Origin of the sequence: Rhizobium sp. BK529 (assembly GCF_014194105.1) — a bacterium.
In the GTDB taxonomy this organism is placed as follows: domain Bacteria; phylum Pseudomonadota; class Alphaproteobacteria; order Rhizobiales; family Rhizobiaceae; genus Rhizobium.
The window spans coordinates 3,363,392-3,421,062 of record NZ_JACIAU010000001.1; the positions used below are offsets into that span (position 1 = coordinate 3,363,392).

The 57,671-nt window shown below is 58.1% G+C and carries 52 protein-coding genes and 2 pseudogenes (2 of these 54 running past the window's edge); 30 read left to right on the forward strand and 24 right to left on the reverse strand.

The genetic code is table 11. The features are described from left to right. Together FHX08_RS16850 and FHX08_RS16855 are read right to left on the reverse strand one after the other, a co-directional pair. Positions 1-743 carry the 5' portion of a carbohydrate ABC transporter permease gene (locus tag FHX08_RS16850; RefSeq protein WP_165911866.1) on the reverse strand. It extends 217 nt beyond the left edge of the window, so 743 of the gene's 960 nt are visible here — the first part of the coding sequence; it begins with the start codon at positions 741-743; its stop codon lies off the left edge, out of view. 6 nt (positions 744-749) lie between these two features. Further along, entirely contained in the window at positions 750-2,036 is a 1,287-nt protein-coding gene (locus tag FHX08_RS16855) for an ABC transporter substrate-binding protein (RefSeq protein ID WP_132653143.1), read from the reverse strand. A 207-nt stretch (positions 2,037-2,243) separates the two neighbouring features. On the opposite strand from FHX08_RS16855, the gene FHX08_RS16860 reads away from it, so the two are divergent. The 5 genes from FHX08_RS16860 to FHX08_RS16880 all read left to right on the forward strand — a co-directional run bounded on the left by FHX08_RS16860 (position 2,244) and on the right by FHX08_RS16880 (position 7,650). Beyond that, entirely contained in the window at positions 2,244-2,918 is a 675-nt protein-coding gene (locus tag FHX08_RS16860; RefSeq protein WP_132653144.1) for a TetR/AcrR family transcriptional regulator, read from the forward strand. A gap of 133 nt (positions 2,919-3,051) precedes the next feature. After that, entirely contained in the window at positions 3,052-4,200 is a 1,149-nt protein-coding gene (locus FHX08_RS16865) for a Gfo/Idh/MocA family protein (RefSeq protein WP_184327337.1), read from the forward strand. A 3-nt stretch (positions 4,201-4,203) separates the two neighbouring features. Beyond that, entirely contained in the window at positions 4,204-5,367 is a 1,164-nt protein-coding gene (locus tag FHX08_RS16870) for a dihydrodipicolinate synthase family protein (RefSeq protein ID WP_132653146.1), read from the forward strand. Positions 5,368-5,397: 30 nt separating this feature from the next. Then, the gene (locus tag FHX08_RS16875; protein WP_132653147.1) at positions 5,398-6,228 is read left to right on the forward strand and encodes a sugar phosphate isomerase/epimerase family protein; all 831 of its coding nucleotides are present in this window, start codon (positions 5,398-5,400) and stop codon (positions 6,226-6,228) included. 147 nt (positions 6,229-6,375) lie between these two features. Next, positions 6,376-7,650, forward strand: a complete 1,275-nt coding sequence (locus FHX08_RS16880; protein ID WP_132653148.1) for a Gfo/Idh/MocA family protein — start codon at positions 6,376-6,378, stop codon at positions 7,648-7,650. 6 nt (positions 7,651-7,656) lie between these two features. Here the strand turns inward: FHX08_RS16880 and FHX08_RS16885 are convergent, their stop codons facing one another. The 3 genes from FHX08_RS16885 to FHX08_RS16895 are packed head-to-tail and all read right to left on the reverse strand — an operon-like array spanning position 7,657 to position 11,558. Then, the gene (locus FHX08_RS16885; protein WP_132653149.1) at positions 7,657-8,667 is read right to left on the reverse strand and encodes a hydroxyacid dehydrogenase; all 1,011 of its coding nucleotides are present in this window, start codon (positions 8,665-8,667) and stop codon (positions 7,657-7,659) included. Then, positions 8,664-10,520 (reverse strand): DUF2264 domain-containing protein, encoded by a 1,857-nt coding sequence (locus tag FHX08_RS16890; protein WP_132653150.1) that lies wholly within the window; start codon positions 10,518-10,520, stop codon positions 8,664-8,666. Before FHX08_RS16890 ends, FHX08_RS16885 begins: the two co-directional genes overlap by 4 nt. Positions 10,521-10,529: 9 nt before the next feature. Then, positions 10,530-11,558, reverse strand: coding sequence for a LacI family DNA-binding transcriptional regulator (locus FHX08_RS16895; RefSeq protein WP_132653151.1), 1,029 nt, complete (start codon positions 11,556-11,558; stop codon positions 10,530-10,532). 158 nt (positions 11,559-11,716) lie between these two features. Between FHX08_RS16895 and FHX08_RS16900 the strand changes: the two genes are divergently transcribed. Then, positions 11,717-13,003, forward strand: a complete 1,287-nt coding sequence (locus tag FHX08_RS16900; protein ID WP_132653152.1) for an ABC transporter substrate-binding protein — start codon at positions 11,717-11,719, stop codon at positions 13,001-13,003. Between the two features lie 183 nt (positions 13,004-13,186). Here the strand turns inward: FHX08_RS16900 and galE are convergent, their stop codons facing one another. The 3 genes from galE to FHX08_RS16915 form a co-directional block, all read right to left on the reverse strand. After that, the gene (gene galE, locus FHX08_RS16905) at positions 13,187-14,170 is read right to left on the reverse strand and encodes a UDP-glucose 4-epimerase GalE (RefSeq protein WP_132653153.1); all 984 of its coding nucleotides are present in this window, start codon (positions 14,168-14,170) and stop codon (positions 13,187-13,189) included. A 1-nt stretch (position 14,171) separates the two neighbouring features. Then, positions 14,172-15,194: a UDP-glucuronic acid decarboxylase family protein gene (locus FHX08_RS16910; protein WP_132653154.1), complete on the reverse strand. Its 1,023-nt coding sequence runs from the start codon at positions 15,192-15,194 to the stop codon at positions 14,172-14,174. A 680-nt stretch (positions 15,195-15,874) separates the two neighbouring features. Next, on the reverse strand, positions 15,875-16,657 hold the full coding sequence (locus FHX08_RS16915) for a helix-turn-helix transcriptional regulator (RefSeq protein ID WP_132653155.1): 783 nt from the start codon (positions 16,655-16,657) through the stop codon (positions 15,875-15,877). A 935-nt stretch (positions 16,658-17,592) separates the two neighbouring features. On the opposite strand from FHX08_RS16915, the pseudogene FHX08_RS16920 reads away from it, so the two are divergent. The 4 genes and pseudogenes from FHX08_RS16920 to FHX08_RS16930 form a co-directional block, all read left to right on the forward strand. Continuing rightward, a pseudogene (locus tag FHX08_RS16920) lies at positions 17,593-17,754 on the forward strand (fibrinogen-binding protein); the annotation flags it as partial. A 288-nt stretch (positions 17,755-18,042) separates the two neighbouring features. Next, the gene (locus tag FHX08_RS16925; protein ID WP_184327338.1) at positions 18,043-18,531 is read left to right on the forward strand and encodes a hypothetical protein; all 489 of its coding nucleotides are present in this window, start codon (positions 18,043-18,045) and stop codon (positions 18,529-18,531) included. Between the two features lie 139 nt (positions 18,532-18,670). After that, positions 18,671-18,959, forward strand: a pseudogene (locus FHX08_RS32045) (cellulose biosynthesis protein); the annotation flags it as partial. Between the two features lie 157 nt (positions 18,960-19,116). Next, a complete protein-coding gene (locus FHX08_RS16930) occupies positions 19,117-20,184 on the forward strand; it encodes a YihY/virulence factor BrkB family protein (RefSeq protein WP_132653157.1) in 1,068 nt (355 codons plus the stop codon). Between the two features lie 47 nt (positions 20,185-20,231). Here the strand turns inward: FHX08_RS16930 and FHX08_RS16935 are convergent, their stop codons facing one another. Together FHX08_RS16935 and FHX08_RS16940 are read right to left on the reverse strand one after the other, a co-directional pair. Then, entirely contained in the window at positions 20,232-22,532 is a 2,301-nt protein-coding gene (locus FHX08_RS16935; RefSeq protein ID WP_132653158.1) for a cation:proton antiporter, read from the reverse strand. Between the two features lie 214 nt (positions 22,533-22,746). Then, entirely contained in the window at positions 22,747-23,229 is a 483-nt protein-coding gene (locus FHX08_RS16940) for a PPC domain-containing DNA-binding protein (protein ID WP_132653159.1), read from the reverse strand. 349 nt (positions 23,230-23,578) lie between these two features. On the opposite strand from FHX08_RS16940, the gene FHX08_RS16945 reads away from it, so the two are divergent. Continuing rightward, on the forward strand, positions 23,579-23,992 hold the full coding sequence (locus FHX08_RS16945) for an HD domain-containing protein (protein ID WP_132653241.1): 414 nt from the start codon (positions 23,579-23,581) through the stop codon (positions 23,990-23,992). 31 nt (positions 23,993-24,023) lie between these two features. On the opposite strand, the gene FHX08_RS16950 is transcribed toward FHX08_RS16945, so the two are convergent. After that, complete coding sequence (locus tag FHX08_RS16950) at positions 24,024-24,242, reverse strand: hypothetical protein (RefSeq protein WP_132653160.1); 219 nt, start codon at positions 24,240-24,242, stop codon at positions 24,024-24,026. A 391-nt stretch (positions 24,243-24,633) separates the two neighbouring features. Here FHX08_RS16950 and FHX08_RS16955 point away from each other — a divergent pair, with 391 nt between their 5' ends. The 4 genes from FHX08_RS16955 (at position 24,634) to FHX08_RS16970 (ending at position 28,278) form a co-directional block, all read left to right on the forward strand. Then, complete coding sequence (locus tag FHX08_RS16955; RefSeq protein ID WP_132653161.1) at positions 24,634-25,134, forward strand: ferritin-like domain-containing protein; 501 nt, start codon at positions 24,634-24,636, stop codon at positions 25,132-25,134. Positions 25,135-25,204: 70 nt separating this feature from the next. Continuing rightward, on the forward strand, positions 25,205-25,690 hold the full coding sequence (locus FHX08_RS16960; protein WP_132653162.1) for a hypothetical protein: 486 nt from the start codon (positions 25,205-25,207) through the stop codon (positions 25,688-25,690). Then, positions 25,687-26,025: a hypothetical protein gene (locus FHX08_RS16965; protein ID WP_132653163.1), complete on the forward strand. Its 339-nt coding sequence runs from the start codon at positions 25,687-25,689 to the stop codon at positions 26,023-26,025. Before FHX08_RS16960 ends, FHX08_RS16965 begins: the two co-directional genes overlap by 4 nt. Positions 26,026-26,496: 471 nt before the next feature. Then, positions 26,497-28,278 carry a PAS domain S-box protein gene (locus FHX08_RS16970; protein WP_184327382.1) on the forward strand — a complete coding sequence of 594 codons (1,782 nt, stop codon included), beginning with the start codon at positions 26,497-26,499 and terminating at the stop codon, positions 28,276-28,278. Positions 28,279-28,308: 30 nt separating this feature from the next. Here the strand turns inward: FHX08_RS16970 and FHX08_RS16975 are convergent, their stop codons facing one another. Continuing rightward, positions 28,309-28,467 (reverse strand): hypothetical protein, encoded by a 159-nt coding sequence (locus FHX08_RS16975; protein ID WP_165911867.1) that lies wholly within the window; start codon positions 28,465-28,467, stop codon positions 28,309-28,311. 255 nt (positions 28,468-28,722) lie between these two features. Here FHX08_RS16975 and FHX08_RS16980 point away from each other — a divergent pair, with 255 nt between their 5' ends. Next, positions 28,723-29,472, forward strand: a complete 750-nt coding sequence (locus FHX08_RS16980) for a DUF1236 domain-containing protein (RefSeq protein WP_312862145.1) — start codon at positions 28,723-28,725, stop codon at positions 29,470-29,472. Between the two features lie 718 nt (positions 29,473-30,190). Then, a complete protein-coding gene (locus FHX08_RS31465; RefSeq protein ID WP_246698301.1) occupies positions 30,191-30,526 on the forward strand; it encodes a hypothetical protein in 336 nt (111 codons plus the stop codon). Here the strand turns inward: FHX08_RS31465 and FHX08_RS31470 are convergent, their stop codons facing one another. Continuing rightward, entirely contained in the window at positions 30,527-30,724 is a 198-nt protein-coding gene (locus tag FHX08_RS31470; RefSeq protein ID WP_245508250.1) for a hypothetical protein, read from the reverse strand. Positions 30,725-30,951: 227 nt separating this feature from the next. Between FHX08_RS31470 and FHX08_RS16990 the strand changes: the two genes are divergently transcribed. Both FHX08_RS16990 and FHX08_RS16995 read left to right on the forward strand, forming a co-directional pair. Further along, the gene (locus tag FHX08_RS16990) at positions 30,952-31,791 is read left to right on the forward strand and encodes a cytochrome c oxidase assembly protein (protein ID WP_132653164.1); all 840 of its coding nucleotides are present in this window, start codon (positions 30,952-30,954) and stop codon (positions 31,789-31,791) included. 217 nt (positions 31,792-32,008) lie between these two features. Then, positions 32,009-32,260 (forward strand): hypothetical protein, encoded by a 252-nt coding sequence (locus FHX08_RS16995; protein WP_184327339.1) that lies wholly within the window; start codon positions 32,009-32,011, stop codon positions 32,258-32,260. Between the two features lie 121 nt (positions 32,261-32,381). Here the strand turns inward: FHX08_RS16995 and FHX08_RS17000 are convergent, their stop codons facing one another. Continuing rightward, entirely contained in the window at positions 32,382-32,645 is a 264-nt protein-coding gene (locus FHX08_RS17000; protein ID WP_132653166.1) for a hypothetical protein, read from the reverse strand. A gap of 274 nt (positions 32,646-32,919) precedes the next feature. Here FHX08_RS17000 and FHX08_RS17005 point away from each other — a divergent pair, with 274 nt between their 5' ends. Further along, a complete protein-coding gene (locus FHX08_RS17005; protein ID WP_132653167.1) occupies positions 32,920-34,722 on the forward strand; it encodes a thiamine pyrophosphate-dependent enzyme in 1,803 nt (600 codons plus the stop codon). A 162-nt stretch (positions 34,723-34,884) separates the two neighbouring features. Then, positions 34,885-35,754 (forward strand): c-type cytochrome, encoded by an 870-nt coding sequence (locus tag FHX08_RS17010; protein WP_245508251.1) that lies wholly within the window; start codon positions 34,885-34,887, stop codon positions 35,752-35,754. Positions 35,755-35,756: 2 nt separating this feature from the next. On the opposite strand, the gene FHX08_RS17015 is transcribed toward FHX08_RS17010, so the two are convergent. The 10 genes from FHX08_RS17015 to FHX08_RS17060 form a co-directional block, all read right to left on the reverse strand. After that, complete coding sequence (locus FHX08_RS17015) at positions 35,757-36,164, reverse strand: c-type cytochrome (RefSeq protein ID WP_132653168.1); 408 nt, start codon at positions 36,162-36,164, stop codon at positions 35,757-35,759. A gap of 363 nt (positions 36,165-36,527) precedes the next feature. Beyond that, complete coding sequence (locus tag FHX08_RS17020) at positions 36,528-37,130, reverse strand: cytochrome c oxidase subunit 3 (RefSeq protein WP_132653170.1); 603 nt, start codon at positions 37,128-37,130, stop codon at positions 36,528-36,530. After that, positions 37,127-39,040: a cytochrome c oxidase subunit I gene (ctaD, locus tag FHX08_RS17025; protein WP_132653171.1), complete on the reverse strand. Its 1,914-nt coding sequence runs from the start codon at positions 39,038-39,040 to the stop codon at positions 37,127-37,129. The genes FHX08_RS17020 and ctaD overlap by 4 nt, the downstream gene beginning before the upstream one ends. Continuing rightward, a complete protein-coding gene (gene coxB, locus FHX08_RS17030) occupies positions 39,037-40,023 on the reverse strand; it encodes a cytochrome c oxidase subunit II (protein ID WP_132653172.1) in 987 nt (328 codons plus the stop codon). Before coxB ends, ctaD begins: the two co-directional genes overlap by 4 nt. After that, positions 40,020-40,625, reverse strand: a complete 606-nt coding sequence (locus FHX08_RS17035; protein WP_132653173.1) for a cytochrome c — start codon at positions 40,623-40,625, stop codon at positions 40,020-40,022. The genes coxB and FHX08_RS17035 overlap by 4 nt, the downstream gene beginning before the upstream one ends. Before the next feature lie 20 nt (positions 40,626-40,645). Further along, positions 40,646-43,045 (reverse strand): FdhF/YdeP family oxidoreductase, encoded by a 2,400-nt coding sequence (locus FHX08_RS17040; protein WP_132653174.1) that lies wholly within the window; start codon positions 43,043-43,045, stop codon positions 40,646-40,648. Between the two features lie 232 nt (positions 43,046-43,277). Further along, positions 43,278-43,838: a DUF1003 domain-containing protein gene (locus FHX08_RS17045; protein ID WP_132653175.1), complete on the reverse strand. Its 561-nt coding sequence runs from the start codon at positions 43,836-43,838 to the stop codon at positions 43,278-43,280. Positions 43,839-43,871: 33 nt separating this feature from the next. After that, the gene (locus FHX08_RS17050; protein ID WP_245508252.1) at positions 43,872-44,114 is read right to left on the reverse strand and encodes a helix-hairpin-helix domain-containing protein; all 243 of its coding nucleotides are present in this window, start codon (positions 44,112-44,114) and stop codon (positions 43,872-43,874) included. A 112-nt stretch (positions 44,115-44,226) separates the two neighbouring features. Continuing rightward, positions 44,227-45,264, reverse strand: coding sequence for a Gfo/Idh/MocA family protein (locus FHX08_RS17055; protein WP_132653176.1), 1,038 nt, complete (start codon positions 45,262-45,264; stop codon positions 44,227-44,229). Continuing rightward, positions 45,261-46,250, reverse strand: coding sequence for a zinc-binding dehydrogenase (locus FHX08_RS17060; RefSeq protein WP_132653177.1), 990 nt, complete (start codon positions 46,248-46,250; stop codon positions 45,261-45,263). The genes FHX08_RS17055 and FHX08_RS17060 overlap by 4 nt, the downstream gene beginning before the upstream one ends. Before the next feature lie 266 nt (positions 46,251-46,516). On the opposite strand from FHX08_RS17060, the gene FHX08_RS17065 reads away from it, so the two are divergent. The 9 genes from FHX08_RS17065 to FHX08_RS17105 form a co-directional block, all read left to right on the forward strand. After that, positions 46,517-47,623 carry an NAD-dependent epimerase/dehydratase family protein gene (locus tag FHX08_RS17065; RefSeq protein ID WP_132653178.1) on the forward strand — a complete coding sequence of 369 codons (1,107 nt, stop codon included), beginning with the start codon at positions 46,517-46,519 and terminating at the stop codon, positions 47,621-47,623. After that, positions 47,620-49,662 (forward strand): NAD-dependent epimerase/dehydratase family protein, encoded by a 2,043-nt coding sequence (locus FHX08_RS17070; RefSeq protein ID WP_132653179.1) that lies wholly within the window; start codon positions 47,620-47,622, stop codon positions 49,660-49,662. The genes FHX08_RS17065 and FHX08_RS17070 overlap by 4 nt, the downstream gene beginning before the upstream one ends. A gap of 23 nt (positions 49,663-49,685) precedes the next feature. Beyond that, positions 49,686-50,765, forward strand: coding sequence for a glycosyltransferase (locus FHX08_RS17075; protein WP_132653246.1), 1,080 nt, complete (start codon positions 49,686-49,688; stop codon positions 50,763-50,765). Continuing rightward, positions 50,762-51,892 (forward strand): glycosyltransferase, encoded by a 1,131-nt coding sequence (locus tag FHX08_RS17080; RefSeq protein WP_132653180.1) that lies wholly within the window; start codon positions 50,762-50,764, stop codon positions 51,890-51,892. Before FHX08_RS17075 ends, FHX08_RS17080 begins: the two co-directional genes overlap by 4 nt. After that, positions 51,889-52,977 carry a glycosyltransferase gene (locus FHX08_RS17085; protein WP_132653181.1) on the forward strand — a complete coding sequence of 363 codons (1,089 nt, stop codon included), beginning with the start codon at positions 51,889-51,891 and terminating at the stop codon, positions 52,975-52,977. The genes FHX08_RS17080 and FHX08_RS17085 overlap by 4 nt, the downstream gene beginning before the upstream one ends. Then, complete coding sequence (locus FHX08_RS17090) at positions 52,974-54,083, forward strand: glycosyltransferase (protein WP_132653182.1); 1,110 nt, start codon at positions 52,974-52,976, stop codon at positions 54,081-54,083. Before FHX08_RS17085 ends, FHX08_RS17090 begins: the two co-directional genes overlap by 4 nt. Positions 54,084-54,093: 10 nt before the next feature. After that, the gene (locus FHX08_RS17095; RefSeq protein ID WP_132653183.1) at positions 54,094-55,170 is read left to right on the forward strand and encodes a UDP-glucuronic acid decarboxylase family protein; all 1,077 of its coding nucleotides are present in this window, start codon (positions 54,094-54,096) and stop codon (positions 55,168-55,170) included. A gap of 20 nt (positions 55,171-55,190) precedes the next feature. Further along, positions 55,191-55,955, forward strand: a complete 765-nt coding sequence (locus FHX08_RS17100; protein ID WP_132653184.1) for a TIGR04290 family methyltransferase — start codon at positions 55,191-55,193, stop codon at positions 55,953-55,955. A 685-nt stretch (positions 55,956-56,640) separates the two neighbouring features. Beyond that, positions 56,641-57,671 carry the 5' portion of an Nramp family divalent metal transporter gene (locus FHX08_RS17105; RefSeq protein WP_132653185.1) on the forward strand. 187 nt of this gene lie beyond the right edge of the window, so only the first 1,031 of its 1,218 coding nucleotides appear in the window; the start codon lies at positions 56,641-56,643; its stop codon lies off the right edge, out of view.

The window sequence follows — 57,671 nt, forward strand, 5'->3', positions numbered from 1 at the left end:
GCGTCGATCGTCTGAACAACGGCATTGAAGAAGATTACCGGCGTCAAGAGCGGCAGCGTGATCTTGTAGAACTGGCGGAATTTCGAGGCTCCATCGAGGCTTGCGGCCTCATACATATCCTGCGGGATCTGGCGCAGGCCGGCGAGGAAGATGATCATTGGCGAGCCGAACTGCCAGACGGAGAGTGCCACCAGCGTGTAGATCGAATAGCTCGGGTGCGAGATCCAGCTCGGACCGACGATGCCGAAATGCGAGAGCGCGGCGTTGACAAGGCCATCGCTGGCGAAGAGCTGACGCCACAACACGGCGATCGCGACGCTGCCCCCAAGAAGCGACGGAAGGTAAAAAATAGCGCGGTAGATCGGCAGGCCGCGCAGGCCCCGATTCAGGGCAAGCGCGACGAGTAGAGCAAAAGTCAGCTTGAAAGGAACCGACAATACAACATAGGTCAGCGTGACGGACATGGCCGATGCGAATTTCGGATCGGCTGTGGCGATGCGCACGTAATTTGCCGCCCCTACCCAACCCGGCGCCCTCAACATGTCGAAGTCGGTGAAGGACAGGTAGAGCGAAATCAGGGCAGGACCAAGCGTAAGGCCGAAGAAGCCTATCAGCCAGGGGAGTAGAAAGAGATAGCCGGGAGCATTGGCATTCCACAGCCGCCGGAAGCGTCCGTCGGCCCGTACTCCCTGATATCTTTCCACGGTTACCGTCCCTGCGGACGTGCGCATCGCATTTGTCATATAAGATCAACCCCGCGCGAGAATTCGGGTGATTTCATCCACGAGCTGCTTGCCGGCATCGGCCGGCTTGACCTGGCCGAAAGCGACCTGTTCAGAGATGGTGCGCAGCACGACCTGGCCTTCGCCGGCGCCGGTCGGCGGCGGGGGCGGAAGCGGGCCGGCGAGATCGCCAAGGCCGCCGACATATTCGAGCGGGATCTTGCCGGTTTCATCGAGCGTGCCGGCAACGACCTCACGCATCGCCTTCGATTCCGGAATACCGCGTTCGACGTCGAGGATCTTGGCGGCATCGGGATTCTTGACGAAGAAGTTGACGTAATCGACAGCCTGATCGATCACCTTCGACTGGGCGGAAACCGAGAAGAACATCGAAGGCTTGCGGTAATGGCCGCCCTTGGAGTCCGGCTTGATCCGCAGATAGTTGCTGAGCATCAGCTTGTCCTTGACCATCGCCTGATAGCCAACGAACTGGTTGGAGTGGGCATAGTCACAGGCAGCCTTGCCGAGGGTCAGCGGGCTGGTGTCGATCGTATCCTTGTAGAGCGCCTGGATATCGGGCGTCACGCAGGCGCCGGCATCGCGGAACTTGGCCCACATGTCGAACCATTCCGCGGCGTCATCCGCACCGAAGGCGATCTTCGAATCCGCCGTGTAGAGCGCCTTGCCGCGCTGGCGCACATAGTTTTCGAAAAGCGGCTCGGCGCCGCTGCCGTCGGCAAAGCCGAAATAGCCCTTGCGCTTGCCTGCCTTGGTGATTTCCGCGCCGATCTTGCCGAATTCCTCCCAGGTCGTCTTGTTCGTCGGCACGTCGATGCCCGCTTCCTTGAAGGCGACCGTGTTGATGACGGTCGCAGCCGAGTTTGCGCCGAGGCTGACGCCGTAGAAATGGCCGTCGACCTTGCCGCCTTCGATCTGCGCCGGATCGAAATCATCGAGCTGCAGCTTCGAGGGCATGTAGGATTCCAGCGGGGCAAGAGCGCCGCGCCGGGCATATTCGACGATGTAGCGATAATCCATCTGGATCACATCGGGGGCGTTGCGGCCGGCCACCTGCGTGGCAAGACGCGGCCAGTAATCGGCCCATCCAAGGAACTCGCCGGTGATCGAAACACCGCTGTTTTTCGTCTTGAAAAGGTCGGAGACCTTGTTTGTGCGGTCGGCGCGTGGCTGAGAGCCCCACCAGATGAGGCGCAGGCGGGTTTCCTGTGCCAAAGCGCTGTTTCCGAGCGCCGAAAGCGACAGGAGCGTTGCCCCGCCCGCCATGAAGTTACGTCTGCTTACACGAAAAGTCATATTGGTTTTCCTCCTCCCAATAGGAAGCGCCTCCACACGCTTCCGAATTAGCCATCTTGCAACAAATAACTAATTGGTTACAAGTTATGTTCAAAGCCTCCGGGCTGTCAAGCGGTGTTGCTGGCCCGGTTGCTCTGACCAAATCGGGTTTTTACATTCTTCCGCTTAAGCCTTATGAGCGCAACATGGGAAGATAGGGGAAATCGCATGAACGACACTGGGGAGAGCGCGAAAAAGAAAGTCAAGCGCCCGTCCGCCGAGCGCACCGCCCAACGCGATCCGGAGCGCACCCGCGCGGCTATACTGGAGGCTGCCACCCGAGAATTTGCCGAAAACGGCATGGGCGGAGCGCGTGTCGATGCCATTGCCGAGCGCGCCGGCACCAACAAGCGCATGCTCTACCACTATTTCGGCGACAAGGAGCAGCTCTATCTGCGTGTGCTGGAGGAGGCCTATGTCAGCATCCGTACGGCGGAACGCGCGCTGAATATCAGCACCCGCAGCCCCGAAGAGGGCATCGGGGAGCTTGCGCTCTTTACCTGGCGCTATTTCCTGCAGCATCCTGAATTCCTGAGCCTGCTCGGGACAGAGAACCTGCACCGGGCCCGCTGGCTGCGCCAATCCGTACGCCTGAAGGAACTGCATTCGCATCTGATCGGCGAGCTCTCGCAAGTACTGGAAGAAGGCAAAAAGGCAGGGGTCTTTACCGAAACTGCCGATCCGCTGCACGTCTATCTGACGATTGCCTCACTCGGCTATTTCTACCTCTCAAACCAGTACACGCTTTCGACGATCTTCGGCCGTGATCTCATTACGCCGGCCAATCTCGATGCCTGGGAAAGGCATATCGTTCACGTGACGCTTTCCTCGATAAAGCGCTGATTTCCAAAAAACCGAATTGGCTATTGACAGCCATAATCCTCTTCTGCCATCAAGTAACTGTTTAGTTACCGACTCGGGAGGGCCGGGCCTGACTGCCCGCTCCCGATGCATAAAAGCTTCCAGGGAGGGAAAAGTGGCACGTTTGGGGATCATTTTGCACGGCGTTACCGGCCGTATGGGCTACAATCAGCACCTCGTTCGCTCGATCCTCGCCTTCCGCGATCAGGGCGGCATCACCCTGAAATCCGGTGAGAAACTGGAGATCGACCCGATCATCGTCGGCCGCAACGGTGCGAAGATGGAAGAGCTCGCCCGCAAGCATAACATCAAGCGCTGGTCGACCGATCTCGATGCTGCGCTCGCCAATCCTGACGATACCGTCTTCTTCGATGCCGGTACGACATTGATGCGCGCCGAACTCCTTTCCAAGGCGCTGGATGCCGGCAAACATGTCTATTGCGAGAAGCCGATTTCCGACGACCTGCAGGTGGCAATCGATCTCGCCCGCAAGGCGCGCGCCTCCGGCCTCAAGCACGGCGTGGTACAGGACAAGCTCTTCCTGCCCGGCCTGCGCAAGCTGGCGCTGCTGCGCGATTCCGGCTTCTTCGGCAAGATCCTCTCGGTGCGCGGCGAGTTCGGCTACTGGGTTTTTGAAGGCGACTGGGGCGTTCCGGCCCAGCGCCCATCCTGGAATTATCGCAAGGGCGATGGCGGCGGCATCATCCTGGATATGCTGTGCCACTGGCGTTATGTGCTCGACAATCTCTTTGGCGAGGTGAAGGCCGTTTCCTGCCTCGGTGCGACGCATATTCCGCGTCGTATCGACGAACAGGGCCAGCCCTATGACTGCGACACCGACGACGCAGCTTACGCGACCTTCGAACTGGAAGGCGGCGCGATCGCGCAGATCAATTCCTCCTGGGCGGTTCGCGTGCGCCGCGATGATCTCGTGACCTTCCAGGTGGACGGCACACATGGCTCTGCCGTCGCCGGCCTCACCAAGTGCTGGAGCCAGCACCGCGTCAACACGCCAAAGCCGGTCTGGAACCCCGACCAGCCGCAGACCATCGACTTCTACAAGACCTGGGATGAGGTGCCGGATACGCAGGTTTTCGACAACGGCTTCAAGGCGCAGTGGGAAATGTTTATCCGCCATGTCGTCGAAGATGCTCCGTGGCCCTATGGTCTGGAGGCCGGCGCCAAGGGCGTGCAGCTTGCGGAACTCGGCCTGAAATCCTGGGCCGAACGCCGCTGGCTCGATGTTCCAGTGCTGGAGTTCTGAGCGGTGACGACGATCAATCTTCCTCTCGACGGCAAGATCACGCCCTATAGGCTGACCGGCACGCCGATCGAACTCAAGAAGGGGGATGCCAAGAGCTTCCCGCGCATCGCCTTTGCCGCTGCCCATGTGGTCGCCGATCCGCTCGCCGACAATGATCCCTGGCTCACGCCGGCGATCGACTGGGAACGAACGCTCGCCTTCCGCCACCGTCTTTGGGACCTCGGCCTCGGCGTCGCCGAAGCAATGGATACGGCACAACGCGGCATGGGCCTCGGCTGGCCGGAAGCCCGCGATCTCATTCGCCGCGCACTGGCCGAGGCAGCTGGTCGTAAGGACGCGCTGATCGCCTGCGGCGCCGGGACCGATCATCTGACGCCAGGCCCCGACGTAACAATCGACACGATCATCAAAACCTACGAGGAACAGATCGAGACGGTCGAGGCCGCGGGCGGCCGTATCATCCTCATGGCAAGCCGCGCCCTTGCGGCCGCAGCCAGGGGGCCGGACGATTATATCAAGGTCTACGACCGGATCCTTCGTCAGGTAAAGGAACCCGTCATCATTCACTGGCTCGGCGAAATGTTCGACCCGGCTCTGGCCGGATACTGGGGCAATGGCGACCATCTGAAGGCAATGGAAACCTGCCTGCAGGTGATCGAAGCCAATACCGCAAAGGTAGACGGTATCAAGATCTCGCTTCTTTCCAAGGAGAAGGAAGTGACCATGCGCCGGCAACTGCCGAAGAGTGTGCGCATGTACACCGGCGACGACTTCAACTATGCCGAATTGATCGCCGGCGACGAAGAGGGCTATTCGGATGCGCTTCTCGGCATCTTCGACGCCATCGCGCCGGCGGCTTCTGCCGCACTTGATGCACTTGGCCGCAAGAGCAATCACGAGTTCTTCGACTTGCTCGAGCCGACGGTTCCGCTGTCACGCCATATCTTCAAGGCGCCCACCCGCTTCTACAAGACCGGCGTCGTTTTCCTCGCTTATCTCAACGGGTTGCAGGATCATTTTACGATGATCGGCGGCCAGCAGAGCACACGTTCGCTGACGCACCTGGCGGAGCTTTTCCGCCTGGCCGACAGGGCCCGGGTACTTGCCGACCCGGAACTGGCGACGGCACGCATGAAGCAGGTGCTTGCCGTCAACGGCGTTCACTGATCGCCGGCACGGCAATGGGAGGAGAATGACATGCAGGTCGAAGGACTTTCGATCAACCTCGCGACGATCCGCGAGCAGTGCGGTTTTGCCGAAGCCGTCGATATTTGCCTGAAGCACGGCATCACCTCGATCGCGCCATGGCGCGATCAAGTCGCCAAAGCCGGTCTCGACGAGGCGGTGAGGATCGTCAAGTCGAACGGCATCAAGCTGACCGGGCTTTGCCGTGGCGGGTTCTTTCCGGCCGCAAACGAGGCCGATTGGCAGAAGAACCTCGACGACAACAAGCGCGCCATCGACGAGGCGGCGGCATTTTCGGCCGATTGCCTCGTGCTCGTCGTGGGCGGCTTGCCGGGCAGCTCGAAGGACATCGTCGCAGCCAGGCAGATGGTGTTCGACGGCATTGCCGCCGTGCTGCCGCACGCCCAGGCGGCAGGCGTGAAACTCGCGATCGAGCCGTTGCATCCCATGTATGCCGCGGATCGGGCTTGCGTGAACACGCTCGGCCAGGCGCTCGATATGTGCGAGCAACTTGGCGAGGATGTCGGCGTTGCCGTCGATGTCTACCACGTCTGGTGGGATCCCGATCTTGCAAACCAGATTGCCCGCGCGGGAGGCATGAAGCGCATCTTCGCTCACCATATCTGCGACTGGCTGGTGCCGACCAAGGACCTGCTGCTCGACCGCGGCATGATGGGCGATGGCGTGATCGATCTCAAAGGCATAAGACGGATGGTGGAAGCCGCCGGCTTCTTCGGTGCGCAGGAGGTCGAGATCTTCTCCGCCGAAAATTGGTGGAAGCGTCCCGCCGACGAGGTGATCGCCACCTGTGTCGAGCGTTTCAGGAGCTGCTGCCAGATCTGATTCTAGAGCAATTCCGTTTTTCTTCGAATCCGGAAATGCTCTATCTCTTTGTTTTCACGCAATTCTGGACGCAAAACCGCTGCACACTTTTGCTAGAATTGCTTCAAAGTCCATTCGTTTCATCACGTATGAAGGAGGAATCATTCGATGGAGAAACGCCGTTTTGCCCTGATCGGCACCGGTAATCGCGGCACCACGATGTGGGGCAAGGATCTCTTGGCCGGCTGGCGCGAGCATGTCGACCTGACTGCGATCGTCGAGAAGAATTCGCTGCGTGGCGAGCGCGCCCGCACCATGATCGGCAGCAATGCACCACTCTATGAAAACATCGATTCGATGCTTTCGGAGCAGAAGCCGGATCTGGTGATCGTCTGCACGCCCGATCATACGCATGACGATATCGTCGTGCGTGCGTTGGAAGCCGGTATCGACGTCATCACCGAAAAACCGATGACGACCTCGGTCGAGAAGATCCGCCGGATTCTGGATGCCGAGAAACGCACCGGCCGCCGGGTCGACGTCTCATTCAACTATCGTTATGCGCCGACAGCAGCCAAGATCAAGGAACTCCTGAATTCCGGCGAGATCGGCCGGGTCACGTCAGTCGATTTCCATTGGTATCTCAACACCAAACACGGCGCCGACTATTTCCGCCGCTGGCATGCCTATACGGAAAATTCCGGCAGCCTCTTCGTTCACAAGGCGACTCACCATTTCGATCTTCTGAACTGGTATCTCGACAGCGATCCTGACGCCGTGACCTCCTTTGCCGATCTGCAAAATTACGGCCGCAAGGGACCGTTCCGCGGCCCTCGCTGCAAGCTCTGTCCGCACACGCAGGAATGCGACTACTATCTCGATCTCAAGAAGGATCCGTTCCTCGACACGCTTTATGAGGATCCCTCCAAGATCGACGGCTATTTCCGCGACGGTTGCGTTTTCCGCGAAGATATCGACATTCCCGATACGATGGTCGTTTCCATCCGCTACCGGAATAACGTTCATGTCTCCTATTCGCTGAATACGTTCCAGCCGATCGAAGGCCATCACCTCGCCTTCAATGGTACGAAAGGCCGCATCGAGCTTCGCCAATATGAGGCCCAGCCCTGGGAGGAGCCGAAGGAAGACACCATCCTGCTGATCCGCAGCTTTCCGGATGGCAAAGAAGCGGTCGAACGCATCAAGGTGCCGCATTCCTCCGGGGGCCATTACGGCGGCGACGACCGGATGCGCAACATGATCTTCAAGCCCGACATGCAGGACAGGCTCGCACAGCGGGCCGGCACCCGCGCCGGCGCCATGTCCGTGCTTTGCGGCATTGCGGCGCTGACGAGCTCGCGCACCGGCAAGGTCGTCAACATCTCCGACCTTATGCCGGAGCTTGCCAATGACGGTTCGCCGAACTCGCTGAAGATATTGTAAGACGTCTCAGGCAGTGTTTTCCAAGCTTTCGAGGGTAAGTCCGTACAGCAAGGGTTCGCCCTTGCTGAAACGCTCGGCCTCATCAGCTGCCATTTCACCGAGCCGGCTACGCTCCAGGCCGACTGCACCGGCAATGTGCGGTGTCAGGAAAACGTTGGGCAAATCGTAGAAGGCCGATTCCGGTCCCGGTATTTCGGGATCGGTCACATCGATGATGGCATCGATACGGCCGGTCTTCAGCTCGGCCAGCAGGGCCTTTTCGTCAATCAGTGCGCCGCGCGCGGTGTTGATCAGCGTAGCGTCATCCTTCATCAGCGCCAGTTTCGTAGCATCGATCATGTGATGGGTCGAAGGCAGCGACGGCGCGTGAAGGGAAACGATATCCGAGCGGCGCATGAGATCGTCTAGTTCCGCCTTCTGAACGCCCATGTCCAGTGCCTGATGTGCGTCGATTGTGGGATCTGACAGCAACACCTGGTAATCGAAAGGTTTCAGCAGATCGATGACCCGGCGACCAATGCGTGAAGCGCCGATGATGCCGACCGTGCGGCGATAATTGCCGATGGCCTCGCGCTGCATCGGATAGGTTCGGTCGCGGTGCCTATCTGCAATGTAAAAGTCGCGGAACCGGAAGACATGCTTGCCGGCAAAGATGATTGCGGCCAGCGTGAATTCGGCGACTGGTAGGGCATTGGCAGCCGCCGCATGGCTGACGGCGATCCCGGCTTCAAAAATATCGGCATCTATGATGCCTTTCACCGTTCCCGCCGCATGAACGACGAGCTTCAGTTTCGGAGCAAGGTCCAGAACCTCACGACCGACATAAGGTGCGCCCCAACTGGTAATGAGGATTTCCGTTTCGGCAAGCAGGCGTTTCGCACGCTGATCGTCAAAGCGCTCCAGCGGTTCGGCATCGAGCAGGCGGCCGAAACCATCCAGCCGACGAAGTACCGCCTCGGGCAGGATATGCTCGGTGCGGGAGGTCTGCATGGCAAGAACTATAGGGGGATGGTTCATGGCATATGTCCCGGTGCTTCGATAGCGCTGACGGTGACGCCCTCTTCGCTGACTAGTTTTTTGAGAGCGGCAATATCGGGCGCCTTCGGAGGCATTGCCCACGCGCCGGACACAGTTGCCAGATCGTTCATGGCCAGTGCAGCAGTGACGAGAATTGTCTCACCGGCAGGAATTTCACCACGCAGCTGCGGCACGAGGGTCTTGGAAACGATCATGTTGGTGTTCGGCAACGCCTTCTGGGCAAGGCCCTGTCGTTTGATCGATGAACCGAGGTCGACGATGCCGGTGAAGTCCGCCTCGCCGATCGCATAGGCAGAGCCTTGTGCAGCTGACAGCGTATCAGCATCGAGATCACGTTTGGCGATGGCAAAGCCGCCTTCGGCCGTCTGCAGAGGACGCGGCGTGGTGATGCGGTGAACGCGGATATGCCAAGGTGCCGACGGCACCAGCCAGGTTTCAACCTTCACATCCTCGAACGCAGACCATTTGGAATAAAGAACGTCTCCGGCAATCTTCGCTTCTTCGTTCGTTTCACGGACCCGGTAATGCAGGCCATCATCACTGAAGGCAAGCGCGGAATCGAAGGCGCCAAGTGCGAAGGCTCGCTCATCCGCCTCGACACTGAAGCCGTAGCGAGCAGAATAGGCGAATTTTGCGTATTTCTCCGTACCAAAGCGCATCTGCAGATTCTCCTGACCAGACGAGAGCGCCACAACATCATTGCCGGCCCGCATGATCACCATACCCGGGTGACGTTGCGGAACGACCTCGGGGACTTGCTCAGGCGCCTTTTCCTCCACAGTCCAGAAGGGGTGATCCTCAGGGATGGCGAGCGGCAGAAAGGCTTTGAAGGCCCAATAGGGCGAGCCGGCGGAGTTGTAGCTTTCCGACATCAACAGGTTCGGATAGCCGAAGCCGATGGTCAGCACACCGTCATGGCTGGCGATTGGCTTGTCGCGCCACCAGCGCAAATGTTCGAGGCAGAGATGCTTGACCTCGCCCCAGGGCAACGCCTCCAGATCGGCAAAGGCGAGCGCCGACCAGAAGCCCGCGCAGGCGAAACGATAGGTCAAGCTGCGGCCAAAGGGGATGGTCGCGCCGTCAGGCGCAAACCAGTGGCGGAAATCCTTTGCGAAGAGCACCGCGCGCTCGCGGTAGCGCTTGGCATATTCGTCATCGACCAGCTTGGAATAGATCAGGCCGTAAAAATGCATGGCGAAGGGTATGTAATGGTCTATGCGACGGATATTGCCGTCGCGATACCATCCGTCGCCGATGTAGAAACCCTCCAGTTCTTCCAGATATTGCTTCGTCAGGCTGCGGTCGAAATCGGCGCCGAGACGGTCGAGGGCGATATCGACGAAGATGCGGAAAAATTTCCAGTTATTGTCGGCATAGTCGAACTGCCGGACATGCTTGAAATAAGCGACAATATTGTCGCGAGCACGTTTGTCGAGCGGCTCCCAGATCTTCTCCGGCACCAGTGCCAAAGCAAAACCGAGGGCGGCCAATTCCACCATTCGCTGGTCGCGGGCGTTGACCGTGCCCCAGTATTCTGGATGAGCGGGGTCGCAGCCGTTCGCAAGACCCTCGGCAAAGCGGTGCCAATAGGCGAAATCATTCTTGCCGGCGCCGAGCGGCGCAAGACCCCAAAGGGGTCGGGCGAAACCCTCGAGATCGGCGGCAGCCCGGTCGAAATGGGCGCCGGCGCCATCGAGGCGAACACGGGCATTCCCCTTGGAGAAGAAGGGCAGCAGCGGGTTGAAGAGATCGTTGACGGCACGGATCATGTCGGAGCGCGTCTTCAGCGGATTGCCTGCAAGCGGGTTGGGGCTGGCGGGATCATAGGTCATCGGCATCACTCACAGCTTGTCGGTATCGGGAACAGTGCCTCCGGCAACAGGAACGACGGCCTGGCAGATATGGCGGGCCGGCGCGGTCCTGTCGCGGTAGCGGGAAATCATCAGGGAAACTGCCTCGCGGCCAAGCGCTGCGCGGTCGACGCGCATCGTCGAGAGCTGCGGATTGGTCATCACCGCGCAAGGGAGATCATCGAAGCCGACGATTGCGAAATCTTCCGGAACGCGACGGCCAGCTTCCGTGACGGCTTCGAGAACGCCGACAGCGATGAAGTCATTCATGCAGAAGGCAGCCGTATAGCCTGGATCCTCCGCAAGCATCGCAACTGTGCGTTCGTGTGCCTCGCGGCTGGCGCTGCCCTGGAAGGTCAGCGGTACGAGCCTTCCTTCGGCGCCGGGAACCGCTGCAATTGCCGCCTCGAAGCCCCGCACGCGTTCGCGGATCGTGTGACGATGCGAGCCGGTCAGATGCAGGATACGACGATGGCCGGCTTTCGTAAGGCGGCTTGTCGCCTCATAGGCACCGAAGAAATTGGACGGGGACACGCCGTCGAGACGCAGGCGCGGATCGGTGCCATTGACCAGAACAGTTGGCGTTCCGGTGGCTTCCAACCAGGCTCGCAGAGTATCGCTGGGATCGATACCGACGAGGAAAAGGCCTTCGGCTTCTGCCGTCTGCATATATTCGCCGACAACATCAGGCGTAGTGCGGTCCTCGCGCACGAGCCGCACTTCGAAGGGCATGCCGACATCTGCAGCACCAGCGCGAAGGCCCTCGACGATCGCCTCATAAAACACGCTGAGGCCGCCGGTCGCACCGTCGCTTGCGATCAGCGCGAGGCCGCCGGGAACGCTTTCCAAGATGGATTTGACCGGATAACCGTGCTCGGCAGCGACCTTCAATATGTGCCGCCGCACATTTTCGCTGATGCCGGGCTCGTTGGCGAGCACCCGTGACACTGTGGAAACGGAAACACCTGCGAGGCTCGCGATATCGGCCTGGCGAGGCCGCTTGGTCTTGGTTTCGGTCATTTTTATCTCATTCATGCAGCAAAGATTATGCAAATCATGCAAATTTGCAAGACAATCATAATTTCTTGCAAAGAGAAATTTTTTGCGTACTCTAACCTCGGGATTGCCCGGAAAGACCGTTGGAGGATGGCGCCGGGCATCAGACAAAGGAGGAAATCATGCAGGTCAATCGCCGTTCATTCTTGATGGGAACCGCGGGTGCCGCGGCCGGCCTCGCCTTTGGCGCCGGCAGCTCGACCCCCGTATTCGCAGAGGAAGCCTCGCTTCGCGCCATGTGGTGGGGTTCCAACGACCGCGCCAAGCGCACGCTCGACGTCGCAAAGCTCTATCAGTCGAAGACACCGGGCGTCACCATTGTCGGTGAATCACTTTCTGGCGACGGCTATTGGACGAAGCTTGCAACACAGATGGCCGGCCGTTCGATCGCCGATGTCTTCCAGCTGGAGCCGGGCACGATCTCCGACTATTCCAAGCGCGGCGCCTGCCTGCCGCTCGATGAATTCGTCCCCTCGACGCTGAAGGTCGACAGCTTTGGTGCGGACATGCTGAAATTGACCACCGTCGACAGCAAACTTTACGGTGTCGGCCTCGGCCTCAACTCCTTCGCCATGTTCTTTGATACCGTCGAATTTGAAAAGGCAGGCATTCCGGTGCCGACGCCTGATCTCACTTGGGATGAGTACGCCAAGCTCGCCGTAGAACTGGCCAAGGCCTCCGGTAAGGGCGGTGGCCCCTATGCGGCGCGCTATAATTACGTGTTCGATGCCTGGCTGCGTCAGCGCGGCAAGAGCCTCTTTGCCAAGGAAAGCGTCGGCCTGGGCTTTACTGTCGATGATGCCAAGGAGTGGTTCGACTATTGGGAAAAGCTGCGCAAGGCCGGCGGTACGGTCGCCGCCGATGTGCAGACGCTCGATCAGAACACCATCGACACCAATTGCCTCGGCCTCGGCAAATCTGTGATCGGCATGGCCTATTCCAACCAAATGGTCGGCTACCAGCTCATCATCAAGAACAAGCTTGGCATCACCATGCTGCCGCGCGAGAAGAAGGGCGGGCCGTCAGGCCATTACTACCGCCCCGCTCTGATCTGGAGTGTAGGCGCGACCACCAAGCAGGGTGAAGCCGCTGCAAAATTCATCAACTTCTTTGTTAACGATCCCGAAGCAGGCAAGATTCTGGGCGTTGAACGCGGCGTGCCAATGTCGCCGGTGGTTCGCGAAGCCATTCTGCCGCAACTCAACCCGACGGAGCAGGAAACGGTCAAATACGTCAACCTGCTCAAGGATCAGGTCGGCGAATATCCGCCGCCGGTACCGATGGGCGCCACCGAATTCGACCAGCGCGTTCTTCGCCCGACCTGTGACGAGCTGGCTTTCGAGCGTATCTCGGTGGCTGACGCCGCACAGAAGCTCGTCGAGACCGGCAAGGCAACGATCAAAGGTTGATACCCTCCGGTATGAGCAAGCAAGGCCCGCCGATCGCGGGCCTTTCTTTTGGCGATGCCAGCCCGGTTATGCCAGCCGGATCACTTTCCTGCCGCAGCTGAATGGCTCGACTCCAGCCAGCAGGACAGGCTCGAACATCTCGGCCTTTGCGGCAGAAGACTGGCCTCGCGGATTATTTCGCTCTCATGCGATCACATTCAGTCCGAATGTCGGACCGGCCGTGCGGATGATCGTGTCGATATCCGAAAGCGCGGGTGTGAAACCCAATTCCAGGCGGGCCTTTTCCGTGTCGGCAAAGAGAATCGGCGGATCGCCGGCACGGCGCGGCTGGTAGCGCACCGGCACGTTGTGGCCCGTTTTGCGTTTGATCGCATCGAGAATCTCGAGGATGGACGTTCCTCGGCCGGAGCCCAGGTTGACGCTCAACGAGTCGCCGCCGGCCAGAAAATAGCGAACGGCAGCGAGATGCGCCTCGGCGAGATCGCTCACATGGATATAGTCCCTGACACAAGTGCCGTCTTCGGTCTCATAATCCGTGCCGAAAACATCAAGGCTGTCGATCCGGCCGCTGGCCGCGAGAAGCGCGCGCGGAATCAGATGGGTTTCAGGATAGTGCCGTTCTGCAAGCTGGCCCTCCGGGTCGGCGCCGGCGACATTGAAGTAACGAAGGGAGGCAAAGCGGATGCCGTAGGCCGCGGCATAATCTTCCAGCGCCATTTCGAAGATCAGCTTGGTCCTGCCATAGGGATTAACCGGTTGCCGCGGCGTTTTCTCATTAATCGGCATTGTCTTCGGAATGCCGTAGGTCGCGCAGCTGCTGGAAAAAACGATCCTGTCGATATTGCGATCGAGGCAAGCATCAAGCAGCGACAGGCTGCCGATGACATTGTTGCGATAGTAGATGCCGGGCTTTTCGACGGATTCACCGACATAGGCATTGGCACCGCAATGAATGACACAATCGGGCGAATACTCCGCCATGACCTGTCGCAGCCTTACACCATCGGCGATATCTGCCTGGATCAGCGGCCCCCACCGGACGCTGTCGATATGTCCGGTCGAAAGATTGTCATAGGTCACCGGAACCATGCCGGCACGCGCAAGTGCCTTGCAGATGTGGCTACCTATGAAGCCGGCACCGCCCGTAACAAGGATGTAGCGGGGCATCTCATACGGCCTCCACCACTTGCTTTTCGGCCAGCAGTGCATCGAAGTAGGCTATCGTGCGCTTCAGCCCGGTCTTCAGTTCCGTGCTAGGCCACCAGCTCAGCTCTTCCCTGGCGCGGGTTATATCCGGCCGGCGCTGCTGCGGATCATCCGTTACGGCCGGAAGATAAACGACACGCGAGCGCGAATTGGTGAGATCGAGAACGATTTCGGCAAGATCCCGCACCGTGATCTCCGCCGGATTCCCAAGATTGATCGGGCCGATGCAGCTTTCGCCGGTATCGGCGAAACGCAGGAAGCCCTCAACGAGGTCGTCGACATAACAGAAAGAACGGGTCTGCCGGCCGTCGCCGTAGATCGTTATGTCTGCGTTGGAAAGCGCCTGGACGATGAAGTTGGACACGACTCGTCCATCATCGAGGCGCATGCGCGGACCGTAAGTATTGAAGATTCGGCCAACCTTGATATCGACGCCATATTTGCGGTGATAATCGAAGAAGAGGGTTTCAGCTGACCGTTTGCCTTCGTCGTAACAGCTGCGGGGACCGATCGGATTGACGTTGCCGAAATAGGTCTCGCGTTGGGGGTTCTCGTGCGGATCTCCGTAAACTTCCGAAGTCGAGGACTGAACGACTGTTGCCCCGCTACGGCGGGCTGCATCCAGCGTATTGACGGCTCCAAGAACATTGGTCAGCAACGTTCCGACGGGATCGCGCTGATAGTCCGGTGGCGAGGCCGGCGAAGCAAAGTTGAAGATGACGGACGCTTCGACATCATAGGGCTGCCGAACATCATGTTCGAGAAGCTGGAAGCGGGCGTTCTGCAGCAGATGCTCGATATTGACGCGGCGGCCGGTGTAGAAATTATCGAGACAGATGACCTGATGGCCACGATCGAGAAGCTGCTCGCAAAGATGGGAACCCAGGAAACCAGCGCCGCCGTTGACCAGTACTGCCTTTCGCCGTGATGGTGTCGATGCGGACGCAGGTTCCCGATGAGTTTTCGTGGGAATGAAACTACGCACTACAAACTCCTTCCCATGAGACGGGGTCCTTCTGGACCCTTCTATTTTTTAGGCTCCTTCTCATCCCCCTCGATTACCTCAACATGAAGTAGCATCGATCATGCAATACTATCAGTTATTCCTCGAATGATTGTAGCCATGTTGAAAATGATAGGAGAATATCAACCGAGGTCAATTTAAAAACGTTGGTACAATTCCAAATAGCTACTATAGCAAAACCCGGCACTCATTTGATTAATCCTTAAAGAATTATTCTGCGAAGCTTTTCATCCGGCTGCTCTAGCCTCAGCCAAAGGCCGATATAAAAGAAATCTCAGCTATTGGATGGAAGGGCGCGTCACTATCGCCCAAATAAAGGAGCCGGATGACAGTTCATCACCAAGTGCCTGGCACATCTATATGCAGACTCAATTCTTAGGCTTTGGCAGCAATGATGATTCCGGACCGATGTCTTGTGCAGTCGTCACGCGAGCACCGTAGGAAGTACGGAGAAGAGTGTTATGGTGGCGCGCGTTTCACACGCCACGAAGGACTTCGCCTATGCTGCCGAACCGAAGATCACCGCTCCGGCAAGGGTCAACGCCGCAGAATATCCCGGCTCTGCACCGTATATCTGCTCACCAAGCGGTTCGGCCAGAAGTCGCGCTGTTTCTCCCGCTCATCCCTGATGGATTGACGGACTAATGCGGCCACCTGCCGGAAATATCACCGTTGTCCGAAGTGTCGTTGAAGAAGCGGGAGGCCGCCTCCGTGCGGTTTCTCACGTTCATCTTCTTATAGATATTGCGGACATGAACTTTCACCGTGTTTTCGGACAGGTGAAGCTTATCGGCGATGATCTTGTTCTGTGTGCCCTTGCAGATGAGATCGAGAATTTGCACTTCTCGCGTCGTCAGAGCCGCCATGCTGTTGCGGCGAAGCTTCAGCGCGTTAGCGCGTGCTGCGTCGACAGACTTCGTCTGGTACAGCGAAGGCTCGATCTGTGCGGTCGCCCGATTGGACAGACGGCCGAGAAGCGCGGACGGAAAATGCTCGCCGCCCTTCATCAACAAATCGATTGCAGCCATGAAAACGTCCAGGCGCAGATTGAGCGGCAATACGCCATCGATGACGCGCGCTTCGACAAGGCGGCTGATATAAGGCTCCATCATGTCGATAGCTTCGACGACGAGGCCGATCGATGCGTCCGGACGATTTTCTCGAACGGTCTGCATGGCATCATGCAATTCGATACCGGCGATATGGTAAAACAGGACAAGCCGCATGTCCTGAATATCCCTCTCGGATATGGACTGCGCGCTCGGGACGCTTAAGACATCGAAATTCGGGAATTTCTTCGCCAGTGCTTCGACCATGCATTCGGAGAATAAATCCGGCTTGGCGATTACCAGAATTGTTTCCCCACTCGGACCCAGTCTCCTTGCTTGATCCGAATCTCCTACTTCCGACCCAACCATGAACATATACGCCTCCCCTAGCGCTACACTATACTAAAACTCGGAGCATCTACTCCCATTGGCGCGGTGGCGGGTATTACATGCCGACGAACATTGGCACGTGACCGCCTTATCTTTTAGGCATTTCTTAATTATGTTAATATGGATTTCAAAGGAAAGAAATGGCCCAAATGGGTTAGTTACCATGAAGTTATATTATTTTTTGCTACTTTATGGTTGCATTTTTGGCAACAAACATACTAGTGGGCGGTATTTCAACTAGATCGCGGTATAAACCGCTGTGTATTAGTTCGAGACACACGAAAGCAAAGAGGTAATGGGCAGATGATATCTTAAAATAAGACGGAGAACCTTTCGGGCTTAACTTCGCGATATCGCAATCAATCGAAACAGACGGATTCCGAGGTAAGGGCGCACCGTACCGAATCCACACACCACTTTCGTCAAGCATGCTGCCCGCCTGACGTATTGAGCTGGCGTTCAGGTGCCTTAACCCAAATTGATAACTATCGGCCTGAATTTTTTTCCATCAGTTTATGATGGTCACCGATGTGACGATGTGAAAATCAAGTATCGCCATGTGTTTTGCTACTCGGTCTTCTTGAGGAAATACAAAGAACGGTTCGACCGCCTCGCTCGCGTCCATATCGAGTCCGGAACCGGATTTGGCAGTCTTTGTACTGAATAGGCCCGATCCCAACAGAGAATTTGGCCTACAGATCGCGATGAAGCAGCAGGTGACAAGGTAGTGAGTACATCTGCCGATGTTAACGCATCGGAGCAAGCGCGGGCAAAGATCCCATTTGAGATGAGAGGGACTTCGAAAGCTGCTCCGGTTTTTGCTGGAGGAAACTGGAATGCCTTATCATCCGAAGCCCTGTCCGCAGGGCTCCGACGACGACACGGTGAAGGTGGGCGCCCTAGTCGACGGCGTAACCAATGATGCCGGCACTGGCCCTTCGACCGCAGGCGCTTCCGCGATCCTCGCCAGTTCGGGCTTCCATCTGGAACTGGTTCAGGGTGCGAATATGCTCAGTAACACCAGCGGCATCGGCGGCAACTCGCACGTTTCCGATGTCGCCGAAGATACCAGTGAGCACTAACCTCCAAGAGAATGCGGGCTTATCGGTTAAGGACACGTACATTGTGCGCGTAAAGATTCCAGGTGCTGAAATCGCCCGTATTCACAGATTCCGCGCGTTCCCTGCATTCCGCCGAAGTACTGAGCCAGGCTTCGGAGCGCACCTTCGTCAAATATCCGAGCAAACCTATCGTCGGACAACATGTCGAGCGCCTTCAAGGGAGCGCTAGGGGCAGACAAGATCGAAATATCCACGGAATTACATGATATAGTCCATATATTGTTATTGTCTATACCAAGGGAGTTCAGCATGACGGCCATGTCCGATGTGTTATTGAGCGTTGGACGGCTGAATTATGTTTGGACGAACACGGAAAGTCTGCTGATATATATTATCGCGCATCTTCTCGACGTGGAGAAGGAGGCGGCGATCGTGGTTTTCCTGACGCTCAATACAACGCGTGCGCGCATCGACCTCGTCGAGCGTCTCGCAAAGCTTCCTTCGACACCTGCCGCGGACCGCGAAGCGATCCTCTCGGCCATGGCGCGTCTGAAAAAGGAATCGAAGATGCGTAACAAATACAATCATTGCATCTATTCCTTCGATGAGAAGGGCGAAATCTCCAGCACGCAGCTCATGCGCTTGGTCGAAGACGACAAGGAAATCCGCTACGGCAAAGTCGAACAGATGGATGAGCGGGAAATGGAGCTTCTAGAGATGTCGATTGCTGAGATTGTCGATATCAGCAAGGCGCTCTGGGCCTTCATCCATGCGAGCCCGCGGATTGTCGCACTCTAGTTTTTAGACAAAAACCTTGGCCGCAAGGACTAATCCCATTTCACATCTGGGGTCACCCGCACGACTTATTTGAGGATCGATGCTTCCCGTTAATTAGAATTTCTGGAATTAGGTATGAGTATGGATATGGGAGCGGCATATGCATCGACTCCATTGTATCGCGTATGACGCAGTTCGCGACAACTGGGATCAGGTCTATCGAGACGGACACCCAACATTTCCTTTTTTGGACATGGCTCAAAGACTTTCTCGGGCACTGCGGTTGGTAGTTCGTCCCGGCGTTGCGCAAGCAGTAACGGAATGCTCCCTATGTCGCCTTTTTGCCGTTGAGGCTGCTCACAAAACTCAACAGAGCGGGGCTTTTCTACGACGAAATTATCATGGCCGGGAATTATTCCGCTGATTATACCGGCCTCATCGCCATGCCTAGCTAAAAGCAAAGGCAATCGATGGCTTTGCCGGAACGGTGCGAGCTGTGCCGGATGCGGAACAAAAGGGCCACATGCACGATTGCCTCATCGACAGCGCGCATGCCCATAGGATCGACTGGCGCGGATAGTCTTTTGAACGGAGCAGACGGTCACCATGATCCAGCGGCAAATTCTATCCACTGCGGCCTTACTGCTGGTTGCTGTCGGCGGTTTTGCCCTGGCCTATCAAGGACGGAGTTCAAGGCGATCGTCAGGAGGCGTCGCGACCGCACTGAATGATGACCGAGGCAGACGCGCGGAGGTTCCAGAGGAGATCCCGATGCACGGTCTGCGTGATGTCTTCTGGCGTCTCCTCGAGGAAGTCAGCGATGATCGGGTGATGCTCGTTGCGGCAGGCGTGACCTTTTATCTGTTGCTGGCCATGTTCCCGGCACTTGCTGCGCTGGTTTCTCTTTACGGCCTCGCAGCCGACCCGCTAACGATTGCCGGCCATCTGCGCAAGCTTGCAATCCTTCTGCCGCCGGGAGCCTTCGACATCGTCGCAGACCAGATCCGGGCACTCGCCGGCCGACGAGAGGAAAGCCTCGGGGTCGCCTTCTTCGTTGGCCTCGCCCTTGCGCTCTGGAGCACCCATAGCGGCACGCTCGCGCTTTTCGATGCGATGAACGTCGCGTATGAGGAAAAGGAGAAGCGCGGTCTCGTCCGCCTGAACCTCGTCGCGCTTGCCTTCACCCTCTGCGCGATCATCGGCGCAATCGTCATCATCGCCCTGGTGGCTGCCGTACCGCTGCTGCTCTCCTATGTCTGGCTCGACCGCTTCGAGGAGGACTTCGCCCTTCTCGGCCGCTGGCCGCTGCTGCTCATCATCGTTACATCTGCTGTGATGACGATCTATCGGTTTGCGCCAAGCCGCGAGCCGGCCAGATTACGCTGGCTAACCTGGGGCGCTGCTCTCAGCACCCTCGCCTGGTCGGTTATGTCCGTCGGCTTTGCCTTCTATCTCGACCATTTTGCCAATTATAATGCGACCTACGGCACGCTTGGCGCCTTGATCGGCCTGCTTGTCTGGATCTGGCTGTCGATCACGATCCTCATCGTCGGCGCCGAGCTCAATGCCGAACTGGAACATCAGACAGCTCGCGACACGACGACCGGACCGTCGCGGCCGATGGGCGCGCGGGGTGCCTATGTCGCCGATACGCTCGGCCGCCGGGTTGAATGAGGAAGAGGGTCCGTTTTCGGGACTTTGGTACGTGGTAGAACTCGGCACTATTCGCTCTTCGTAGCCGGCATGGGTAGTTCCGTCTCGACAAATACGCAGGAGCGATCCGCCGTGTGCAAAAGCGTCTCGGCGATTTCGCCATACGACAGAGTGTCACCCGCGCGACGGCTGACACCAAGAACGATCAGATTATAGCCGCCGGAACGGGCATGGCGCAAAATTGCCAATTCCGGCGAGCCGCCTCGTTGCACGATTTTCTCGGGCGCCTGCTCGTAATATTCGGCAATGGGTTTGATAGACCGGAATGCATCGTCATTGGAATTGCCGCGGTCGCTGACACGCGGAAGGGCTGCGACCTGACGGGGCTCCTCGATACGGATGACGGCGCATTGGGCACCCGCCGCTTGGCTGAGCGCAAACCCGAATTCCGCGGCCCGCGTCGAGCGCTCAGTCGCGCTCACCGGGATGAGAATGCGCAGATCCCTGCTACGCTGCGGAAGGATGCCCCTCGCAGAGATAACGACCGCCGTCCCCTTGAACGCGCGGGTGATTGTCTGAAGGGTATCGCTGAAGCCGCCGTCAGCGGCCGTCAACGGCTCCACTGCGGCCAGAAGAAGGTCGTGCCCGGTTTCCGACATTTCACTGAGCACCGGCTCGATTGGCCCATCCTGCGCGAAGGTTGTGACATGGGGCCCGGATTTTATGCCTTCGCCCTCGTGCGCCGCATAAAGATCCCGGGCTCGTTCTCTGATAATTGCTGCGATGGCTTCCGCACTGGTGGATTTTTGCGAATGCCGTTCGCTGACCTCCAGCACATCGGCATGCTGCTCGCGTCCGGCAATATCGACGACGGTGATAGGCATCTGGCGCGTGGAAGCAAGTAATGCTGCGAGCCACCCCGCCAGCCGGCTGCTCGACGATTCGTCAATGGCAAGCACCATGCGTTCGAACTTCGCCACGAAGCTATTTTCTTCAAACGCCTCGCGATCAAGGCGATCCCGTTCCTCTCCCCGCAAGGGCAGACGCGCCAGTGCCCAGCGCAAGCTCGGCGGCATTGCCATCGTTGTGATGATCGCCATGGCGACGATCACCGAGAAGAGTTGCTGGTTCAAAACCCCGACGGACAGACCGATCGTTGCGACGATCACTTCGGTCGAGCCTCGTGCATTCATACCACAGCCGAGCGCCAAAGCTTCTGGCGTTGAGAAGCCGCCGATCCTGGCTGCGGCAAATGCACCTCCGAACTTTCCGACAGACGCGATCAGGACGATGGCTGCCGTCAGCAACAGAATAGCTGGGTTGGATAAAATCGTCAGATCCGTCTGCAGGCCGGTCAGGCCGAAGAAAACCGGCATGAACAATGCCGTCGTCAATCCGCGAAGCTGGACATCGATCTGACGGGTCAGGATGGGCGATTCGCCGACGAGGATCCCAGCGACGAACGCGCCCAGAACGGTATGGACGCCGATCGCATCGGTGATCAGTGCCATGACACCCATGATGGTGATGATTGCACTCAGGACCGGCAGATCGCTGCGGAAATTGTCGTTCGTCCAGCGAATGATCTCGAAGACCACCCTCCGACCCACCGTGAAGCTCACAGCCATGAAAGCCACCGTGCCAATCACGCTTTTCGCAAGCGTCAGGAGATCGACCGCCCCGGTCCTTGCCAGACCAAAGGTCACGGCAATGATTACCCAACCGATCGCATCGTCGATGATCGCCGAGGCCACGATGAGTTGTCCGACGTTACGCCGCATGAAATCCATCTCGCGCACTACGGAGGCGACGATCTTGACCGAAGAGATCGAGAGCGCGGTGCCGAGGAAAAGTGCGGTAACAAGCCGTTTCTCCGGATCAGGAAGGAGCGTTTCGGGCAGGAACTCGCCGAGCGCGAAGCCGGCAGCGAAGGGAATGACAATGCCGGTCAAGGACACTCCGGCCGCCGAACGTCTAAGCTTTCTGGCCAGCACGAGATCGGTTTCCATGCCGGCGAGCAGCAACAGGAAAAGGATGCCAAGCTGCCCGACCGCATCCGCCATGCTTTTTTGCCCTTCGCCAGCCGGAAAGAGCATCGCCTGAATATCAGGGAATGCGAGACCCAGGATCGAAGGGCCAAGCAGGATACCGGCAATGATCTGTCCCATGATCGACGGTTGGCCTAGACGAACCATCAATTCACCTGTGAGCCGTCCGGCGACGACCAGCAGGATGATCTGAACAAGAAAGAGCGCTTCGGACGGCTTAGACGCGCTTTCGCCGCCGACAGCAAAGGCGTTGGCCGTTGCGAATAGAAAGATCAGGGCCGTCGAAGCGAAGAGGAGGAATGGCTTGAAATGCGATCGCATGAATGAATCCGATGGAGGAGACCGACATAAACGGCCCGAATTGCCGGACGTTCCAATACGCGAACAAGGTCTGTAACGTCGCCCGAACCGGGCGACCGCGATCCGGCCGATTGATGCGGTGATCGCCAGGCGGCGCGCGCTCTATCATTCACATCGGTCTGCGCCCGCGTTGTCACCCACAATCCCGATTTCAGAGTTCCGAAATCTATTCAGGTCAGCGAGAAAACGGGACAATGGGTGGTGGCGGATCCGCCTCCAAATCGAGGTCGATCAGCGCAATTCCGAGATCAGGCCGCCTTTTGCGCCGCAGCCCTACCGGATTCTCTCGAATGATGATTTCGAGCGTCGGGTGAACGAACCCCTCGATGAAATGGCCACCACGGGTGTTTCCATCGGAAAGTCCAAGCACGACATGCAGATGCAGGCTCGGTTTCCCGTCGTCGCCCCGGGCGAGGTCACCGAGCGTACTCAACACCTCACATTGCTCTTCGATCGGGATCTTCCGGTAGGTCTTGGTTTTGAAATCGAAGAAACCGACGACGGCGCTGCTGAAGGCACCGATCGCGCTGATCGACGCGCCATCAATTGACTGGAGTTCTGCAAATCGCGAAATCGCCGCGAACGCCTCCTCGCCATCATCAAGGATCAGAATAAAGGTCCGCTCATCGGCCTCGTCGGAAAGCAATTTGCTCTGCATGGCGGCACCTCATAGGGTCTGATGTCGCAACTTAACGGGGCGACACGGCAAATGTTCCTGATACTTGCGTCCTCTCAGGGTCGTCGGGCGGGCCGCCAGTATTGTGACTGGTTTATCTGCGGGACTCGCTTGCCGTCACCTGCTCAGGCTGATTGGGAGCCTGGCGTCCCTGCAGGTTGTGTTTTGAACAAATGTCCGGACCAGCAAACCTGTATTTGGTGGGGGAACCTGCGACACACTGCTCCGTTAGGCAGAAGTGGAGGTGACATCATGTCAATGACAGGACACCTGCAAGCGCGCTTACGATCAGACGGTCGGAGAACAGAAATTGAACGAACTAGCGAAAGCAATGCAAATCGCTGCCACAGCCCACGAGGGGCAATCTGACAAGACCGGTGCGCCTTACTTTTCGCACTGCCAACGGGTTGCGGACGGTGTTGAAAGCGACGGCGAAAAGATCGTCGCCTACCTGCATGACATTGTGGAGAAAGGCAAGGGCTGGACGTTGGAGCGGATACGGGCCGAAGGTTTTACGTCGGAGATTATCGACGCTGTGAATGCTCTTACACGAAGACCTGAAGAAACCGATGAGGAATTCGTCACCCGCGCCGCAGGAAATGCATTAGCACGTCCGGTAAAGCTCGCCGATCTGAAAGACAATCTTGCACAAGCAAAAAAAACTGGTGCCGATACCGCCAAATACATCGCGGGTCTGCGGACACTCGAGATCCTGCGCGCCGATCCAAATGTCGATGAAATCTGAAGGGTAGTCTCCCGACATACCGTGGGCAGCCTCACTTTCGTGTAGAAGCCACGGCTCGCTTTATAGGCAGCTCTATGGTGATCGCGCCGCCTTCGATATAAATTGTCAACGAGACCTTATCAGGTTTTCCAAATTCCGCGACGCCGGGGGAGCGATAGGGCATTTTTGCTTCGGCTGCAAAATATGCCGCCTTTGCAACCTCGATTGCTCGTCCCACTAGCTCGCCAATATCTGCGCTTGTCTCGCTCATTCCGGGTCCTCGGCAATAGTCTGAAAGAGGAGCGTGCCATTTGCTTTGCTCCCTTCAGGGCCAGTGGCTGACTTCAGCCTTGCAGGCACGTTCCAAACGCGCGTCGCTGACACCCGGTTCCTCGCTGCACGCGCCCTCTGAGCAAGACATCGCTGCAGTGAATCCTATTTGAGCCTTCCGGACAAATCGATCCGTATTTGGTGTTCCAACCGGTCGCATCGTTGACACCGCGCCACGAAATTCTCTGACAGGAGCCACGAAAGCCTAAATTGATGCACTGTAGGCCAGACCAAGCCCGTGGAGAGCTATGAACCTGCAAAGACAGCCGGAACTTTCAGCCGCATTTGGACTTTGTCCGATTGCCGAGATCAAAATCCTAGGAGATGATAAAATGGCAAATCCGAAGACGCTTGAAGACCTGTTCCTCGACACCCTCAAGGATATCTATTTCGCCGAAAAGCAGATCCTGAAGGCTCTGCCGAAAATGGCTCGGGCAGCGCAATCCGAAGAGGGCAAGGCAGGGTTCCTGCAGCACCGGGACGAGACCGAAGCGCAGGTCGAACGGCTTGAGCAGGTGTTCGAAATCATCAAAAAACCGGCCCGAGGAAAGACCTGTGAGGCAATTCAGGGGATACTTGCAGAAGGTGAGGAAATCATCGAGGAATTCAAGAATTCATCGGCCCTCGATGCCGGCCTCATTTCCTCCGCCCAGGCGGTCGAACATTACGAGATCGCCCGCTACGGCACGCTGATCGCATGGGCCAAGCAGCTCGGCCTCAACGACGCCGTTGCACTTCTCCAGGATAATCTGAAAGAAGAAAAAGCGACCGACCAGAAGCTGACGAAGCTTGCAGAAACCGTGGCCAATGCCAAGGGCAAGAAGGCCGCCTGAACAACAAGATGCCACTGACAACGGCCGCCTAGCGTGGTCGTTTTCGTGCCGCGTTGAACGGATGGGTGACATGATTGATCTTTATTACAAGAACAGTGTGATCTGCTGCCCGGACGTCGCAACCTTCAAGGACGATGACGGCATTGGTGACTTCAAAGGTCTGACCGATACGCTCGAATTGCAGCTCGTGCGACCGGCGGATTTCCGGTCGAGTTCCAGACGGACCCTTGTCGACCCCGCCAATGTCGGGCGTACCGCGCCGCGAAACAATGACGTGACCGTGATGCCTGCGATAACTGTCTGGAAACTTGACGCTCTGCCTGCATCCTTTCGGAACCCCGTGCATTCTCCTTTTCCAGGAACAATGACTCTGTCAAAGCACCCATTCATCGACATAAGGGCGAAAGCCAGTGCGCCTGGCAGATTGCAACAGGACAGCTCGAATCCATCGACCACTCACTCAACCGGCGATAAGCGCCGTCCGGCAAAGCGCCAATGCAAGCCCGGCAACGATCCGGTGCTCCCATACCCGGAAGCATTAGGAGGCAACCTGTGACCAATATCCGCACGAAAGGCCGTCTCGCCAAAGCCGCCCTGGAACAGCATCTTGCTGAACTGGAAGACGAGCCGCCTGTGACCGATTCCCCAGACGACGCATTGGATCTTGACCTCGATGCAGCTCGTAAGGAAATCGCATGGCTCCGAAAGGAAGTCGCTGATCTGCGCGGGCGGCTGGCTGTCATTCGTGGAGAGACGCAAGATGCTTCCTCCGACCATGGCGATACCCACCCGTGGCTTCACATCGGCTTCGCCATCGCCGCAGCATGGGTCCTACGCAAATTGGTGCCGCGCCTGCGGCTGGAGCGGCGGTTGCCGCGGACGTTCCAGTAGTAACGGCCGGGCCGAGCAGCGGCAGCGGCCGTTCGCCGATGTCCGCAGCCCAGATGCGACTCGGAAGTATCGGAATCTTTCGCGACCGAAGCGATCAACCTTGAAGTCCGCCATCTGATCAAGCCTGCAGATAACAGCGTTCTCGCTCGACCGCCCTCGATTGCAGGGCGTTAACGGTGCCTATCTTCTCCTAGAAGATGCCGAACTGATTGCTGCCGCTCATGTGCTCTCAAAGACATCCTAAATACGAAGCGGTTCAGGCGCTGCGGTCTGCGGGCGCTGAGACCAGGGGCGATCCCTATTTCAAAAGAAAAGAGCCCGTCCGCACTCTTCCATGCCCTTGCGCGATGATTGACATGCGTTAAGTTTCGGATTCCAACAGATGACTTGGGCTGGCACAAGTCTTTGAATTGCAGAAACATTCACGATGGCGACATGTCATAACGCGAAGGACCATCCATGGCCGGGGAGATGAAAGGATTGTTCTCCGCAACGGACTGGTCGCGGACCAGTCTTGGCCCTTCGGACAAATGGCCGAACTGTCTGAAATCCGCCGTCGATATCATGCTTCCCTCGCAGGCCGAGATCGTGCTCTTCTGGGGTGAGGATTTTGTCGCACTCTATAATGATGCCTATGCGGCGACGATTGGAGACAAGCATCCGCGGGCTTTCGGACGGCCGGCCCGGGAAAACTGGAGCGAGCTTTGGGATGATCTTCAGCCGCTATTGGTCCGCGTTCTTGATCGTGGCGAGACCGTATTCGCTAAGAACCGCCCCTTTTACCTAGAGCGATACGGCCGCCCCGAGACCGTCTATTTCGATATTTCCTACTCGCCGGTGAGTGACGAAACCGGCTGCGTTCTAGGCGTTTTCTGCATCGTCAACGAGACAACACAAAGGGTTCGAACGGAAGCCGCACTTCGCGGAAGCGAGGATCGCCTGAGGGCGATATTTGCCCAGTCGGCGGCGGGCATAGTGGAGGCCGATCTGGATGGTCAGCTCCTGAGCGTGAACCAGCGCTATTGCGAGATGGTAGGCTATTCCGCCGAAGAACTTCTCGGCATGAAGATGCACGACATTACCGTCGAGGATGACCGCGCCGAGAGTCTTCGCCTCTATCGGACGATGATCGAGACGGGCGAAAGCTTCAATATCGAGAAGCGCCATGTTCGAAAGAATGGAAATCACGTCTGGACCGCAAATTCGGTCTATCCCATTCGTGACGAGAATGGCCGGATCAAGCGGGCCGGCGCAATCGTCGTCGATATTACCGAACGTAAGCGCGTGCGTCAGGTCGAAGCACATCTAGCGGCGATGATTGCCTCTTCGAACGACGCCATACTCGGCCTCGATTTCGACATGAAAGTCACCAGCTGGAATGCGGCAGCGACGAAGCTCTATGGATATTCAGAATCGGAGGCGATCGGGCAATCCGTGCTGATACTTGTCCCCGATGACCGCAAGGAAGAAGAGCCCGCCATTCTCAGACAGATCGCCGCCGGCCTGATCGTTGAGCACTACGAGACAGTCAGACGGTGCAAGGACGGCAAGCTTGTGGATGTTTTGCTCAGCGTTTCACCCATTCATGACGCAACGGGCCGCGTTGTCGGCGCTTCAAAAGTGGCGCATGACATTTCTGCCCGAAAGGAAGCGGAACGTCTTCAGGCCCTGTTGGTCGGCGAGCTCAATCACAGGGTCAAGAATGTCCTGGCCACTGTAACCGCAATCGCAAGGCAGACGTTTGGACGAAACGAGGAGAACAGTGTTGATGTCGAAACCTTCGGCGCACGACTGTCTTCTCTTGGCCGCGCCCATGACCTCCTCATCCAGGGAACATGGCAGAAGGCCGATTTACGATCGGTCGTGGACCAAGCCCTCCTTCCATTCGCGGCGGAGAAATTTCATGTAACGGGCGTACCGGTTCCCCTGCCCGCGAGAGCGGTGGTGGCATTTTCGCTGGCGCTTCACGAGCTTGCCACCAATGCTGCCAAATACGGCGCCCTTTCGGTCCCGGATGGGCGGGTCTTGATCACCTGGCAACTCGAAGGGAAGGACGCGTCAACCCTGAAGTTCCAATGGACCGAAAAAGGCGGGCCGGCCGTCAGCGCTCCGACAAAAAAAGGCTTCGGCTCACTGTTGATCGAACGCCTGCTCGCGACGGAGCTGAACGGCGAATCGATCGTCATCTATGACGTGGATGGCGTCAGCTGCAAGATCTCCGCGCAGCTTTCAGACGCCAACGCGGGAGCCTGACGATGGTAACCACGTCCGCCGCCTGTACCCTCAAGGCGGCGCAAGTCTCGGCGGCGGCGAGGCGGCTAATCTATATTTGTCGACGAAGACGCGTTCACCCGGGGTTGCCCATCGCTCGACATAACTCGCGACCAGCTTTGTCGCGAGGCAGAGGTCGCTGAAGAGACGGTCACCAACTGTGAGTTCCAAGGACGTCCGCCTGTGATGTTTTGGATTGCATGTTGGGTGAGCCTGGCTAGCGGGCGTGCGATATTGTTGACTCATCACGCCAGACTGCCGGATCTTTCCATCCCAGGCGACACCGGCCTGATCGTGAAGTCGACACCGCTCCTAGGAGGGGCGGGATGGGAGCTCTGAGCTTCAGACTTAGGTCCCATACCGGGAACAGTTCTCTTGATTTCCGGTTTACGAAAAAGCGGATGAACCGCTGAAGATGCGAACGGCATGGCGCGCCAGAATCCACGGAGATTCAACATGAAAACCACTCATCTGACCATGGTATTAGCGACCTTGTCGCTCAGCGTGTCGCCGCTTGCCGCATTCCCGACCTCGGCCCAGCAGAACATGCAGGGCGGCGGCCAGTCGCAATCCGACTCCGGGCAGTCGCAATCCGGGCAGCCGCAGTCCGGCACGACGGCTTGCCCGACACCCGATGCATCGGGAGGCTGCCCGACACCGGAGAAGGGCAAACAGGTACAGCAGAATTCGGGCAAGGGCACGGAGATGCAGCAGAACGCGCAGCAGCCCTCGAAAACCAATCCCTCGGCCGGCGGAACCACCACAGGGCAGGCATCTGGTGAAACCACGATAAAAAAACCCGGGTCGCAGCAGAATTCCGGCAGCTCGATGACGCAGCAGAAGTCGACCACGCAGCCCAGCGGTGAAACGACGGGCAGCACTACGACCAAGAACCAGTCGTCGAACACCACGGCGAATGTCAACATCACGACGGAACAGCAGACCGAAATTCGCCAGGTCGTGAAGGAAGTGCACGTCCGACCTGTCGAGGAGGCAAACCTTACCGTCACCGTCGGAACCAAGATTCCGAAGAAAGTCCGTCTTCAACCGCTGCCGCCGCGAATTGTGAAGATCGTCCCGGAATACAAAGGCTATGACTTTTTCGTCCTCGCGGACGGCCGGATCGTCATCGTCGATCCGAGCAGTCTGGAGATCGTCTACATCATCACGGCCTAGGTGATCTTGAGAGTGTCAGCTCTTACTGTCATATCGTTCAGAGCCGCCGAAGCAGAGTTCGACGGCGCTCGAAAATCCCAAAGGCCGGGCTCGTGCCCGGCCTCGATGTGTCATGCTGCAGATCGAGCGGCCATCGGCATTATATTGCGCTCGCTAGGGGCTAGCCATTTGCATCCGCGATTTGGATAGATCGTATCTTCAGGTCGGTTCGCGCCACCTACGCTCGCCTGATAAACAAGCAGCCGCTGGCCGAGCCAACAGTGGACCGATGAAGGGTGGAATCCCCGATTCCTCCGAACGCGTCTTTGCCGGCGCGAGATCGAGCGGCATACCTGCTGACCCAGCTGTCTTCATCCCGGCCCTCGTCGATGAATATGACAGCAGGCGCGGCTGGGCGTAAGCGCCGCCCGACCGCTACCGAGAGCAGATATTGGTCCTCCAGCGCGTTCTCGTTTCCGTCTTCAATGGAACACTATCGAAGCCGGCGTGTTCTTCGTCGCAGGATCCGACTGGTGCTTTCGAAAACGGAGCCCGTTGGCGTATCTGCATTGCAGAGCGCATCATGAAAATCGACACTCTTGAGAGTTCGCTGCGGGCACCGTGTCGCGGACTCCAAACCAGATGGGGTGCAAGAAAAGCAATGAAGGAGCGGCACGCGAGTGATGCGATCGGTCCGAGGCCAGACGAGGCTAAATCCGGGCCGAAGGTGCTGCAATTCATGACTACCGAACATTTCGCACTGCAGACTGCCCGCACGGCAACGATCCAGGAGGCGAACCAGCGCGCCAACCTCTTTCTGACGTCGGTCTCGAGCGCGACGATTGCCCTCGCCTTTGTTGCCCAGGTTACGCAGATGGGGCAGTCGTTTGTCTTGTTCAGCCTGATCCTGTTGCCGTGCCTCTACTTCATCGGTCTCGTAACTTTCGTGCGGACCGTGCAGGTTGCCATCGAAGACATGGTGCATGCGCGTGGGATCGCACGGATCCACCACTATTACATCGAAATCGCGCCGCTGATGGAAAAATATTTGATCCATTCCACTCACGAACGATGATCAGGCCGTGTTGAGCGACAAGGCCTTCAAGGCGTCGCGCTGGCAATCGTTCATGAGCACGGCAGGATTGGTGAGCGTCATCGCCGGAGCAATCGCCGGCGTGTTTACTGGGATAGTCGTCAAGACGGTCGTCGGATCGAGCGTCACTGTCGCAGTTGTTCTGGGAATCGTCATTTTCGTGGCAAACGTTGCAGCCATGCGGCGTTATCACGTTCAAACCTGGACAGCTGCAGAACAGAGAGTGAGAGTGCTGTTTCCCAGTGCGCCCTGAGTGCCCAACGTGACGTTCTTCGTCTGAGACGACCGCGTGTGGCGACCGTATTTTGACCTGCTTTTCGGCAGCACGCGCAATGCGATCCGCGGTCGCCGGAACAAACCCCAATCACACGTGTTTAGTGGCCGAAACAACAATGTTTGGGGGCGGTATGACTTTCAAACTCGATCCATACTGCGGTAGCGCCCCACCGCCTCAACTCCTGATATCGGATTGGAACGTCGATCCTTACCTGCTGCTCGCGATAAGCGTTATCGCTGCATTGACCTGGCTGCCAGCACGTCGAGACAATCGCATCCATCAATGGCTGGCCGCTATCGTTCTCCTCGTTGTCGCCTTCGTTTCTCCCTTGTGCGCGCTGAGTTCAGCGTTGTTCTCGGCAAGAGCAGTTCATCACTTCATACTGATCTCATTCGCTGCGCCGCTTATCTGGCGCTTTATCTTCAGCCGGGAGACGTTCTTGGATCGAGTGCCATCGATATTGGTCTTCGGCTTTCACACGACGATGCTCTGGTTATGGCATCTGCCCGTACCCTATGCTTGGGCGCTGTCGGGAAATGCTACTTACTGGATCATGGAAGTACCGCTTTTCTTGTCGGCCGTATGGCTTTGGAAGGAAATTCTTGACGTGAGACGGCCTGTAGGCGGCGCACTTATCGTCTCCGCCGCAACGCTCCTGCAGATGACGGCGCTTGGTGCTTTTCTGACCTTTGCGCCGCACCCTCTGTTCAGCCCGCATTTTCTAACATCGCAAGCCTATGGCCTGTCACCTCTTGAAGATCAGCAACTCGCCGGACTTTTGATGTGGATACCGGCTTCACTGCCCTTGGCCGCAGCATTTCTGTTCAGGGTCGCCCGAGCCCTCACGCAACCATCCAATGAACCGTTCGCCGGACGAATGCAGCCGCGTCGAGATTGCTGCGTTAGGCTTTCAGCTCGTGCCTGTAGCGGCGTACCACGCAACGGCAGCTGTGAACTCCTTGAGCGATGAGCGGCGACGACGGTTCTACGGGACCGGGAACAGTTTGACGCTTTTGAAGTTCTAGTGCCACTAACGAGGAGAGCAGAAGCTTCGACAACAGTAACGGCCAGTGCGGCACCCTTTCAGCCGCCGGACTGGCAAGGAACCCAGAACAGGCTTCCGGCAGCGTCAACCACTGGCGCTGATGAGATCGAGCCCAAAGTGAGCTACCGGCAGGAGGTGCATCATGACGAATATTGCCACTTTGCCGGAGCGTGAATTCGCCTCAGCGCTCGAGGCGATGACAGATGAGGAGCTTTTCGAGCTGATGGCCGACCTAGAGAGGCGGAGTGAAGCGTCGGATCAGGCTTCACCAACAAATGAGGTATTCGCAAGAATCGTTCTTACGGAAAGTGCGATCGAGAAGCGGTTTCCGGGTCAGATGCTGCTGCCGTACAAGGACTGGAAGAACAGGCTCGATCGGTTGGCGCCGCGATAGCGCCACATCTCGCGCACAACGCAGGACAATTAGTAGGCGGCAGAAAGCCAGAGCGTGCGAAAGGTTCGTTCCATCTTGATGTCCGCGCGCAGTCATGGCGCCGAGCATTGTCCGTCAGTCATCAGTTGCGACTGACAAATTTATTGAATCGGCTTCTCTCACCACCCTCCGTCTTTTCCTGATGAAGAAAAGCAAGTTCGTTTTCATCAAAAATGGCGAAGAACTCATCCCAGGAAATTTCTTCCAAGTTTTCTTCCGGCTCTCCAAAATCGATCCGCAAGATGCCTCCTTGCTTGGCACCCTTGACACGGGAAGGATGCCCTTTGCGGGCTTCCACCCACTTACGAATTGCCGCATGGTCGGTTGTCGTATTTGCCGTCGTCATTGGAGCCTCCATTTCGCTTCGTCCCACGTCCTCCAGCATTTCCGCCGTTCTTGCGTGGCACTGAATCGAACCAATGCGATTGGCTAAAGTTCCAACCAATGAGCGATCGGCCAGCTTCCTAGCAGATCTAACTTAGGGCATTACCGCAGAAGTGGGGATCCTGCTGTCCTGCTTCTCGGGCGATCGCGCGCCGAGCAAGTACTTCAGGCAAACATCTCGGAACCTTTGATGGTGAAAGAGGTTTGCAGTCTTTGACAAGCAAAGGACGAGTTCGATGCCCAACGCCGCAGACATATTGATAGACACCCTAATCGATTGGGACGTCAAAGTCATCTTCGGCCTTCCCGGAGACGGCATCAACGGCGTGATGGAGGCGTTGCGCAAGCGCCAGGATCAGATCCGGTTCATACAGGTCCGTCATGAGGAATCAGCAGCTTTCATGGCGAGCGCCTATGCGAAGTTCACCGGCAAGCTTGGCGTTTGCCTCGCAACGTCTGGGCCGGGTGGCACTCATCTGCTGACGGGCCTTTATGACGCCAAGCTCGACCAGATGCCGGTGCTTGCGATTACAGGGACGCAGTTTCATGACCTGATCGAAACCTTTACCCAGCAAGACGTCGACCTCACCCGCGTGTTTGACAATGTCGCGATCTATAATGCGCATGTCAGTGACGCGTCGCACATGGAAAATGTCGCCAGTCTCGCCTGCCGCTCGGCGCTCTCGCGCCGCGGGGTTGCACATCTTTCGATTGCCAACGACGTTCAAGAAATGGACTCGAAATCCCGCTCGAAACGGAACCGGCCAAAACATGTACCGAACCGCTATTTCCAAGGCCGCCAAGTACCCGACGATACCGAGCTTGATCACGCGTCAAAGATTCTGAACGATGCCAGCAAGGTAGCGATCCTCGCTGGTCGGGGCGCCGTTGGTGCGCAGGAGGAATTGCGCGAGGCGGCCGAATTGTTGGCTGCGCCGGTCGTCAAAGCCCTGCTCGGCAAGACGGCTCTCGCCGACGATGATCCCCTGACCACGGGCGGCATCGGGATCTTGGGTACCGAACCGTCACAGGCGGTCATGGAACAATGTGATGCCGTATTGATCGTCGGCTCGTCGTTTCCCTATATTGAATACTATCCGCGACCCGAGGCGGCCCGCGGCGTTCAGATCGACAGCGACCCGCAGCGCGTGGGGCTGCGCTTCCCCGTCGATGCCGGTCTCGTGGGGGATGCGAAGGAATCGCTTCGGCTCCTCAACAGCAAGCTGACGAGAAAGGCGGATCGGTCATTTCTGGAACGGGCGCAAAGGGCGATGTCCGCGTGGCGCCAAAAAATGAATACCATGGAGACAGATCAGAGCGCGCCATTGAAGGCACAGGCCGTGGTTCGAGCTTTCGGACTGCGCATCGCGGCTAACGGCGTCGTGGTAGCCGATTCCGGCCAGAACACGGAGCTGGCGGCGCGCCATATAGACCTTGGCACCGAAAACCAATTTGCCGTCTCCGGCGCCCTCGCCTCGATGGCCTCCGGCTTGCCTTATGCGATCGCCGCCGGCGTCGCCGATCCAAAGCGACCAATTTACGCTATCGTCGGCGATGGCGGCTTCGGCATGCAGCTCGGAGAGTTTTCGACGGCCGTCCGCCTCGGCCTTCCCCTGAAATTGCTGGTCATCTGCAACGGAATGCTCAATCAGATCGCCTGGGAGCAAATGATGTTTCTCGGAAATCCTCAGTTCGCCTGCGAACTGGCGCCGATTGATTTTGCTAAGGCGGCAGAAGCGATGGGAGGTCGCGGCTTCACGATCAGGCGCTTTGAGGAGATAGAGCCGATTTTGGCAGAAGCTTTTTCTGTGGATGGTCCGGTCGTCATTCAGGCCTTCGTCGACCAATACGAGCCGATGATGCCGCCGAAAATGCCGAAAGATTACGCCAAGAACTTCCGCAATGCGCTTCCCGACACACCAGGTCATGCAGCGATCGAGAAAAATGTGTCCCGCTCGCCGCTCCGCGAGATGATGGCTGCGGGAGAGCAGGAAAAGGACCTATCGGAGACCACGACCGATCTTCCGGGCACGCCTTGAACAGCGGGAGGATGTACGACGATCTGTGCTGTGGTCAGGCGGAAGGACATGATGAGCAGCTCGTCTTCAGCCGATGGCAATCTCCGCATCGCTCGTCTTCGCGCTCGAAACTTGCTGTCATCGGCGCCGGTTTGGCTGATTGCAGCCGGAATCGGCTGCACATTGATCGCCGTTCTTCTTTTCTTGTACGTCACAGAAGCCGATCGCCGCTTCAGTCCTGAGGATGCCGCGTTGACGCCGGGCGACGCTGTCAAAGGAGAGTTGGTTTTTCTGGCTGCCGACTGCTCTTCATGCCACGCCACACCTGGTCAGCCGGACAGGTTGAAACTGGGGGGCGGCTTGGCGCTCGCCTCACCGTTCGGGATGTTCAGGCCGCCAAACATTTCGCCCGACCCCGTGGATGGCATCGGGTCGTGGTCGGTCGCCGATCTTGCAAACGCGTTGATCAGCGGCGTCTCGCCTCGCGGCGAACATTACTATCCCGCATTCCCCTATCCGAGCTACACCGGCATGTCGCTCGACGATGTAAGGGATCTTTACGCCTATCTGCGAACGCTGCAGCCGGTAGCTGGGCGGCCTCCGCCGCATGAACTGCCGTTGCTGTTCAGGTTCCGCCGACCGCTGGCATTTTGGAAGCTGCTGTTTTTTCATGAGGGCAAGTCCGAAGCTTCCCTCAACGGCGATGCTATGCACGATCGCGGCGGCTATCTGGTCGAGACACTCGGCCACTGCGCCGAGTGTCATTCGACCCGTAACATGCTGGGCGCAATCAAGCGCTCGACGCGTTTCGCCGGAGGGCCTGACCCCGAAGGCGCCGGCTTTGTGCCGAATATCACGCCGAGCCGGATCGGCGGCTGGACGGAAGCGCAAATCGCCACCATGCTCAGCACCGGCAAAACCCCGGACCACGGCCGGATCGGCTCATCGATGGCAGATGTCGTCACCAACACGGCGCAACTGCCTCAGGATGATCGTGATGCAATCGCGCGCTATATCAAATCGCTGCCGGCCCGACCGACACCCCATCCTTGATTTTACTGCGCGTAGAGATAGGCAGCCAGATCCCTTGCCTCAGCTTCAGAGATCCCCGTTGCAGGCATTCCCGAGTTTGCCGAGAAGCGCTGCGGAAAAACGATCCATTGCACGAGGTTCTCGGACGTATTACTGGCGACACCGCCAATATAGAGGCGTTGTCGCAGATCGATCAACGGCCCGCCAACTTTCCCATCCGCGCCGGGAATGCCTGGAATGACGTGGCACCCTCCGCATCCATAGCGGCGAAAGATCGCTGGTGCCCGAGAGGGATCGCCTGACGTCATGGCGATCGCCACAGCCTGACGTTTCTCTTTGTCCCTAACTCGATCGGCTGCGAAACCGATAAAAGTCAGAGCCAGAACGAAAGTGGTCAAGGCATAGTTAAGGCGAGTGAAAGTGATTTGCACGGACACCCTCCTCTGCTTGCGACGTGGATCGACGAACTCGGCATGATCGGAGTGATCATCGTAGGCATGGGTTCAACAGCAGCGTCGCTGCCCCCTGAAGAAACAATGCAAAGGCAAAGCCAAACCCCAAGAGAATTCCGACCTTGCTGATGAAGAGCGCACTGCGCGATTCCGTTGACTGATGGCCCCGCCATGAAAGCACCGCGCCGGCGACAGCCAAAGCAGTCGCCACAAAGGCGGCGAATACGGTCCATGCGGTTCCCCCGCCGCAATCGGCGTAGGGAAGAATCTGCCCGAGCTGGCTGCTCACCGCCCAGGCGGCCGGCGATAGAGTCAGTCCAGAAGTTCTTGCTATAGCGACACTCATTGGCGAGGCACCCAATAGATGCAGATATAGAGCGGAAGCCAGGTGACGACCACAAAGTTCCAGTAGAGCGCATTGTCCTGAACGTCGCCGTAGCGACGCGCATTGTCGCCGTGCCGGGTAAACATCAGGCATGTCAGCACCAGCGTATCGATCAGATCGGTGAGGATATGGGTCGTATGCAACCCGAGCAGGGTCCAGACGATCGAACCATAGGCATTATCATCCCAGCTCACATGCAAGGCCGGGAATTCGAAAACGCGAAAGACTAACGGGGCAGCACCGCAAAGCGACATCACCACCAGACCGATCTGCACTTTTCTCAACTTTTTTTGCTTTGCCCATCGCGACACCATCAGGTTGGGGATAACGCTGGCGAGAAGTAGTGCTGTCAGGAGCGTACCGGGAAGCAAATCCGGTGGCGGCGCATCGATCGGCCATTGCGGCGCTAGGCTCATCAAGTAGAAATAAACGGCAATCGCCAGACCGAAGCCTGATCCTTCGATCAGCATGAATGCCCCCGTTGCCCACCAGGTCGGGGAGGCGGAGCCCATCCCGTGCAGGGGTAACCGCGAAACATCAAGCACGATCCGGTCCTTCATGATTCGTCCTCTGCGCTGCCTTTGGGCCAGAACCACCCGATAAGGGTGATTGCTATCGGGATAGAGCCCCAGACCACGGCCCAGGGCGAGGACATCGACCAGATCAGCATGATCGCGGTCGCAATGGCCGCCCAGAGAGGCCAGACGCTGTCGGCTGGCGACGACTCGCGCGCTTCCGGCAGCGCTTCAACAACGCTGGTCACCAACAGCTCGCGGCGATCGGTTCTCAGTCCACTCGCAACTGCGATCTCACCGTCGTCCGGCAATGGCAATTCCCTGGTGTCAACGACAGGAATGCGTCGGAAATTATAAGAGGGCGGTGGCGACGATGTCGTCCATTCCAGGGTCGTTGCATTCCAGGGATTGGGACCTGCGAGTGCTCCGTAGCGCCAGCTACGGAACGCGTCGATGAAGAAAATAAGAAAGCCAAGAGCCAGGACGAGCGAGCTCAGACTGACGAACAGGTTCAAACCAGCCCACGGTAACTCAGGCTGATATGTGTAGACGCGGCGCGGCATGCCCATCAGGCCAAGTATATGCATCGGAAAAAACGTCAGGTGAAAACCGATGAAGATCAGCCAGAAAGCCCAGCGGCCCAGCCGTTCGCTCATCATCCTGCCGGTCATCTTGGGAAACCAGTAATAAATGGCGGCAATCAGCGGGAAGACCGCGCCGCCGATCAGAACGTAATGGAAATGCGCGACGACGAAATAGGTGTCATGCACCTGGGTATCGAACGGCACCGATGCCACCATGACGCCGGTAAGGCCGCCGATGACGAAGGTTACGATGAAGCCGACTACGAAGAGAAAGGGCGTGCGGAAAACCGGCCGCCCTGCCCAAATCGTCGCCAACCAACAGAAGATCTGGATGCCAGCGGGGATTGAAATAGCCATGCTGGACGCGGTGAAAAAACTCTCTCCCAGCCGCGGCAATCCGACCGTGAACATGTGATGCACCCAGAGACCGAACGAAAGAACCCCGGTGGTAATCAGCGCCATCACCATGAGCAGGTAGCCAAAAAGCGGGCGTCCAACGAAGGCAGGCAAAATGGTCGACACCATTCCAACAGCCGGAACAAAAATGATGTAGACTTCGGGATGGCCGAAGAACCAGAACAAGTGCTGCCACAGCAGCGCATCGCCCCCTTCTGCCGGATTATAGAACTGCGTACCCACCAAGCGGTCGAGGATCAGCGTCGAACTGGCGAACATGATCGCCGGCATTGCCATGATGACGAGAAACGACATGACGAGCATCGCCCAGACCAGCACGGGAACCTTATCCAGCGACATGCCCGGCGCCCGTTGCTTGAAGACGGTAACCACGATCTCGACGGCAACGGCAAGCGCCGAGAGTTCGGTGAAGGTAATCATCTGCGCCCAGATATCGGCGCGTTTGCCGGAGCCATATTCGGGTCCCGACAGCGGCACGTAGGCAAACCATCCGACGTCGGGGGCCGTGTCGAGGGCAAAAGACAGCCAGAGCAGGATGCCTCCGAAAAGGAATATCCAATAAGAAAAGGCATTCAGCCTTGGAAAGGCAATGTTGCGGGTGCCGACCAGCAAGGGGACGAAGTAAACCCCCATGGCCTCCATCACCGGAACGGCGAAGAGGAACATCATGTTCGACCCATGCATGGTGAAGATCTGGTTGTACCGGTCGGGGCCGATGAAACGGGCTTCCGGCTGTGCCAGCTGCAGGCGCATGGCAAGCGCAAGTATTCCGCCAAGGATGAGGAAGATGAAGGCCGTCAGGACGTAACGTCTTGCGATGACCTTGTGGTCGACGGTCGCAATGGCGCCCCAAAAGCCCCGACGCGAGCCCCAGGTGACGGAAAGCTGTCGCTCGACCTCGGCATCGGCGAGTTCGATATCTGTCGGAGCTGCGGAAGCCTGATCCTGTGTCATCGGAGGCTTTCCATATAGGCGGAAAGCTGCCGCAGCTCATCAGCCGTCAACGGCACGACCGGCATGTTGTTTCCTGGTTTTAGCGTTTGGGGATCGGCTATCCAGGCGGCAAGCGAGCCGCGGGTGGTATCGAGCAAACCGGCTGCGATCGTGCGGCGGCTTCCGACATGAGTGAGATCAGGTCCGGTCGATCCCGTTGCAGGTGTCCCGCGTATTGTATGACAGGCAGCGCATGGTTTTGCCAGGAAAACGGCCCTGCCGGCAACGGTCTCGGCTCCAGTTGGAGATGCTCCGTCGAGCCGCTGCGTGGCCAACCAATGCTGATAGTCGGCACCGTCTTCGACGATGACAACGAAGGCCATATGGCTGTGCTGGAGGCCGCAGAACTCGGCGCATTGGCCGCGATAGACGCCAGGCTTTTCGGCGCGCAAGGTCAAAATATTCTCTCGCCCCGGAATGAGGTCCAGTTTACCCGCAAGGCTCGGCACCCAGAAGGAATGAATGACATCGGCCGCCTGAAGTCGAAGGCGGACAGTTCTGCCCACCGGAATATGAAGCTCGTTAGCCGTCTGGAAGAGCTGCTTTTGATCCTGATCGGCATAGATGAACTGCCACCACCATTGCTGAGCACGAACGGTTATCGTGAGATCGGCGGTTCCATCGCTGTTCAGGGCACGCGTCGTATAGAAGCTTGCTACGGTCAGGACGGCAACGACAAGAGCGGTCGCTGCGGTGGCGGTTGCCACAACAGTTGTTATCCGCCGCTCTGATCGAGAATCCGGAACTAGTTGACGCTGACGGCGTAGAAGGGCGAGCGCCATGAAAATCATGACCGCGAGCCAGATGAGGATTGCGACCAGGACAATGAAGACGATCAGATCCTTCAGTGCGATGGCAGCCTGACCGTATGCGTCGAGAACCGACTGGGGACCGCCGCATCCCGAAAGCAGGAGCAGGAGTGCGGGCAGAGAGCGGCTCTTCACGGTGACGGACCCTGGTCAGGTTTCAAGGCAGACGGACCCTGTTCGAAAAAAATGGCAGCCGGTGCGCGGTTTTCGGCTGGGCGCGTGTAACGGTCGTCGTCGCGGCCAGGTGCAACCGAACTGGCGGTATAAGATCCGACCGCCTTGACGTAGCCGGCAAGCTGCCAAATCTGATCGATCGTCATCCTGTCCTTGAAGGCCGGCATCCCATGCGGCCGCCCGTCGCGGATGGAGGCGACGATCGAGACCATGGAAGGACCGTATAGCCACCACCCGTCGAGGAAGGATGGACCAATCCCGCCTCTGCCGTCGCCGTGGCAGGAGGAGCAACCGAACCAGGCATAAAGCCGCTTGCCCTGGCTAAGATCGTAGCCGTTCGTCTCGTATGGTTTGTTAAGAGCAAAGTATACTTCTGGCGGCATGCCTCCGATTCCGTTGGCCATTAACCGTATGCCTCCGAGCGCATCGGCAACAGGTGGATCGGCGCGATATTGTCTTGGCTCACGCAGCCAACCAACCGAGGCAGCCAGACACATTGCAAGGACTGAAACAACGATGCTCGAACACCAGCCAAGACTTCTCTTCAAGATCTTTTCCGGCATCGCTCGATCCTCAGCGCCATTCACTCGAGCGGTGCCGTCTCGGATCGGCTGAGGCGCACTGGCAATAACTTGTACGCTGGCGTTTTTGCCTTTTCGTCATGGTGGCTGAGCGGGAATAGCGGGTTCGCTTCGGGATAATAGGCTGCGCAACATCCTTTCGGAATGTCATAAGCGACAATCCGGAAGCCCAAGATCATCCGTTTCGTCTCCGGTTCGATCGCGGTCGACAGATCGACGCGATCTCCGTCGACGAAGCCTAGACGGGCGATGTCGGCGGCATTCAGAAAGACGACTCGGCGAGTACCATCGACGCCGCGGAAGCGATCACTATAACCGTAGATCGTGGTGTTGAACTGATCGTTTGACCGCAAGGTCGCAAGATGGAGAACACTTTCATCCTCGACAATTCCGAACTGCGGAAACAGGCGTGGCGGCGTGATGAAGTTGGCTTTGCCGTTCGGTGTCACCCATCGGCGTTCCCTGGCTGGCAGCGGCCTGGGGATACCGCCCGGCTGAAAGAGCCGCTGATTGAACCCCTTGAAGGTTTCCGGATATGTCCGCTCTATTGCGTCGCGGATTTCGGAATAGTCTGCGACCCAGCGATCCCAGGGCACGCTGCTTTCGGCTAATGTCGCCTTGGCCAGCCCGGCGATAATGGCGGGTTCCGACAGCAGTTCGGGACTGGCAGGTGCTGCCCTGCCGCGCGAGCCGTGGAAATGCGCCACCGAGCTTTCGATCGAGACCGCCTGCGGGCCGCTCGCCTGCTTGTCGATCTCCAACCGGCCAAGACATGGCAGCAGGTAAGCGATCTCACCGTGGATGACGTGGCTCCGGTTGAGCTTGGTGGCAATCTGCACGGTCAGGCGCAGCTTTCGCCACGCCGCTTCCAATGCCGCCGTGTCGGGCGCAGCGCGCAGAAAATTGCCGCCAAGGCTGATGAAGGCCCGACTTTCGCCGTCGCATATGGCCTTGCACACATCCACGGTGCCATGGCCCTTCCAGCGAGGGGGATCGAAATGATAGAGCTCCGCTAGCTTATCCAACGGCACAAGATCAGGTTTTTCGGTGATGCCGACCGTTCTCTGGCCCTGTACGTTGGAGTGGCCTCTCACAGCACAGATGTTGGCGCCCGGTTTGCCGATATTGCCTCGGAGCAAGGCGAGATTGACCACCATCTGAACGTTCTGGACACCCATGACATGCTGGGTCAATCCCATCCCGTAGACCATGAGAACCGCGTCAGATGCGGCATAGGTGCGGGCAGCCTGAGTCATCTGCTCACGCGTAAGTCCAGATACCTTCTCCAGCTCCTGCCATCCATGGCCTCTGACGGCGGCAGCGAACTCTTCGAATCCGGATGTGTGTTCGGCGATGAAATCATGATCGAGGACATGTTTTCTGTCAGCCGCCCGGATCGAGGCAGCGAAGGCCACAGCGGCCGCATTGGCAGGATCGTCCGGCTCTGCGTCGGAACCCGACACTTTGCTGAAGCCGGGCTTATGCAGGGCATCGTCGGCTTCTATCAGCGCTTTGCAGACGCCGAAGAGCGCCGCGATGTCTCCGCCGTTCCTGACCTGATAATATTCGCTGGAAATCGGCGTTTCCTTGCCGGTCAGCATCTGGCTCGGCGCTTGCGGATTGATGAAGCGTTCGAGACCTGGTTCTCTGAGCGGATTGAACGTGACAATCCTCACGCCGCGATCAACCGCGTCCTGAAGGTCGTGCAGTAGTCGCGGCGACGACGTTCCGACATTTTGTCCGAGGTAGAAAATGCAATCGCAGTTTTGAAAATCAGAGAGGACCGCCGTACCGACGGAAGCACCAATGCTTTCCGGCAGCGCGACGGATGAACTCTCGTGACACATGTTGGAAGAGTCCGGCAGGTTATTGCTGCCGAAGATACGAGCGAAAAGCTGATACATGTATGAGGTTTCGAGCGAGGCGCGGCCAGAAGTATAAAACTCTACCTTCTCCGGCGGAATTCCACGCAGTTCGCGGCCGATTTCTTCGAATGCGGATTGCCAGGAGACCGGAACATATTTGTCCGTTGCCTCATCCCATCGCATCGGATGGGTCAGACGCCCCTGCTCTTCCAAATCGTGGTCGCGCCAGCCTTCCAGCTCCGTCAGGGAGTGCGCCGCGAAGAAGGCGCGATCCGCACGTCGGCTCGTCGTCTCCCATATCGTCGCCTTGGCACCGTTTTCGCAGAACTCCAGCGGATGAGGCTTTGCCGGTTTGGCCCAGGCGCAGCTGACGCACATATATCCGTCTGGCTTGTTCTGATGTGACAGCAGCGCAGGACCAGAGACCGGAATATGTTCGCGGATAAGAATTTCTCCCACCGATTTTGCTGAACCCCACCCACCCACTGGTCCGCTATCAAAGCCGATCTTCGGTTTTTTTCTGGGTTTTGGCGTCATAATGAAACGTCCCGGGCGTTATCTAGGATCTCGACGGACACCCTGGCGCATCTGCTAATCCGCCAAGAAGATCGATTACCGACTGGAATACTTTTGACGCACGACGTGGTGCGACGAGTAATGCTGCTGTCAAACTCCGGAAAAGGCAGGTTGTTCCGCGATCGAGCTGACACGGCTCGAGGCAACCAATATTTTTCTCCAGTGAGGTGGATGCCAAGACAAGGTCACGGCGTCATTGTGTTGGCGGTGGCTTTCTGGCTCCTCGCCGCTGTACTTTCTCCTCGATTTCGTCCAGTACCGCTTCCGGTGTCACCTCCTCTTTCAATTCCTCAAGCTCGGCTTTCGTTTCGATTTCGACGTCGAGTTTGTCGGCAATGGCCGCAACAAGGGTCAACAGCTTCGTCACCTCATGCTCAGCAAGAAGGCAGATCTGCAAATTAAGATCGGAGCGCTTGTCATCGGCCTCCGCCATGCGATTTTGACTGATCAGTACGAATGTTGAAATGAAGATGGCTTCGACAGACGCGACCATGGCGAGAATGACCAGCGATGGGTCGAAGGCGGGCACCAAAGGGAGCAGGCCGAGATTGGCGATGATCCAGAGCCCGAATATCAACAGGTGCAGGTAGACGAAGGCCAAGGATCCCGCAAAACGAGTAATGGCATCTGCCGCCCGCTCCTGCATGGTCGATTGTCGCGCCTCTTGCTCCCGCCGCTTTAGCAGGGCCTCAATGTTGCGGTCGAGCTGCTTGGCAGTCCTACTTATCTGCCGATCGGATATTGTCGATGACATTGAATGCTTCCGTTATTGCGCAATTCTGGCCGTTTACCTCTTGCTTCTTCCGCTATCGAAGGCGCCAACAGCCGACCGAATGAGTTCAACCGCCCGCTTGCCGATACCCGGAATTGCCAGAAGTTCGTCGTCGGTCATCGCCGCCAGTTTACTGACCCGCTTGACGCCATTGGAAAGAAGCGCCCTTACGATCCAGACAGGAATCTTACTGCGGGCGAGCATGTCGCTCGAGGCTGCCCGCGGCTTCGACGTCGTCCTTGCTGGTCGAGAGGCCATGTTGATCCCGCAAATGAATTGCGATCGCCAAAACCGGCAGAAGGCCTGGCGGTTCCAGTCGTTTCACCGATGACATCAAACAATTCTGTCAGATCGGGCCAAACAACCAGCGTCATGGCGAAAATTTCACGCTCCCGTAAATACCCTCGATAACTTCTGCGAGGTCGACAAGCCGTTCGCAGGCTGGATCGTAGGTCTGACCGCCGGCAAGGCGCGCCGCCCAGTCCACCGCCGCCCGCCCTCCCCAATCATCGGGCGGCTGAACAAGGCTTTCGCTGGCAGTGCCGCGTAAACGCTGAGCGGCGAAGTCGTAGAATGATCCGTTAACGTTCTTGAACGATGCGCCCCCTGCTGTTCCGAAGAAGTCGGCGCTGATTACAGCATCGGACCCTGCATGCAGTCGCCAGGAGCACGTAAGCCGGATGACAGCACCATTTGCCAACGTGAGCGTAGCGACCGCGAAATCTTCAACATCTTCCAGCTTATCGATAAGCTCCCCCGCTTTCATCAAAGTACTGGTGGTCTCAGCCACTTGAGGAAAATCGAGACACCAGAGTGCCATGTCGATGAGATGGATGCCGAGGTCAATCACGCATCCCCCGCCGGATAGCGATTTGTCGTAGAACCAGGATTTGTCAGGGCCATAGGCGTTGTGAAAAACGAGATCGGCGGCGAAAACCTTGCCGAGCTCTCCATGCTTGATCAGATTGCGGATGCACTGCATCCCCTCGGTATAACGATAGGATAAATCGACGCCCAACAGCCTGCCGGCTGACCTAGCGGCGGCCACAACCGCCGCCGCCTCCGCCGCGGACCGGCCGAGCGGCTTCTGGCAGAACACCGCAACGCTGCTCTGCAGGGCTCGGATCGACTGCTCTGCGTGCAGAGCGCTCGGAGTAGCAATAACGACACCATCGAGATCGTGCGCTAAGAGCGCGTCGAGATCGGCGACGATTTTCGCGTCAGGGGCAAGGCTAAGTGCTTCATGCGCCCTCTCCTCAGAGGGATCGGCGATGGCGACAGCTACTGCCGAATTTGACCGGAGGATCGCTGCCATTCGGTTCCTGCCGATCCAGCCGACACCGAGAAAGCCGAGCCTGGCGGGCTTCACGTTCGTCTGAATGGAGCGCTTTTCCATCATCGTATTCATTTATGCATCACCACTGCTTTGAGAAAGCCATCGGGCCTATCGCGGGTGGCATCGAGCGCCTCGCCCAGGCCTTCGAGCGGATAGACGTGCGTATAAAGCCGTGACGGATCGAGCCTGCCGGCTACGACCGCTTCGACCGCCTCACGCATACCAGAGATATAGATCTTCGGGTCGCGTTCATGGGCATTGATCACGTCGAGCCCGCGCCAGTTCCAGAGCTGCATGTTGACTTGCCTGGGGCCATCCTGATGGTATCCTGCCACAACCAGCCGGCCACGCTCCGCAGTCAATTCGCCGGCTAGGTCAAGCGGCCATTGCTTGCCGACCGCCTCTATGACGCAATGGCAGAAAGCACCGCTGGTCAGTTGTTTTACAGCCTCGATGATCCGCCAGTGATCGTCCATCGCAAGAGTTTCTGCGGCGCCCATCTGCTTGGCGACCTCCAGCGAAAACGGACGGCGAGAGATTGCAATGACGCGCGCGCCAACGCCGCTGGCAAGCTGTGTCAGCAGGGCGCCGAGAAATCCAATCCCGATGATAGCGACCGTTTGACCCGGCCCGATGCCGCTACGCCTGAATATGTTGATCGCACATCCGAGTGGTTCGCCTGGGAATGGCTGGTCGTCGAGGGCCGATGGCAATGGAACGAGCATCTCGACATCGGCAATGTCGTGGGTGGCATAGGCATGGTATGAAAGCGCGGCGACCCGGTCTCCTAAGCCAAAGGTCGACACCCCAGGCCCAAGCGCGTCGACCCTCCCCCAGCCTTCGTGACCGAGGGCGCCGGGCTCTGTTGGAAAGGTCATCCATTCCGGCCCTGCCCAAGGCCCGAGATTGGAGGCGCATACGCCCGAGCCTTCGAGCCTGATCCTCACCTGCCCCGGTCCAGGCTGAGGGAAGGGCCTCTCCTCCACGGAGATCTTCCCCGGGCCAGTAATGATGGCCGCCCGAATCCGTCCCTCGGACGCTCTCGGCAACATATTCATGAATTGCTCCTCCGGTTGGAACATTGTCAGTGGCGGCGTCGTTGCTGCGGGACATACGCCCCGCTCCGGCCATCCGCCTTGATGACCTTACGCCCTCAAATCTTCGAGGAATATTTCGCCGAAGAATTGGCCGTCTAACCAAAGACGCCGCCGAATGTTCCGGATGATGTCAAAGAACATGTCAAAGAAGATGTCATTGAACCAGGAACAATCTCCGCCGAGCTTCGTTCGGCAGATCATCTTCAACCTGAGCGGACGGAAATCTAATGGCGATGATCCTTGTGACTGGCGGCTGCGGCTTCATCGGAAGGCATGTCGTCGAGGAACTTCTCGAAAACGGCTTTGGCGTGCGGGTCCTCGACGCATTGATCGACCAGGTTCACGGCGATGCCGAAGCATCGTTGCCCGAGGCTGCCGAGCTCTTGCGCGGCGACATCAGGGACAAGAATACGGTCGAGCAGGCGCTTTCGGGCGTCGATGGCGTCATCCATCTTGCCGCAGAGGTTGGCGTCGGACAGTCCATGTATGAGATTGCCCGATATGTCGGCACCAATGATCTCGGCACAGCTGTTCTTCTGGAAGCGATGATCAGCCGCCGGCCAAAACGCATCGTCGTCGCTTCGTCGATGAGCGTCTATGGCGAGGGCCGTTATCAGACCGCAGACGGCACCGTCCTCGAGCTGGTTAGGCGCAGGAGTGATCGCATCAAGGCCGGCCAATGGGATCTGCTCGGCGGTGACGGCAAGACTTTAAGACCCGTCGCCACGGACGAGGAGAAACCTGTCGATCTCGCCTCGATCTACGCTCTGACCAAATACGCGCAGGAAAAACAGGTTCTGATCTTCGGGGATGCCTACGAAGTCGATGCAGTGGCACTGCGCCTCTTCAACGTGTTCGGCGCCGGTCAGGCGTTGTCCAATCCCTACACCGGTGTGCTGGCGAACTTTGCCTCCAGGCTTGCCAACGGCCAGCCGCCGATGATCTTCGAGGACGGTGAGCAGAGGCGAGACTTCGTGCACGTACGCGATGTGGCCCGCGCCTTCCGTCTCGCACTCGAAAAACCCAATGCGTCAAGGCATGTGATCAACATCGGCAGCGGCCAAGCCTACACGATCGCTGAAGTAGCGACGCTTCTTGCCGAAGCCATGGGGGTGCCGGAGATACGGCCCGAGATCATGCACAAGGCGCGGTCGGGCGATATCCGCAACTGCTTTGCAGACATTTCCAAGGCGCGAGAGCTGCTTGGTTTCGAGCCGCGCTTCAGACTGGAAAACTCTCTGGGACCTTTCGCCGACTGGGCGAGAAATGCCGGAGCGATTGATCGCGGAGCGGAGATGAAACGGCAGTTGGAAGAAAGAGGGCTGGTGTCATGACCATGTCCGGATTGACCGCCAAAACCTATGGGTCTCAAAAATCCTATGGATTCGTGGAGTGGTTCCGTCCCGGCGAACACGAGCGGACCTTGCAGACGATTGCAGACGTCAGATTGAGCGGCGCAAGCTATCTGCGCACTCATCTTTCATGGGCCGAATATCTTGCGCCCGGTGGCGAGGCCTGGTTCGATTGGCTGATCCCGAAGCTCGGGCGCGACATCGATCTCCTCCCATGCATTCACTATACGCCGCCATCCTTATCCCGGACGGGGCGGTCTTCGGGTGCACCGGCCGATCTCAAATCATATGCTGATTTCGTCGATCATGTGCTCACCCGGTACGGCCGGTATTTCAGCCATATCGAATTGTGGAACGAGCCCAACAATCTGCTCGACTGGGACTGGCGAGAGGATAAGGACTTCCTGCTCTTCTGCGAGATGGTCGGGGGCGCCGCCTATTGGGCCAAACATCGCGGCTGGAAACCCGTGCTCGGTGGCCCGTGCCCATTTGATCCCTATTGGCTTAACCTGATGGGCGAGCGCGGCGTTCTTGGCGTCGTCGATGCCGTCGGCTTCCACGGATTCCCCGGTACATGGGACAGCGAGGAAGGCACTTGGGGCGGCTGGGACATGCATCTCGGCGAGACGCGAAAGATTATCGACCGTTTCAATGGCGATGCCGAGATCTGGATTACCGAAACCGGTTACTCGACCTGGCGCAATGACGAGATGGAACAGGCACGGCGTTTCGTGAATGCTCTGAGCGTGCCGGCTGAGCGGATGTATTGGTATTCCTGGCGCGATGTACCGCCGGATGTTGCGGTGCAGGAAGGCCTGTGGTTCGATCCTCGGCACTATCACCTCGGAGCTGTCACCGATGATAACCAGCCCAAGCTGCTTGCACGGCTATTGATGGAAGGCGGCGTTGACCGGCTGAAGCAGGTCGCGCGGCTCGCAGCTCCTAACCTCGCCAAGGGAGCAGCCCCGATCGTGATTACCGGAGGCTGCGGCTTCATCGGCTCCAATCTCGCCGACAGCTATCTTCAGGACGGTGAAGACGTGGTTGTTCTCGACAATCTCGGGCGATCCGGCGTCGATCAGAACCTCGGCTGGCTGATGGAACGGCATGGGACAAGGGTGCATCCGGTGCTTGCCGACGTGCGAGACGCCAGAAGCATCGACGCAGCATTTGCCGATGCCAAGGCAGTGTTTCATTTCGCCGCCCAGACCGCGGTCACGACGAGCCTCATTCATCCAGTCGACGATTTCGAGGCGAACGCAAGGGGTACGATCAATGTTCTGGAATCGGTACGGAAAGCGGGACGCCGCGCGCCCGTGATCTTTGCCAGTACCAACAAGGTCTATGGCGGGCTTGAGGACCTTGCAATGCACGAGTTCGAGGATCGCTATATGCCAATGGATGATACTATCCGGGCGTTTGGTATCGGCGAAGACCGGCCGCTCGATTTCTGCACTCCCTATGGCTGCTCCAAGGGCGTGGCCGATCAGTATGTGCTGGACTATGCGAAATCCTTCGATATTCCTACGGCCGTGCTGCGTATGAGCTGTATCTTCGGTCCACGCCAGTTCGGTACCGAAGACCAGGGCTGGGTTGCGCACTTCCTCATCCGGGCGCTGGCGGGCGAGCCTGTTTCAATCTACGGCGACGGCAAGCAAGTTCGCGATATTCTTCACGTCGCGGATGCGGTTGCCGCCTATCGCGCTTTGCGCGACGGCATCGAAAGGATCAGAGGCAGCGCCTTCAATCTTGGAGGTGGCCCGGCAAACGCCGTCAGTATTCTGGAGGTCCTTCGCGAGATCGGCCGGTTGCTGGGGCGTCCAATCGAGACCTCGTTTGGCGACTGGCGGGCCGGAGACCAATATTTCTTCGTCGCAGACACACGCAGATTGGAAAGCGCGCTGGGCTGGAGTGCGCGTGTCGGCTGGAAGAGCGGCCTGCAACACCTGGCGGAATGGCTTATCGAGAACCGTTTCGGGGGCCGGCCTGTTCTACGCCACGATCGAAAGGTTTCGGCATGATCGATCGGCACATCCGAATATTGATGACCGTCGATTCGGTCGGAGGAGTCTGGCGCTACGCTATGGATCTCGCGGCCGGTCTTCGGTGCGAAGGAGTGGACATCGTCTTTGTCGGTCTTGGTCCCGTACCGTCGGAGACACAGGTTAGTGAGGCGAAGGCGCTGGGAAAACTCGTGTGGCTTGATGCTCCTCTCGACTGGATGGCCACGGGCAGGGCTGAGATAGCCGGCGTTTCAGAAGAAATCGCTCGGATCGCCAGAGACAACGCTGTCGGTCTGCTCCACCTCAACTTGCCGTCGCAGGCAGCAGGGATCGATACGCCGCTGCCCATCGTCGTGGTTTCCCATTCCTGCGTCGTCACATGGTTTGCCGCCGTGCGCGGAACGCCGGTGCCGCCGGGCTGGGCCTGGCAGCGCGATGTGAACCGGGAAGGCTTCGATCGCGCAGATGCCGTGCTCTCGCCGAGCGAAAGTCATGCGAATGCACTACGAGCGGCCTATGGTCCGGTCTCCCGGCTCAAGGTGGTTCATAACGCCAGCAGCGTCGAGGCCGAACCGCATTCAAAGAAGATCTTCGCTTTCGCAGCCGGACGCTGGTGGGACGAAGGCAAAAACGGTGCGGTGCTCGACAAGGCGGCTGCAATGATGTCACTGCCCGTCGTCATGGCGGGCTCCTGCGTGGGCCCCAATGGCCAGAGACTGCAATTCAGCAACGCCGACGACCTTGGGCCACTGCCATATTCCAAGGCCGTTGCCTTGATGCAATGCGCACAAATCGTCGTGTCGCCATCCGTCTACGAGCCGTTCGGCCTGACCGCTCTGGAGGCCGCGCGATGCGGCGCTGCATTGGTGCTGTCGGATATTCCCACCTATCGGGAGCTATGGGATGGATGCGCGCTGTTTTTCGATCCTTATGATCCGAAATCCTTAGCATCTGCCTGCGCACAGCTCAGCGGCGACGCGCAGCTGCGGGAAGAGCTGGTGGCAAAATCGCGGGCGCGGGCGCGGGGGTTCAATCTGAAACGGCAGGCGGCATCGATGCTCGACACTTACGTGCATCTGATGGATCGCACCTTCAACCTCGCGGCGGCGGAGCAATCATGAGATTTCTGTTCTACACCCATTCGCTGGTTTCCGACTGGAACCATGGCAACGCGCATTTTCTGCGTGGCGTGATGCGGGAGCTGACCCGGAGGCATCACGAGGCGCTGGCGCTGGAACCCGAGAACTCGTGGAGCCGATGTAATCTTCTGAGCGATCAAGGGCTGCAGGCGATCGAAAAATTCCACAGTACGTTCCCGCAGCTACAGTCGCAAATCTACGGAGAACAATTCGACCACGATGCAGCTATCGCCAACGCCGATGTCGTCATCGTTCACGAGTGGACTGAACCGGCGCTTGTGGAGCGGATCGGTCGCGCGCGGCGCAATGGCGCCGGCTTTACACTGTTGTTCCATGACACGCATCACCGCGCCGTCTCCGCAAAGGGCGATATCGCTGGACTGACGCTCGAGGATTACGATGGTGTGCTCGCCTTCGGTGAAACGCTGCGGCGGCGCTACCTGCAGGCCGGCTGGGGCAGGTCGGTCTTCACCTGGCATGAGGCTGCTGACGAGGCATTGTTTTGCCCGCGACCGGAGGTCGCAACGACAGGTGATCTCATCTGGATCGGCAATTGGGGCGACGACGAGCGCTCCTCTGAGATTGCGGAATTCCTCGTCCGCCCGGCTCGTGATCTCGCGCTCAAAACGACTGTGCGCGGCGTACGCTACCCTCGGCGGGCGCTCGACGCCCTGCAGGACGCAGGTATCGCGTATGGGGGCTGGATCGCCAATGCTGAGGTGCCGCTCGCTTTCGCCAGCCACAGAGTCACGATGCATATTCCACGACGGCCCTACGTCGAAAACCTTCCTGGCATTCCGACGATTCGTGTTTTCGAGGCTCTTGCCTGCGGCATTCCGCTGATCTGTGCGCCTTGGGACGACGTTGAGGCACTTTTCAGGCCAGGCAGAGACTATCTCGTCGCCGAAAACGGCCAGGAGATGACGCGCCTGCTGCGCGATGTGCTGGCCGACGATGATCTTTCGGCTGCCCTTATCGCGTCCGGTCTCGAAACAATCCGGTCGAGACACACCTGCCGGCATCGTATCGATGAACTATTCACCATTCTGGAACGATGCGGCACCGCACGCGTCGTCAGCCAGCTGCCTGCAAAGGAGGCCGCCGAATGAAGATCGCATTTTACGGATCCAGCCTGCTTTCAGCCTATTGGAACGGTGCCGCAACCTACTACCGCGGGTTGTTGCGCGCATTAGCGCAAAAGGGTTACGACATCACCTTCTACGAACCCGACGTCTATGACCGACAAAAGAATCGCGACATCGATCCACCGGAATGGTGCAAGGTTGTCGTCTATCAAGGCACTACCGAGGCACTGAAGGCGGCGACGGCAGCAGCAGTCGATGCCGACATCGTCGTCAAAACAAGCGGTGTGGGTTTTGAGGACGATCTCCTTCTCCAGGAGATCCTTCGCCATGCCAGGCAAGGCGCCTTGAAGATTTTTTGGGACGTGGATGCGCCGGCAACGCTTTCCGAGCTGCGACAGAGCCCCGACCATCCGCTTCGCAGATCGTTGGCAAAGATCGATCTAGTCCTCACCTATGGTGGCGGCGATCCTGTAATCGACGCCTATCGCAGCCTTGGGGCGGCGGATTGCATACCGATCTATAACGCGCTTGATCCCGAAACCCATCACCCGGTCGAAAAAGAGGCTCGCTTTGCTGCAGAGCTCGCTTTTCTCGGCAACCGCCTGCCCGATCGGGAAACACGAGTCGAGCAGTTCTTTCTGGAGCCGGCCGCCCACTTGCCGCAGCAAAGGTTTTTGCTCGGTGGTTCGGGCTGGAGCAACAAGCCGCTGTCTTCGAACATCGTCTATATCGGCCATGTCTCGACCCGCGATCACAATGCCTTCAACGCAACACCGAAGGCGGTGCTCAACATTTCGCGGTCAAGCATGGCGGAAAACGGTTTTTCGCCGGCAACACGGATCTTCGAGGCTGCCGGCGCAGGTGCCTGCTTAATTACTGACCACTGGGACGGCATTGATCTTTTTCTCAAGCCCGGTGACGAAATACTAGTGGCACGTGACGGCCACGATGTCGCCGAACTTCTCGCTGGCCTCACAAGCCAGCGGGCCAAGGAGATAGGACAGCAAGCGCTGAGACGCGTGCTTGACGGGCATACCTATGCGCATCGCGCCGCGACCGTCGATGCCATCTTCCGTGTAGGTGCCGCACGGCCGGAGGCGGCCGAATGACCGGATCGCTCAATATCGTCATCCTCGGCCTGTCCCTGTCGTCATCCTGGGGCAACGGTCACGCTACGACTTATCGCGCCCTCATCCGCGGATTGAGCGTACAGGGACACAGGGTATGGTTCCTGGAGCGGGATATGCCCTGGTACGCGTCGCACCGCGACCTGCCCAATCCCGACTTCTGCCAGCTCATCCACTACAACGACATTGACGAAATGATTGAAATCCATGCTGGCCTGATCAAAGCGGCGGACGCCGTGATCGTGGGATCATACGTCCCATCCGGCGTGACAGTCATCGACAGGATTGCGGCCCTTCAGCCACAACGACTTTGTTTCTATGATATCGACACGCCGGTCACATTGGCCAAGCTCGCCCGTGGCGACGAGGAATATCTGGCCCGCCGACAAATCCCGCTTTTCGACAGCTACTTCTCGTTTTCAGGCGGAGACGCTTTAGGCAGGATCGAACGCGACTACGGCGCGCGCAAGGCACTGGCTCTCTATTGCTCCGTCGATGCCAGCCGATACCGAGCAACCGGCGAAGCTTTCCGTTGGGACCTCGGCTATCTCGGTACCTATAGCCCCGACCGCCAGGCAACCTTGGAGCGGCTCCTGATCGAGCCTGCCAGGCGGCTGCCGCATCTCAGCTTCGCGGTCGCCGGCCCTCAATATCCTGAAGACATCGTGTGGCCATCAAACGTCGAACGGATCGAGCACCTGCCTCCCGCCGATCATGCGAGTTTCTATAGCCGGCAGCGTTTTACACTGAACGTTACCCGAAGCGACATGATCGCAGCCGGCTGGTCGCCAAGCGTCCGGCTGTTCGAGGCCGCAGCCTGTGGCACACCGATTGTCAGTGACGATTGGCGCGGGCTCAACGATTTTTTTGCCGAGGGCCAGGCGATCATCATCGCTCGGCGATCGGACGACGTGGTTAAAGCCTTGACGACGATCCCCGCAGCGGATCGGTTCACATTGGCATCGGCTGCAAGGGCGACCGTGATGCAAGGCCACACCGGCGAGAGGCGGGCCTACGAGTTCGCCGCCGCGCTTCAAGGACTGCCAGAAGCCGGAATCCGACCCACCCCTCAACCCATTTCAGCCTAGGAGAGGCATAATGCTGCAAAGGACTCGAAACGGAAGAGTGAAGACTGTACTTGTCGCCGGAGGAGCTGGTTTCGTCGGCTCGCATCTATGCGACGCGCTGCTGGCACGCGGTGACCGTGTGATCTGCGTCGACAGCTATATCACCGGATCGGAGGACAATGTCCGGCCGCTGATCAATCATCCGAAATTCCGTTTGATCGAGAAGGACATTTGTCATCTGAAGAGTCTCAACGAGACTGTAGACCAGATCTATAACCTGGCCTGCGCAGCTTCACCGCCGCAGTATCAAGCAGACCCGGTGCATACGATGATGACCTGCGTTGCAGGTACTGGCAATCTGCTTTCGCTGGCCGAACAATATCACGCCTCTTTCCTGCAAGCGTCGACAAGCGAAGTCTATGGCGATCCGGTGGAGCATCCACAAACTGAGGATTATCGCGGCAATGTTAATTGTACCGGTCCCCGCGCCTGCTACGACGAAGGCAAACGGGCAGCGGAGGCCCTGTGCTTCGACATGCTTCGGGCCGGCAGGGCGGATGCACGCATTGCCCGCATATTCAACACCTATGGACCGCGCATGCAGCCGAGCGACGGGAGGATCATCTCCAATCTCCTCGTGCAAACCCTCTCCGGCGCGCCGCTTACGATTTACGGAAGCGGTAACCAGACGCGCTCCTTCTGCTTCGTCAGCGATCTCGTCGCGGGCCTGATGGCGTTGATGGATGTTGATCCCAATCCCGGCGTTCCGGTCAATCTCGGCAACCCCGGCGAATTTACGATCAACCAGCTTGTCAACCTGGTCATGAGCATTGTGCCATCGACATCGACTATCGTCCACAAGCCGCTGCCGCAAGACGATCCCCAGCGCAGAAGACCGGACATCTCGCGGGCGAAAGAACTGCTCGGCTGGCAGCCGATGATTCCGCTTGCCGAAGGTCTTCGCCTGACAGCCGATTGGTTCACGGCCTCGATCCGTCCTGACGGGCGCTTCGATAGCTCAAAGGCCCAACGTCGCTCGAGATTGCCGCCGCGTTCAAAAGCCGGACGCACCTCGCTCGACGCCTGCCAACAGAGGACCGCGCCGTAAGGTGATGAAGGAGAACCGACATGGATGCAGCACGCCCAACAGAACATCAGGATCTACAAAGACGGATTGAGGAACTCGGGCCATGGTTTCAGAATTTGAACATCGACGGCCACATGACCGCCCCCGATCATTTCCTCGGAGATTATCCGGCCTTCAAGTGGAACGGTTTTCGGCATGTGCTTCCGACCGACCTTGGAGGTCTCAGCGTGCTCGATGTCGGCTGCAATGCAGGTTTCTATGCGCTTGAGATGAAGCGGCGTAACGCCGCCCGCGTGGTCGGTATCGATTCAGATCCCCACTACCTGAAGCAGGCGCGCTTTGCTGCTGAGCAGGCTGAAATGGAAATCGAGTTCAGGCAGATGTCGGTCTATGATGTCGGCCGGCTGGGTGAGAAATTCGACCTGGTGATCTTCATGGGCGTGCTCTATCACCTGCGCCACCCACTGCTGGCGCTGGATCTTCTCTATGAACACGCTGTCGGCGACATGATGCTGTTTCAGTGCCTCCAGCGCGGTGACGAGCGCATTCCCGATCTCGAAGAGGACTACGACTTTTCCGAATGGAGCATCTTCGATAAGCCTGAATATCCAAAGCTTTTCTTCGTAGAGCAACGCTATGCGTCCGATCCCACCAACTGGTTCATCCCCAACCAGGCGGCCGTCGAGGCAATGCTGCGCAGTGCCGGCTTCCGAATCGACGACCATCCGGAACGCGAGGTCTATCTGTGCCGCCGGGGCCAACGACATTATGCGGTCGAACCGCCGCCTTCATTTGCAACACGATAGACGACGATATCTTCGATCTTTTGCGGTATGGACGCCATATCCGGGGCGCAGCCGATCAGCGTTAACGCCAGGCGCTGCGTGGTTCAAAAAAGACTTCTCTGTCGCTCAGGCCTCCGACTGACCATAAAATCTTTCATTGGCTCGTTTGTGAGGTCCTCAACGGTGGTCACGTTTCGGATGACAAGAAATTGGCGCAACTCGCTATGTCCGCAGCCAATGCCAAATCAGCGTGACGCAGAAACTCGGTCGATCTTTCGCGACGTCCGATTCAGCTGGGATGGGGAGTAAAAATTGCGGCAAGCTGAGGAAGTGGTGAAAACCCACTCCTCAACATCTCGGCACCGCTCAAAGAAATGCCTCTGCGTGACGGCCATAAGACCTTACACAGGACGCTAAGAGATGTCGCGGCGACGCTTGACGGCGTGTCTCAGCACAGCGCATCCGAGACGCGACGGATAGGAGTCGGACGCACGGTTGACGAGATCGCCACCATCCTACCGGGAGCTATGTCGGTTCTCGTTCTGCCGTGAATGCGCCGAACCTCCGTTTCCTTCTTTTGGCGAAACAGTGGCCAGAGGAACAGCGGGCCGAGATTTGCGTTACTCTTCGCCAGTCGCTTCAAGGAACGCGCGTCGTCTCGGCCTTCAGGCGGATGCAGAACGATCTTGATCCCAACGGGGATGCTATGAAGAAATTACTCGAGGTCTCGCTTGGGGTCGTCACCAGCGTAGGCGGTTTTCTTGAGACCGGGTCGATTGCGACCTCCGCCCAGGCAGGGGCGGCGTACGGCTTCAGCCTCATCTGGGCTGTCATCCTCGGCACGGGGTGTCTAATCTTTCTCGTCGAAATGTCTGGACGGTTCGCCATCGCCAGTCATCATACGATCGCAGACGGCATCCGGGACCGGTTCGGTTCGAATTTTTTCATCCTCGTGATCGTCGTGATGTCCATCGTCAGTATCATGGTGTTGGCGGCCGAGATTGGTGGTGTTGCCCTTGCGCTTCAGTTTCTGACTGGATGGAGTTTTCAATGGTGGGCATTGCCGGTCGCCTTCGCCACATGGCTGCTGTTATGGCGCGGCACGTTCGGAACGATCGAGAAGGGAGTGTCGGCGCTCGGATTGATCGCGCTCTCGTTCGTGGTCGCCATGTTCGTTATGGGGCCGCCATGGAAAGAAGTGGCAAAGGGCGCATTGCCAACTCTTCCCGACAAGGACGCATCGCATTACGCATTCATCGCAGTCAGCATCCTCGGCGCCACGATCTCCAACTATCTATTCTTCTTCTATTCGGCCGGCGCCATTGAAGAGAAATGGGACAAATCGTATTTTGGAATAAACAAGATCACCGCAACATTCGGCATGGCGTTTGGAGGCGCGCTGTCGGTTGCCATCATCGTGCTTGCGGCCATGGTCTACCCTGCTCGCGGCATCGAGAACATAGAAAGCTACGAGCAGATCGCGATGATCTTGACCCCAGCTCTTGGCACCTGGGGTATTTACATCTTTTCCCTTTCGCTTCTGATCACTTGTTTCGGGGCCGCTTTGGAGCTGAGCCTCGCCCAGGCCTATATTACCGCTCAGGGATTTGGCTGGAACTGGTCCGAGGACGCAAAACCGAAAACCAATCCCGCCTTCAGTCTCGTCTATACGGTCGCCATCGTTATCGCCGTCATTCCCATCGCCGCTGGTCTCGATCCCTTGCAGGTCACCATCTT

Coding starts and splice junctions, on each gene's coding strand:
- FHX08_RS16930 (WP_132653157.1), top strand. CDS start 19,117: ATGATCCAGCGGCAAATTCTATCCACTGCGGCCTTACTGCTGGTTGCT.
- FHX08_RS17040 (WP_132653174.1), bottom strand. CDS start 43,045: ATGACGCCAAAACCCAGAAAAAAACCGAAGATCGGCTTTGATAGCGGA.
- ctaD (WP_132653171.1), bottom strand. CDS start 39,040: ATGACACAGGATCAGGCTTCCGCAGCTCCGACAGATATCGAACTCGCC.
- FHX08_RS17075 (WP_132653246.1), top strand. CDS start 49,686: ATGACCGTCGATTCGGTCGGAGGAGTCTGGCGCTACGCTATGGATCTC.
- FHX08_RS16860 (WP_132653144.1), top strand. CDS start 2,244: ATGAACGACACTGGGGAGAGCGCGAAAAAGAAAGTCAAGCGCCCGTCC.
- FHX08_RS17035 (WP_132653173.1), bottom strand. CDS start 40,625: ATGCCGGAAAAGATCTTGAAGAGAAGTCTTGGCTGGTGTTCGAGCATC.
- FHX08_RS16890 (WP_132653150.1), bottom strand. CDS start 10,520: ATGACCTATGATCCCGCCAGCCCCAACCCGCTTGCAGGCAATCCGCTG.
- FHX08_RS17100 (WP_132653184.1), top strand. CDS start 55,191: ATGGATGCAGCACGCCCAACAGAACATCAGGATCTACAAAGACGGATT.
- galE (WP_132653153.1), bottom strand. CDS start 14,170: ATGCCCCGCTACATCCTTGTTACGGGCGGTGCCGGCTTCATAGGTAGC.
- FHX08_RS16970 (WP_184327382.1), top strand. CDS start 26,497: ATGAAAGGATTGTTCTCCGCAACGGACTGGTCGCGGACCAGTCTTGGC.
- FHX08_RS16990 (WP_132653164.1), top strand. CDS start 30,952: ATGACTTTCAAACTCGATCCATACTGCGGTAGCGCCCCACCGCCTCAA.
- FHX08_RS17020 (WP_132653170.1), bottom strand. CDS start 37,130: ATGAAGGACCGGATCGTGCTTGATGTTTCGCGGTTACCCCTGCACGGG.
- FHX08_RS17000 (WP_132653166.1), bottom strand. CDS start 32,645: ATGACGACGGCAAATACGACAACCGACCATGCGGCAATTCGTAAGTGG.
- FHX08_RS17045 (WP_132653175.1), bottom strand. CDS start 43,838: ATGTCATCGACAATATCCGATCGGCAGATAAGTAGGACTGCCAAGCAG.
- FHX08_RS16940 (WP_132653159.1), bottom strand. CDS start 23,229: ATGCAGAGCAAATTGCTTTCCGACGAGGCCGATGAGCGGACCTTTATT.
- FHX08_RS16935 (WP_132653158.1), bottom strand. CDS start 22,532: ATGCGATCGCATTTCAAGCCATTCCTCCTCTTCGCTTCGACGGCCCTG.
- FHX08_RS16885 (WP_132653149.1), bottom strand. CDS start 8,667: ATGAACCATCCCCCTATAGTTCTTGCCATGCAGACCTCCCGCACCGAG.
- FHX08_RS16995 (WP_184327339.1), top strand. CDS start 32,009: ATGACGAATATTGCCACTTTGCCGGAGCGTGAATTCGCCTCAGCGCTC.
- FHX08_RS16925 (WP_184327338.1), top strand. CDS start 18,043: ATGACGGCCATGTCCGATGTGTTATTGAGCGTTGGACGGCTGAATTAT.
- FHX08_RS17065 (WP_132653178.1), top strand. CDS start 46,517: ATGGCGATGATCCTTGTGACTGGCGGCTGCGGCTTCATCGGAAGGCAT.
- FHX08_RS16980 (WP_312862145.1), top strand. CDS start 28,723: ATGGCGCGCCAGAATCCACGGAGATTCAACATGAAAACCACTCATCTG.
- FHX08_RS17085 (WP_132653181.1), top strand. CDS start 51,889: ATGAAGATCGCATTTTACGGATCCAGCCTGCTTTCAGCCTATTGGAAC.
- FHX08_RS16955 (WP_132653161.1), top strand. CDS start 24,634: ATGGCAAATCCGAAGACGCTTGAAGACCTGTTCCTCGACACCCTCAAG.
- FHX08_RS31465 (WP_246698301.1), top strand. CDS start 30,191: ATGACTACCGAACATTTCGCACTGCAGACTGCCCGCACGGCAACGATC.
- FHX08_RS16880 (WP_132653148.1), top strand. CDS start 6,376: ATGGAGAAACGCCGTTTTGCCCTGATCGGCACCGGTAATCGCGGCACC.
- FHX08_RS17050 (WP_245508252.1), bottom strand. CDS start 44,114: ATGGCCTCTCGACCAGCAAGGACGACGTCGAAGCCGCGGGCAGCCTCG.
- FHX08_RS16895 (WP_132653151.1), bottom strand. CDS start 11,558: ATGACCGAAACCAAGACCAAGCGGCCTCGCCAGGCCGATATCGCGAGC.
- FHX08_RS16950 (WP_132653160.1), bottom strand. CDS start 24,242: ATGAGCGAGACAAGCGCAGATATTGGCGAGCTAGTGGGACGAGCAATC.
- FHX08_RS16945 (WP_132653241.1), top strand. CDS start 23,579: ATGCAAATCGCTGCCACAGCCCACGAGGGGCAATCTGACAAGACCGGT.
- FHX08_RS16855 (WP_132653143.1), bottom strand. CDS start 2,036: ATGACTTTTCGTGTAAGCAGACGTAACTTCATGGCGGGCGGGGCAACG.
- FHX08_RS17060 (WP_132653177.1), bottom strand. CDS start 46,250: ATGAATATGTTGCCGAGAGCGTCCGAGGGACGGATTCGGGCGGCCATC.
- FHX08_RS16875 (WP_132653147.1), top strand. CDS start 5,398: ATGCAGGTCGAAGGACTTTCGATCAACCTCGCGACGATCCGCGAGCAG.
- FHX08_RS16915 (WP_132653155.1), bottom strand. CDS start 16,657: ATGTTCATGGTTGGGTCGGAAGTAGGAGATTCGGATCAAGCAAGGAGA.
- FHX08_RS17095 (WP_132653183.1), top strand. CDS start 54,094: ATGCTGCAAAGGACTCGAAACGGAAGAGTGAAGACTGTACTTGTCGCC.
- FHX08_RS17090 (WP_132653182.1), top strand. CDS start 52,974: ATGACCGGATCGCTCAATATCGTCATCCTCGGCCTGTCCCTGTCGTCA.
- FHX08_RS17070 (WP_132653179.1), top strand. CDS start 47,620: ATGACCATGTCCGGATTGACCGCCAAAACCTATGGGTCTCAAAAATCC.
- FHX08_RS17080 (WP_132653180.1), top strand. CDS start 50,762: ATGAGATTTCTGTTCTACACCCATTCGCTGGTTTCCGACTGGAACCAT.
- FHX08_RS31470 (WP_245508250.1), bottom strand. CDS start 30,724: ATGGCTGCAACGTTTGCCACGAAAATGACGATTCCCAGAACAACTGCG.
- FHX08_RS16960 (WP_132653162.1), top strand. CDS start 25,205: ATGATTGATCTTTATTACAAGAACAGTGTGATCTGCTGCCCGGACGTC.
- FHX08_RS17055 (WP_132653176.1), bottom strand. CDS start 45,264: ATGAATACGATGATGGAAAAGCGCTCCATTCAGACGAACGTGAAGCCC.
- FHX08_RS17005 (WP_132653167.1), top strand. CDS start 32,920: ATGCCCAACGCCGCAGACATATTGATAGACACCCTAATCGATTGGGAC.
- FHX08_RS16900 (WP_132653152.1), top strand. CDS start 11,717: ATGCAGGTCAATCGCCGTTCATTCTTGATGGGAACCGCGGGTGCCGCG.